48 protein-coding genes, 2 tRNA genes and 1 pseudogene (1 of these 51 running past the window's edge) are annotated in these 56,360 nt (G+C 67.7%); 28 read left to right on the forward strand and 23 right to left on the reverse strand.

From position 1 onward, the window contains the following. From CDO46_RS14090 to argA, 3 genes and pseudogenes are all read right to left on the reverse strand, one after another. A pseudogene (locus CDO46_RS14090) lies at positions 1-116 on the reverse strand (S-(hydroxymethyl)glutathione dehydrogenase); the annotation flags it as partial. A gap of 136 nt (positions 117-252) precedes the next feature. Then, positions 253-1,221, reverse strand: coding sequence for a tripartite tricarboxylate transporter substrate binding protein (locus CDO46_RS14095; RefSeq protein ID WP_087839121.1), 969 nt, complete (start codon positions 1,219-1,221; stop codon positions 253-255). A gap of 150 nt (positions 1,222-1,371) precedes the next feature. Then, a complete protein-coding gene (argA, locus tag CDO46_RS14100; RefSeq protein ID WP_087839122.1) occupies positions 1,372-2,724 on the reverse strand; it encodes an amino-acid N-acetyltransferase in 1,353 nt (450 codons plus the stop codon). Here argA and hrpA point away from each other — a divergent pair. After that, positions 2,715-6,614, forward strand: a complete 3,900-nt coding sequence (gene hrpA / locus CDO46_RS14105; RefSeq protein ID WP_303395834.1) for an ATP-dependent RNA helicase HrpA — start codon at positions 2,715-2,717, stop codon at positions 6,612-6,614. The two genes, argA and hrpA, sit on opposite strands and share 10 nt — an antisense overlap. A 3-nt stretch (positions 6,615-6,617) precedes the next feature. Here the strand turns inward: hrpA and CDO46_RS14110 are convergent, their stop codons facing one another. Then, positions 6,618-7,535: a LysR family transcriptional regulator gene (locus tag CDO46_RS14110; RefSeq protein WP_087839124.1), complete on the reverse strand. Its 918-nt coding sequence runs from the start codon at positions 7,533-7,535 to the stop codon at positions 6,618-6,620. A gap of 98 nt (positions 7,536-7,633) precedes the next feature. Between CDO46_RS14110 and CDO46_RS14115 the strand changes: the two genes are divergently transcribed. The 3 genes from CDO46_RS14115 to CDO46_RS14125 are packed head-to-tail and all read left to right on the forward strand — an operon-like array spanning position 7,634 to position 11,084. Beyond that, positions 7,634-8,638 (forward strand): tripartite tricarboxylate transporter substrate binding protein, encoded by a 1,005-nt coding sequence (locus CDO46_RS14115; RefSeq protein WP_087839125.1) that lies wholly within the window; start codon positions 7,634-7,636, stop codon positions 8,636-8,638. A gap of 36 nt (positions 8,639-8,674) precedes the next feature. Continuing rightward, positions 8,675-9,952, forward strand: a complete 1,278-nt coding sequence (locus tag CDO46_RS14120) for a Rieske 2Fe-2S domain-containing protein (protein WP_087839126.1) — start codon at positions 8,675-8,677, stop codon at positions 9,950-9,952. 10 nt (positions 9,953-9,962) lie between these two features. Further along, positions 9,963-11,084 (forward strand): zinc-binding dehydrogenase, encoded by a 1,122-nt coding sequence (locus CDO46_RS14125; RefSeq protein WP_087839127.1) that lies wholly within the window; start codon positions 9,963-9,965, stop codon positions 11,082-11,084. Between the two features lie 49 nt (positions 11,085-11,133). On the opposite strand, the gene CDO46_RS14130 is transcribed toward CDO46_RS14125, so the two are convergent. Next, positions 11,134-11,514: a thioredoxin family protein gene (locus CDO46_RS14130; protein ID WP_087839128.1), complete on the reverse strand. Its 381-nt coding sequence runs from the start codon at positions 11,512-11,514 to the stop codon at positions 11,134-11,136. An 85-nt stretch (positions 11,515-11,599) separates the two neighbouring features. On the opposite strand from CDO46_RS14130, the gene CDO46_RS14135 reads away from it, so the two are divergent. Together CDO46_RS14135 and CDO46_RS14140 are read left to right on the forward strand one after the other, a co-directional pair. Beyond that, a complete protein-coding gene (locus tag CDO46_RS14135; RefSeq protein WP_087839129.1) occupies positions 11,600-12,379 on the forward strand; it encodes an EI24 domain-containing protein in 780 nt (259 codons plus the stop codon). Next, positions 12,376-13,188 carry a molybdopterin-binding protein gene (locus CDO46_RS14140; protein ID WP_087839130.1) on the forward strand — a complete coding sequence of 271 codons (813 nt, stop codon included), beginning with the start codon at positions 12,376-12,378 and terminating at the stop codon, positions 13,186-13,188. Before CDO46_RS14135 ends, CDO46_RS14140 begins: the two co-directional genes overlap by 4 nt. Before the next feature lie 202 nt (positions 13,189-13,390). Here CDO46_RS14140 and CDO46_RS14145 read toward each other — a convergent pair whose 3' ends face one another. Further along, entirely contained in the window at positions 13,391-13,954 is a 564-nt protein-coding gene (locus CDO46_RS14145) for a phasin family protein (protein ID WP_087839131.1), read from the reverse strand. Between the two features lie 417 nt (positions 13,955-14,371). Between CDO46_RS14145 and CDO46_RS14150 the strand changes: the two genes are divergently transcribed. From CDO46_RS14150 to pbpG, 3 genes are all read left to right on the forward strand, one after another. Then, positions 14,372-15,229, forward strand: coding sequence for a DMT family transporter (locus CDO46_RS14150; RefSeq protein WP_243724636.1), 858 nt, complete (start codon positions 14,372-14,374; stop codon positions 15,227-15,229). A 105-nt stretch (positions 15,230-15,334) separates the two neighbouring features. Continuing rightward, a complete protein-coding gene (locus CDO46_RS14155; protein ID WP_087839133.1) occupies positions 15,335-16,330 on the forward strand; it encodes a tripartite tricarboxylate transporter substrate binding protein BugD in 996 nt (331 codons plus the stop codon). Between the two features lie 193 nt (positions 16,331-16,523). Continuing rightward, a complete protein-coding gene (pbpG, locus tag CDO46_RS14160) occupies positions 16,524-17,576 on the forward strand; it encodes a D-alanyl-D-alanine endopeptidase (protein WP_176400755.1) in 1,053 nt (350 codons plus the stop codon). Positions 17,577-17,638: 62 nt separating this feature from the next. Here pbpG and CDO46_RS14165 read toward each other — a convergent pair whose 3' ends face one another. After that, entirely contained in the window at positions 17,639-18,550 is a 912-nt protein-coding gene (locus CDO46_RS14165) for a LysR family transcriptional regulator (protein ID WP_087839134.1), read from the reverse strand. A gap of 107 nt (positions 18,551-18,657) precedes the next feature. On the opposite strand from CDO46_RS14165, the gene CDO46_RS14170 reads away from it, so the two are divergent. Then, entirely contained in the window at positions 18,658-19,398 is a 741-nt protein-coding gene (locus CDO46_RS14170) for an SDR family oxidoreductase (protein ID WP_087839135.1), read from the forward strand. Between the two features lie 28 nt (positions 19,399-19,426). On the opposite strand, the gene CDO46_RS14175 is transcribed toward CDO46_RS14170, so the two are convergent. The 6 genes from CDO46_RS14175 to CDO46_RS14200 all read right to left on the reverse strand — a co-directional run bounded on the left by CDO46_RS14175 (position 19,427) and on the right by CDO46_RS14200 (position 24,747). Continuing rightward, a complete protein-coding gene (locus tag CDO46_RS14175; RefSeq protein ID WP_254914606.1) occupies positions 19,427-20,224 on the reverse strand; it encodes an IclR family transcriptional regulator in 798 nt (265 codons plus the stop codon). 229 nt (positions 20,225-20,453) lie between these two features. Beyond that, positions 20,454-21,497: a quinone-dependent dihydroorotate dehydrogenase gene (locus CDO46_RS14180; RefSeq protein WP_087839137.1), complete on the reverse strand. Its 1,044-nt coding sequence runs from the start codon at positions 21,495-21,497 to the stop codon at positions 20,454-20,456. A 14-nt stretch (positions 21,498-21,511) separates the two neighbouring features. Continuing rightward, a complete protein-coding gene (locus CDO46_RS14185; RefSeq protein ID WP_087839138.1) occupies positions 21,512-22,339 on the reverse strand; it encodes an arginyltransferase in 828 nt (275 codons plus the stop codon). A gap of 7 nt (positions 22,340-22,346) precedes the next feature. After that, complete coding sequence (gene aat / locus CDO46_RS14190; RefSeq protein WP_087839139.1) at positions 22,347-23,102, reverse strand: leucyl/phenylalanyl-tRNA--protein transferase; 756 nt, start codon at positions 23,100-23,102, stop codon at positions 22,347-22,349. Between the two features lie 17 nt (positions 23,103-23,119). Beyond that, the gene (locus CDO46_RS14195; protein WP_087839140.1) at positions 23,120-23,737 is read right to left on the reverse strand and encodes an NUDIX hydrolase; all 618 of its coding nucleotides are present in this window, start codon (positions 23,735-23,737) and stop codon (positions 23,120-23,122) included. Positions 23,738-23,799: 62 nt separating this feature from the next. Then, positions 23,800-24,747: a LysR family transcriptional regulator gene (locus CDO46_RS14200; RefSeq protein WP_087839141.1), complete on the reverse strand. Its 948-nt coding sequence runs from the start codon at positions 24,745-24,747 to the stop codon at positions 23,800-23,802. An 84-nt stretch (positions 24,748-24,831) separates the two neighbouring features. Here CDO46_RS14200 and CDO46_RS14205 point away from each other — a divergent pair, with 84 nt between their 5' ends. The 6 genes from CDO46_RS14205 to CDO46_RS14230 all read left to right on the forward strand — a co-directional run bounded on the left by CDO46_RS14205 (position 24,832) and on the right by CDO46_RS14230 (position 30,394). Continuing rightward, positions 24,832-26,463 carry an FAD-dependent monooxygenase gene (locus CDO46_RS14205; protein ID WP_087839142.1) on the forward strand — a complete coding sequence of 544 codons (1,632 nt, stop codon included), beginning with the start codon at positions 24,832-24,834 and terminating at the stop codon, positions 26,461-26,463. 49 nt (positions 26,464-26,512) lie between these two features. Further along, positions 26,513-27,493: a tripartite tricarboxylate transporter substrate binding protein gene (locus CDO46_RS14210; RefSeq protein WP_087839143.1), complete on the forward strand. Its 981-nt coding sequence runs from the start codon at positions 26,513-26,515 to the stop codon at positions 27,491-27,493. A 9-nt stretch (positions 27,494-27,502) separates the two neighbouring features. Continuing rightward, a complete protein-coding gene (locus tag CDO46_RS14215; RefSeq protein ID WP_087839144.1) occupies positions 27,503-28,438 on the forward strand; it encodes a VOC family protein in 936 nt (311 codons plus the stop codon). Positions 28,439-28,449: 11 nt separating this feature from the next. Further along, positions 28,450-29,319: a fumarylacetoacetate hydrolase family protein gene (locus CDO46_RS14220; RefSeq protein ID WP_087839145.1), complete on the forward strand. Its 870-nt coding sequence runs from the start codon at positions 28,450-28,452 to the stop codon at positions 29,317-29,319. A 21-nt stretch (positions 29,320-29,340) separates the two neighbouring features. Next, positions 29,341-30,276, forward strand: a complete 936-nt coding sequence (locus CDO46_RS14225; RefSeq protein WP_087839146.1) for a 3-keto-5-aminohexanoate cleavage protein — start codon at positions 29,341-29,343, stop codon at positions 30,274-30,276. A gap of 41 nt (positions 30,277-30,317) precedes the next feature. Then, positions 30,318-30,394, forward strand: a tRNA-Met gene (locus CDO46_RS14230). Between the two features lie 301 nt (positions 30,395-30,695). Here the strand turns inward: CDO46_RS14230 and CDO46_RS14235 are convergent. The 6 genes from CDO46_RS14235 to siaA all read right to left on the reverse strand — a co-directional run bounded on the left by CDO46_RS14235 (position 30,696) and on the right by siaA (position 36,751). Further along, positions 30,696-30,772: transfer RNA gene (locus tag CDO46_RS14235), tRNA-Met, on the reverse strand. 63 nt (positions 30,773-30,835) lie between these two features. Then, a complete protein-coding gene (locus tag CDO46_RS14240; protein WP_176400756.1) occupies positions 30,836-32,860 on the reverse strand; it encodes an FUSC family protein in 2,025 nt (674 codons plus the stop codon). A gap of 147 nt (positions 32,861-33,007) precedes the next feature. After that, on the reverse strand, positions 33,008-33,796 hold the full coding sequence (gene siaD / locus CDO46_RS14245; protein WP_087839148.1) for a biofilm regulation diguanylate cyclase SiaD: 789 nt from the start codon (positions 33,794-33,796) through the stop codon (positions 33,008-33,010). A 10-nt stretch (positions 33,797-33,806) separates the two neighbouring features. Next, positions 33,807-34,184 (reverse strand): biofilm regulation phosphoprotein SiaC, encoded by a 378-nt coding sequence (siaC, locus tag CDO46_RS14250; protein WP_087839149.1) that lies wholly within the window; start codon positions 34,182-34,184, stop codon positions 33,807-33,809. Between the two features lie 18 nt (positions 34,185-34,202). Then, positions 34,203-34,748 carry a biofilm regulation protein kinase SiaB gene (siaB, locus tag CDO46_RS14255; RefSeq protein WP_303395833.1) on the reverse strand — a complete coding sequence of 182 codons (546 nt, stop codon included), beginning with the start codon at positions 34,746-34,748 and terminating at the stop codon, positions 34,203-34,205. Continuing rightward, positions 34,745-36,751, reverse strand: a complete 2,007-nt coding sequence (gene siaA / locus CDO46_RS14260) for a biofilm regulation protein phosphatase SiaA (protein WP_087839151.1) — start codon at positions 36,749-36,751, stop codon at positions 34,745-34,747. The genes siaB and siaA overlap by 4 nt, the downstream gene beginning before the upstream one ends. A gap of 246 nt (positions 36,752-36,997) precedes the next feature. On the opposite strand from siaA, the gene CDO46_RS14265 reads away from it, so the two are divergent. Then, positions 36,998-37,267: a DUF1488 family protein gene (locus CDO46_RS14265; RefSeq protein WP_087839152.1), complete on the forward strand. Its 270-nt coding sequence runs from the start codon at positions 36,998-37,000 to the stop codon at positions 37,265-37,267. A gap of 30 nt (positions 37,268-37,297) precedes the next feature. Here CDO46_RS14265 and CDO46_RS14270 read toward each other — a convergent pair whose 3' ends face one another. Continuing rightward, the gene (locus CDO46_RS14270; RefSeq protein WP_087839153.1) at positions 37,298-38,218 is read right to left on the reverse strand and encodes a DMT family transporter; all 921 of its coding nucleotides are present in this window, start codon (positions 38,216-38,218) and stop codon (positions 37,298-37,300) included. Between the two features lie 319 nt (positions 38,219-38,537). Here CDO46_RS14270 and scpB point away from each other — a divergent pair, with 319 nt between their 5' ends. The 9 genes from scpB to CDO46_RS14315 all read left to right on the forward strand — a co-directional run bounded on the left by scpB (position 38,538) and on the right by CDO46_RS14315 (position 51,900). Further along, entirely contained in the window at positions 38,538-39,569 is a 1,032-nt protein-coding gene (gene scpB / locus CDO46_RS14275; protein WP_087839154.1) for an SMC-Scp complex subunit ScpB, read from the forward strand. Further along, entirely contained in the window at positions 39,566-41,323 is a 1,758-nt protein-coding gene (gene rluB / locus CDO46_RS14280; protein ID WP_254914607.1) for a 23S rRNA pseudouridine(2605) synthase RluB, read from the forward strand. The genes scpB and rluB overlap by 4 nt, the downstream gene beginning before the upstream one ends. Before the next feature lie 459 nt (positions 41,324-41,782). Further along, positions 41,783-42,292 (forward strand): ribosome maturation factor RimP, encoded by a 510-nt coding sequence (gene rimP, locus CDO46_RS14285; protein WP_087839155.1) that lies wholly within the window; start codon positions 41,783-41,785, stop codon positions 42,290-42,292. Then, the gene (nusA, locus tag CDO46_RS14290) at positions 42,289-43,767 is read left to right on the forward strand and encodes a transcription termination factor NusA (RefSeq protein WP_087839156.1); all 1,479 of its coding nucleotides are present in this window, start codon (positions 42,289-42,291) and stop codon (positions 43,765-43,767) included. Before rimP ends, nusA begins: the two co-directional genes overlap by 4 nt. Before the next feature lie 44 nt (positions 43,768-43,811). Beyond that, complete coding sequence (infB, locus tag CDO46_RS14295; protein WP_087839157.1) at positions 43,812-46,730, forward strand: translation initiation factor IF-2; 2,919 nt, start codon at positions 43,812-43,814, stop codon at positions 46,728-46,730. Positions 46,731-46,748: 18 nt separating this feature from the next. Next, positions 46,749-47,213, forward strand: coding sequence for a 30S ribosome-binding factor RbfA (gene rbfA / locus CDO46_RS14300; RefSeq protein WP_087839158.1), 465 nt, complete (start codon positions 46,749-46,751; stop codon positions 47,211-47,213). A gap of 33 nt (positions 47,214-47,246) precedes the next feature. After that, on the forward strand, positions 47,247-48,185 hold the full coding sequence (gene truB, locus CDO46_RS14305) for a tRNA pseudouridine(55) synthase TruB (RefSeq protein ID WP_087839159.1): 939 nt from the start codon (positions 47,247-47,249) through the stop codon (positions 48,183-48,185). Beyond that, positions 48,182-50,002, forward strand: a complete 1,821-nt coding sequence (gene typA, locus CDO46_RS14310) for a translational GTPase TypA (protein WP_087839160.1) — start codon at positions 48,182-48,184, stop codon at positions 50,000-50,002. Before truB ends, typA begins: the two co-directional genes overlap by 4 nt. A 197-nt stretch (positions 50,003-50,199) precedes the next feature. Then, the gene (locus CDO46_RS14315) at positions 50,200-51,900 is read left to right on the forward strand and encodes a methyl-accepting chemotaxis protein (protein WP_087839161.1); all 1,701 of its coding nucleotides are present in this window, start codon (positions 50,200-50,202) and stop codon (positions 51,898-51,900) included. 33 nt (positions 51,901-51,933) lie between these two features. On the opposite strand, the gene CDO46_RS14320 is transcribed toward CDO46_RS14315, so the two are convergent. The 3 genes from CDO46_RS14320 to CDO46_RS14330 all read right to left on the reverse strand — a co-directional run bounded on the left by CDO46_RS14320 (position 51,934) and on the right by CDO46_RS14330 (position 54,638). Then, positions 51,934-52,425: a GNAT family N-acetyltransferase gene (locus CDO46_RS14320; protein WP_087839162.1), complete on the reverse strand. Its 492-nt coding sequence runs from the start codon at positions 52,423-52,425 to the stop codon at positions 51,934-51,936. Positions 52,426-52,502: 77 nt separating this feature from the next. Further along, on the reverse strand, positions 52,503-53,984 hold the full coding sequence (locus tag CDO46_RS14325) for an NAD-dependent succinate-semialdehyde dehydrogenase (protein WP_087839163.1): 1,482 nt from the start codon (positions 53,982-53,984) through the stop codon (positions 52,503-52,505). A 69-nt stretch (positions 53,985-54,053) separates the two neighbouring features. Then, positions 54,054-54,638, reverse strand: a complete 585-nt coding sequence (locus tag CDO46_RS14330) for a DUF2242 domain-containing protein (protein WP_087839164.1) — start codon at positions 54,636-54,638, stop codon at positions 54,054-54,056. 237 nt (positions 54,639-54,875) lie between these two features. Between CDO46_RS14330 and CDO46_RS14335 the strand changes: the two genes are divergently transcribed. Both CDO46_RS14335 and CDO46_RS14340 read left to right on the forward strand, forming a co-directional pair. Continuing rightward, positions 54,876-56,069: a urate hydroxylase PuuD gene (locus tag CDO46_RS14335; RefSeq protein ID WP_087839165.1), complete on the forward strand. Its 1,194-nt coding sequence runs from the start codon at positions 54,876-54,878 to the stop codon at positions 56,067-56,069. A gap of 144 nt (positions 56,070-56,213) precedes the next feature. Further along, on the forward strand, positions 56,214-56,360 hold the 5' portion of the coding sequence (locus tag CDO46_RS14340; protein ID WP_087839166.1) for a GntR family transcriptional regulator. Its footprint extends 537 nt past the window's final position; only the first 147 of its 684 coding nucleotides appear in the window; the start codon lies at positions 56,214-56,216; its stop codon lies off the right edge, out of view.

The raw sequence follows: 56,360 nt of genomic DNA on the forward strand, positions 1-56,360 counted from the left end.
ATGCCGGTGGCCTTGACTTCGATCAGCACCTCGCCGGCGCGCGGACCTTCCAGGTCCACTTCTTCGATGGTCAGGGGCGCGCCTGCCTTCCAGGCGATCGCGGCTTTGGTCTTCATGGGCTGCTCCTTTGGCGGCGTATGCGGCGGCAATATAGCCGCGCGTGCGCGGACAGCGGGCGCCCCGCCCCCAGGATGGCCGCCGGCCGCCGCAAATTGGCCGAAATGGGCTCCTCGGCCGTTTGCGGACGTCCGGTCAGTCGGCGCGGATGCCGAACTGGCCGATGATGCCGCCCAGCCGGCGATGGTCGGCCGCCACCAGTTCCTTGAGCCGGGCGGGAGGGCCTCCCACCGGTTCGGCCGCGAAGTGCTTCAGCGTCTCGACCACGTCCGGCATGCGCAGGATCTCGTTCAGGTGCCGGTTGAGCAGCGCCACCACGTGGTCGGGCGTGCCCTTGGGCGCGAAGAAGCCGTGCCAGGCGCCCACCACGACCTCGGGGTAGCCGGACTCGGCGATGGTGGGCACGGCGGGCAGGAAGGACGAGCGCGCCGGATCGGTGACGGCGAGCGCGGTGACCTTGCCTGCCTGCAGGTATTGCGCGACGGTGCCCAGGGTGACGTAGCCCAGCGGCACGTGCCCGCCTATGATCTGGGCCGCGACGTTGGCGCGGTAGGGCACGTGCTGGATGCCGATGCCGGCGGCGCGGTTCAGCCATTCGCCGGCGATGTGCATGGGGGAGCCCGGGCCGGGCGTGCCGAAGGACAGTTGCCGCCCGCCGCGCGCGGCGTCCACCACGTCGGCCAGGGTCTTGAAGCCGGTGGCGGGATTGGCCACCAGGATCAGCGGGCAGATCGACGTCTGGACGATGGGGGCGAAGTCGTTCAGCACGTCGTAGGTCAGGGCCTCGGGTTTCATGACCAGGGGTGCGGTGGCCACGGTGTTGGGCGCGAACAGCAAGGTGTGGCCGTCCGGCGCGGCCTGGCTGACGTAGCGGCTGCCTATGGTGCCGGCCGCGCCGGGGCGGTTCAGGACCACCACGGGTTGCTTGAGCCGGGCCGACAGCTTGGCCGCGTAAAGACGCGCCATGGCGTCCGTGTCGCCGGTGGGGGCGTAGGCCACCACCAGGGTAATGGCTCGCGAGGGATAGGTTTCCTGCGCGCCGGCGGTCCAGGCCGCGGCCATGGCCAGCGCCGCCGCGCCGAATTGCCTGCGATGCATGTCCATGCTTGCTCCTTGGCTTGCGGACGCCGGTACGCGGCGCGGGGTGGTTTCAGCCTAAGGTAATGCCGAGCATGAAATATGTAAATACATTAAATATCAGAGTTTGTTCTGATATCGGCGTTGTAAAAATGCATGTAAATGCATTCTTACGGGCTACAGCCGCTTGATGAACACCTGGCTGTTGCGGCTGCGGTCGTAGTGCGCCTGTTTGTCCTTGGGCAGGTCGGCCACGCTGCCCTGCGAGAAGCCGCGCTTGATGAACCAGTGCGCGGTGCGCGTGGTCAGTACGAACAGCCGCGTGATGCCCGCCGCCCGGGCACGGCTTTCGATGTGGCGCAGCAGCTTGTCGCCTTCGCCGGCGCCTTGCCACTGCGGATTGACCGTCAGCGCGGCCATCTCGGCCATTTTTTCCTCGGGATAGGTGTACAGCGCCGCACAGCCGTAGATGACGCCGTCGTGTTCGCTGACCGAGAATTTCTCGACGTCGCGCTCGATGCTGCCGCGGCCGCGGCGTACCAGCGTGCCGTCGACCTCGAGCGGCTCGATCAGGTGGAGGATCGCGCCCACGTCGTCGATGGTGGCGGGGCGCAGGTCGTCCAGCGTGTCTTCCACGACCATGGTGCCCACGCCGTCGTGGGTGAATACTTCCAGCAGCACGCCGCCGTCCAGGTCGTAGGGCACCAGGTGCGCGCGCGCCACGCCCAGCTTGACCGCCCGCGAAGCGTGCTTGAGCACCACGGCCGTGCCTGCGTCCAGGTCGCCCTGGGCGATCAGCGCGTCGGCGTCCTCGCGTGCCAGCTCGGTGTCGACGTTGCCTTCCTTGTCGTGGAGGACAGGGGCGTCGGTCAGGAAGATCAGCTTTTCGGCGCGCAGCGCCACCGCCACGGCGGTGCCGACGTCTTCCATGGACAGATTGAAGGCCTCGCCCGTGGGCGAGAAGCCCAGTGGCGACAGCAGCGCGATGGACCCCTGGCCCAGCGCCATGTTCAATGCCTCGGCGTCCACCTTGCGCACCTGGCCGGTGTGGCGGTAGTCGACGCCGTCGATGACGCCGACCGGCCGGGCGGTGATGAAGTTGCCCGAGATGACCCGGATATGGGAGTGGGACATGGGCGTATTGGGCAGGCCCTGGCTGAACGCCGCCTCGATGTCCAGGCGGATCTCGCCGGCCGCTTCCTTGGCGCATTCGAGCGCGGCCGTGTCGGTCATCTGCAGGCCGCGGCCGAACTGGAAGGGGATGCCCTTGAGCCGGAGCTGCTCGTTGACCTGGGGGCGCGAGCCGTGGACCAGCACCAGGCGTATGCCCAGGGCGCTGAGCAGCGAGAGGTCCTGGATCAGGACGTTCAGGGCGCCCGCCTGGACGAGTTCGCCGCCGAAAGCCACCACGAAGATCTTGCCGCGGAAGGCATGTACGTAGGGCGCCACTTCGCGGAACCACTGCACGAACCGGGCGTGCAGGTCGGAGGGGGCAGGATCGGGGTCGGGAGGTTGTGCGGCTGCGTTCATCCCAAAATTATAATGACGGGTTAATCCAAGTTCTTCTCATGGTCGCACAATCCCGCAAGAATGTGCCTTTGGCACGACGGCGCAACCCGGTTCCGCCCATTACCTACCCCGAAGACCTGCCCGTCAGCGGCCGGCGAGACGAGATCGCGCGCGCCCTGGCGGCGCACCAGGTCATCATCGTCAGCGGCGAGACCGGGTCGGGCAAGACCACCCAACTGCCCAAGATCTGCCTGGATGCCGGCCGCGGCGTGGCCGGCATGATCGGCCATACCCAGCCGCGGCGCCTGGCGGCGACCTCGGTGGCGCGCCGGATCGCCGAGGAGCTGGGCACGCCGCTGGGCGAGGTGGTGGGCTACCAGGTCCGTTTCAACGACCGCACGGCCCCGGGAGCCTCGGTCAAGCTCATGACCGACGGCATCCTGCTGGCCGAGTCGCAGCGCGATCCCTGGTTGCGCGCCTACGACACGCTCATCATCGACGAGGCGCACGAACGCAGCCTGAATATCGATTTCCTGCTGGGCTACCTGCGCCAGTTGCTGGCGCGGCGGCCCGATTTGAAACTGATCATTACGTCGGCAACCATAGACGCGGAGCGCTTCGCCCGGCATTTCAGCCTGCCCGGCCAGCCCGAGGTGCCCGTCATCAACGTCTCGGGACGCCTGTACCCGGTGGAGGTCCGCTACCGGCCGGTGGATACCCGCGGCATGCAGGCCAGCGACACCGACGAGCAGCCGGCCAGGAAAGCCGAACGGCCGCGCGAGAAGGAGAACCTGTCGCGCGACGAGGAACGCGACCTGATCGACGCCATCGTCGATGCCGTGGACGAGTGCGCCCGCCACGGCCCCGGCGACGTGCTGGTTTTCCTGCCCGGCGAGCGCGAGATCCGCGAGGCGGCCGAGGCCCTGCGCAAGCACCATCCGCCCGGTACCGAGGTGCTGCCGCTGTTCGCCCGGCTGTCGCAGGCCGAACAGGAGCGGGTCTTCCACCCCAAGGGCAGCGGCCGCCGCGTCGTCCTGGCCACCAACGTGGCCGAGACGTCGCTGACGGTGCCCGGCATACGCTTCGTGGTCGATACCGGCCTGGTCCGGATGAAGCGCTATTCGTGGCGCAACAAGGTCGAACAACTGCGCATCGAGCCGGTCAGCCAGGCTTCGGCCAACCAGCGGGCGGGCCGTTGCGGCCGTATCGGACCCGGCGTGTGCATCCGCCTGTACGAGGAGACCGACTACGCGGCGCGCCAGCCTTTCACCGACCCGGAGATCCTGCGCTCGTCGCTGGCCAGCGTCATCCTGCGCATGAAGTCCCTGAAGCTGGACGACATCGAGCAGTTCCCGTTCGTCGAGGCGCCGCCGGGGCGGGCCGTCGCCGACGGCTACCACCTCCTGCAGGAACTGGGCGCCATCGACGAGGACAACGCCTTGACGCCGGTGGGGCGCGAACTGGCGCGGCTGCCGGTCGACCCGCGCATCGGCCGCATGATCCTGGCCGCGCGCGACCAGTCCTGCCTGAGCGAGGTGCTGATCATCGCGGCGGCGCTGTCGGTGCAGGACCCGCGCGACCGCCCCATGGACGCGCAGGAGGCGGCCGACCAGGCCCATGCCAAGTTCGCCGACGAACGGTCCGAGTTCATGGCCTTCCTGAAGCTGTGGAAGTGGTTCAACGAAGCGGTCGAGCACAAGCAGTCGCAGCGCAAGCTGGTGGAGAACCTGCGCCAGAACTTCCTGTCGCCGGTGCGCATGCGTGAATGGCGCGACGTGCATTCGCAACTGGCGGCGGTGGTGGGCGAGCACGGCTGGCGCCTGAACCAGACCGAGGCCACGCTGGAGCAGATCCACCTGGCGCTGCTGTCCGGGCTGCTGGGCAACATCGGCTACAAGTCCGACGAAGAGGCCCAGTACCTGGGCGCGCGCGGCATACGCTTCTTCATCCATCCGGGCTCCCGCCTGGCGAAGAAGGCGGGGCGGTGGGTCGTGGCGGCCGAACTGGTCGAGACCTCGCGGCTGTTCGCGCGCTGTATCGCGCGCATCGACCCCACGTGGGTGGAGCGCGTGGGCGGCCACCTGCTGCGCAAGAACTGGTCCGATCCGCGTTGGGAAAAGAAGGAGGGGAGGGTGGTCGCCAACGAGCGCGCGACCCTCTACGGGCTGACCGTCTACGCCGGCCGCCGCGTCGATTATGGCCGCATCGATGCCCGCCAGGCGCGCGAGCTGTTCATCCGCGAGGCCCTGGTCACCGGCGAACTCGACAGCCGGCTGCCTTTCATCGCGCACAACCGCAAGCTGGTCGCCGAAATCGAGAAGCTCGAGCACAAGTCGCGCCGGCCCGACATCCTGGTCGACGAAGACCTGATCTACGCGTTCTACGACCGGCAGGTGCCGGCCGACGTGAACCGGGTGGTGACGCTGGAGAAATGGTACCAGGACGAGGCGCGCAAGCCCGGGGGCGACAAGCTGCTGTTCCTGTCGCGCGACGAACTGATGCGGCACGAGGCCGCGGGCGTCACGACTGAGGTGTTTCCCAAGAAGCTGTCGCTGCACGGCATCGACATGGCGCTCGATTATCACTTCGAGCCGGGCTCGCCGCGCGACGGGGTGACGCTGTCGGTACCGCTGTTCGCGCTGAACCAGCTCGATCCGGCACGCTGCGAGTGGCTGGTGCCGGGCATGCTGAAGGAGAAGGTCCATCTGCTGCTGAAGTCGCTGCCGCAGAAGCTGCGCCGGCACTGCGTGCCGCTGCCCGAATACGCGGCGGGTTTCTACGACCGCTGGTTCGAGCGGGCGCAGAAGCCGGACCGCGGGCTGGTCGAGGCGCTGGTCGCCGACGTGCGCGAGCAGACCACGGTGCAACTGGCGCCGTCGGATTTCAAGCAGGAGACGCTGCCGGCGCATTTGTCGATGAATTTCCGCGTGGTGGACGAGCACGGCCGCATGCTGGACATGAGCCGCAACCTGTCGCACCTGAAGGCGCAACTGGGGCGCGAGGCGCAGGCCACGTTCCAGCAGGTGGCCGCGCGCGACAAGGAGGTGGCGCAGGCGTTGGCACACGAGAACCTGACGGACTGGACCTTCGGGCCCCTGCCCGAGCTGATGGAGATCAGGCGCGGCGGCCTGTCGGTGATCGGCTATCCGGCGCTGGTGGATCGCGTCACGCACTGCGACCTGGACGTGTTCGACGATCCCGACGAGGCCGCGCGCCATCATCGCGCGGGGCTGTTGCGCCTGTTCCGGCTGCAGTTGAAGGAGCAGGTCAAGTTCCTGGAGAAGAACCTGACCGGCATGACGCAGATGAGCATGCTCTACATGCCGCTGGGCACGCAGGAGGAACTGCGCGACCAGATCGTGGATGCGGCGCTGGCGCAGGCCTGCCTGGCGGATCCCTGGCCGGCGGACGCGGAGTCATTCGCGCAGCGGCGCGCCGAGGGCAAGGGCAGGGTAGGACTGTTGGCGCAGGAAATCGCGCGCCTGGTGGCGGCGGTGCTGACCGAATGGGCCGCCGCGCAGCGCAAGCTGCCGCAGGCCAAGCCGCATGCCGCGGCCCATGCGGACATGGAGCAGCAGATGCGCGGACTGATGGGGAAGTGGTTCGTGCGCGATACGCCGTTCTCGCAGTTGTCGCATTTCCCGCGGTATTTCAAGGCGGTCCAGGCGCGCATCGACAAGCTGCGCGCGGATCCGGCGCGCGATGCGCGCCTGCTGGCGGACCTGAACCAGTTGCTGGCGCCCTATCAGCGGGCGCGGGCGGCGCGCAAGGGCGTGCCGGACGCGAAGTTGGACGAGTTCCGGTGGATGCTGGAGGAATTGCGGGTGGCGTTGTTCGCGCAGGAGTTGAGGACGCCCATGCCGGTTTCGGTCAAGCGCTTGCAGAAGCTGTGGGAGTCCGTGACGCGATAGGCGTCAGAGGCGTATGTAGGCGCGGATGAAGTCGGCGAAGGTCTGGGCGGCAGGGGAGAGCGACCGCTGGCGGTGACGCAGCAGCGAGATCGGACGCACGATGGTCTGCTGTTCGAACAGCCGCATGTCGACGTTTTCGTATTTCTCGACGATGGGGCGGGTGTGGCCGGGGATAAGCGCCACGCCCAGCCCGGCATCGACCAGGCCGATGGCGGTCCAGACGAACGAGACCTCGTAGGCGGGCTTGAGGCGCACGTTCGCCAATGCCGCGTGGTAGTCGACGAAATGACGGGTGGGGTTCTGCGCCTGTAGCGCGATATAGGGATGGGTGGTGACGTCCGCCCAGGATACGCGTCGCCGCTTGGTCCAGCCGTAGGTGCGGGGATGGATCAGGGCCAGGTGGTCGGTCAGGAAGGGCTCCTCTTCGACGAACGGCGACTCCGAAGGCGGGACGCTGAGCGCCAGGTCCGCTTCGCCGTCGGCGACCAGGTCCACGATCCCGCTGCCTACGCTATCCCGCAGGATCACGGTGATGTGGGGGTGGCGCGCCGTGAACGCGCCGATCACGCGCGGCAACAGCAGCGACGATAGTACCGGCGAGCAGGCGAATCTCACTCGTCCCCGGCGACGCGCCACCAGGTCGCGCGAACCGCTTATCGCCGCGCCCAGGTCCTGCAGTACGCGCGCCGCGGTCGGCTGCAGTTCCTCGCCCGCGTCGGTCAGCCTTACCGTGCGGGTCGTGCGGTCGAACAGCTTGAGTTCCAGTTCCGATTCCAATTCCCGCACCAGCTGGCTGACGGCCGATTGCGAGAGGCTGAGCCGCGCGGCCGCCTCGGTGAAGCTCCTGGCTTCGGCCACGCAGACGAAGGCGCGCAGTTGCTTGAGAGAGAGATTGCCCAGCGACGGATGAACATTGCTCATTAGGCCACCTACTTAATCGATCAAAATAAATTGTTGGGATAATCAATAGGCCTGGAGTGTAATCGTCGCCACTACAACGAGAGTGGACGGAGACAACGATGGCACTGGCGATATCCGCTGACTTGAAGAGGCGTTCGAGGCGCCGCTCACTGGTGGCCTGGCTGTCCTGTTGCATGTTGCTGCCGCCGGTCGCGCTGGCGGCGGGCTATCCGCAACACATGGTCAAGATCATCATTCCTGCCTCGGCCGGCACAACGGGCGATCTGATCGCGCGCCTGATGGCGCCCAAGTTGGCGCAGCGCTGGGGGGTGCCGGTGGTGGTCGACAACAAGGTCGGCGCAGGCGGTTCCATAGGCATGGACTTCGTCGCGAAGGAGTTGCCCGACGGCCATACCTTGCTGATGTCGATCACCGCCTTCAGCACGCTGGCGGCCGTGCGCTCGAACCTGCCCTACGATCCCGCCACCGCCTTCGCGCCCGTGGCCTTGGTAGGCAAGAGCCCGCTGGCGCTGATCGTGAGCAATGACGTGCCGGCCGCGAGCGTGGGCGAATTCCTGGGCTACCTGAGGAAACTGCCCCCCGGCAAATTCAACTACGCCTCGCCGGGTGTGGGCAGCGTGCACCACCTGACCATGGAACTGTTCCAGCAGGAGAACGGCGTCAAGATGACGCACGTCCCGTACAGGGCCACCAGCAGCGTGCTGAACGACCTGGCAGCCGGCCAGGTGCAGGCCAGTTTCGTCGTGCTGCAGACGGCGGCCTCGCTGGTACGGTCGGGAAAAATGCGCATGCTGGCGGTGGTCGCTGATGATCGCGTCCCCCAGTTTCCGAATGTGCCGACGTTGAGCGAGCTGGGTATGAAGAAGATGGTGCTCGAGACGTGGGTGGGCGTGCATGCCCCGGCGGGCACGCCGCCGGCGATCATCGACAAGGTCAATGCCGACGTCAACGACCTGCTCCGGCTACCCGACGTGCAGGCGGCGTTCGATCAGATGGGCGTGGCGAGCGTGGGAGGCTCGCCCGCGATCCTGAACGACTGGGTACGGCGCGAGATCGCGACCTGGCGCGATGTGGCGGCACGAGCCGGCCTGGCGCTCGACTGAGCATCGCCCGGACTTTCAATTTCTGACGAAGACGACATGGTTACGAAAGCACAAAACACGCAACTGGTGCAGACCGGCCCCGGCACGCCCATGGGCAGCCTGTTCCGCCGTTATTGGATCCCGGCCTTGCTGTCCGAGGAGCTGCGCGAGCCCGACGGGCCGCCGGTGCGCGTCAAGCTCTTGTCCGAGAATCTGCTGGCATTCCGCGACACGCAGGGGCGGGTGGCGCTGATCGACGAGTTCTGCGCGCACCGGCGGGTCTCGCTATGGTTCGGTCGCATCGAAATGGACGGCATTCGCTGCCCTTATCACGGCTGGAAATACGACTTCCGGGGCCAGTGCACGGAAGTACCGTCGGAGCCCGCCGGCAGCCATTTCAGCAAGAGCGTGAAGCTGACTTCCTATCCCTGCGTGGAGCGGGGGGGAGTGGTGTGGACCTATATGGGGCCGCCGGAGCTGCAGCCGGCATTCCCGGAGTTCGAATGGGCGATGGTGCCCGACTCGCATCGCTACGTCTGCAAGCGGATACAGGAAAACAATTACCTGCAGGCGATGGAGGGGGGCATCGATTCCAGCCACGTTTCGTTCCTGCATAGCGGCGAACTGCATACCGATCCGCTGCACAAGGGGACGAAAGGAGCACAGTACCAGCAGGACACGGCCCCCAAGCTCGAGGTCATGGAGTCCGATGGCGGGCTGGTCATCGGTGCGCGCCGCCGTGCCGACGAGGGCCATAGCTACTGGCGGGTGACCCAGTGGATCATGCCGTGGTACACGATGATTCCGCCGTATGGCGACCATGCCTTGCATGGCCATGCCTGGGTGCCGATGGACGACGAGAATTGCTATGCCTGGAGCATGACCCACCATCCTTCCCGGGCGCTGAAGCCGGAGGAACTGGAGGCCATGCAGAACGGGCAGGGGATCTATGCCGAGCTGATTCCGGGCACCTATCGCACGGTGGCGAACAAGCGAAACGATTATCTGATCGACCGCGAAGCCCAGAAGAAGGGAACGCTGTACAGCGGGGTCAGGGGCATCGCCATGCAGGATGCGTCGCTGCAGGAAAGCATGGGTCCCATCGTCGACCGGAGCCTGGAGCGGCTGGCGGCTACCGACATCGCCATCGTCAGGGCACGCCGGCGTCTGCTGGCGGCGGCCAGCAACCTGGGTACGGACGCGCCGTTGCCCGGGCTGGACCCGGCCACGCACAGGGTGCGCTCGGCCTCGTTCGTGCTGCCGGAGGACGTGCCGCTGGAACAAGTGCTGAAGGATGCGACGGCCAAGACCGATACCGAACACACCTCCATCTAGGATGCACGCGATGTCTGAAACCATTTGCGCCGCTGTCGCCCTGGACGGCAAGCAGACCGAGGTCCGGATGTTTCCCCGTCCCGACATCCCGGTGGACGGCGGCCTGCTGGAAGTGGAGATGACCGGTGTCTGCGGAAGCGACTGGCCCTATTTCCTGAACTATCCCAAGAGCAAGGGGCCGCTGATCCTGGGCCACGAGACGGTGGGCCGCGTTTCGGCGCTGGGGGCATCGGCCGCCGCCCGGTGGGGCCTGAAGGAAGGTGACCGGGTGGCCCTGGAGGAATACCTGCCTTGCGGCCATTGCGACTACTGCCGGACCGGGAATTTCCGGCTGTGCGATGCCACGGATTCGTTGCTGGGCAGCGGCATCCGGTACGGCTCGACGCCCATTTCCGTCGCGCCGTCCCTCTGGGGCGGCTATGGGCAGTACCAGTTCCTGCACCCCAATTCGGTGTTTCACCGAGTGCCGGACGCCATGTCGGCAACGCTGGCAACGCTGGCGCTGCCGTTGGGCAATGGCTTCGAATGGGTGCATTTCCAGGGGGAAGCGAGGCTGGGGCAGGTGGTGCTCATCCAGGGGCCGGGGCAGCAGGGGCTGGCCTGCGTGGTGGCGGCGCGCGAGGCCGGGGTCGGCTGCATCATCGTGACGGGCCTGGGCGCCGATCGCCACAGGCTGGCGCTGGCGCGCGAACTGGGTGCGCATCACACCATCGATATCGAAGCGCACGACCTGCTGGAATCGGTGGCCGAGATGACCGGTGGATTGATGGCGGACCTGGTCATCGATTGCGCTTCGGGCGGACCGGACACCATCGTGGCGGCAATCCAGCTGGCGCGCAAGAACGGCAGGGTGCTGCTGGGAGGGCGCAAGGGGCAACCCGTGCCCCGGTTCGACAGCGACATGCTGTTCCGCAAGTGCCTGACGGTCAAGGGGGTGCGCGGCCACAGCTACCAGGCCGTGGAACTCGCGCTGGCAACCATCGCGTCGGGCCGCTATCCGCTGCACAAGCTGTGTACGCACGTGTTCGGCCTGGACCGCGTCGATGTCGCGCTGCGCACCGTGGGCGGGGAAGCCGGCACGGCCGCCATCCACTGCTGCGTCGACCCCTGGGGGCAGGGCCGGCCGGCGTGACCGGAGCCGGGAATGTCGCCGTCGCCCGCCCATCGCGGGCGACGTCATTTCAGGTCAGCGCCCGGCGCAACTCCGGCGCTCCCGGCAGGTTGGGTGGGGGGCTGTCCGTCTGGAGGCTTTCCAGCAGGCGTTCCAGGTGGCCGATGTGCGGCAGCATGGGGCCGTAGAACAGGGTCTGGGTACCGTTCTGGATCAGCAGGGTGGGGAAGTCCTCGATGTCTTCGTCGTCGAGAAGGTCGGGATGTTCCTCGACGTCCACCCACAGGAAGACGTGGTCCTTGAAGCGGCCCGACAGTTCCTCGAACTTGGGCAGGTATTCGCGGCACGTGCCGCACCACGCCGCGCACAGGCATGCCACCAGTATGGTCTGCGGATCGTCGAGGCGCCGCGAGAGATCGCTGGCGCCGGTGTCGGGAAGATAGACGGCCATGATGCGAGGGAAGTAGGGATCCGGTAGCCATTATGCCTGCGCCATGCGTCATACTTGCAACCATGGCTGAATTCCCGGAGATCCGATGACTTCCTCTCCTGTCGAACGCGGTGATCCCAGCGCCGGCCTGCAAGGCGTGGGGCTGGCCTTCGGGCGCGCGGTGGTGTCGCAGTTCCGTGGGCCCATGCTGCTGGCGCTGTTGTTGCCCTTCCTGGTCGCGCTGGTGGGCGCCGTCGTGTTGATCTGGCTGTTCTGGACGCCGCTGACCGAGTGGCTGCAGGGCACGCTGTTCTCGTTGCCGCTGATGGGGCAGATCGACGGCATGCTGGTCGCGATCGGCATCGCGTCGCTGAAGCTGTGGCTGATTCCGGTCGTGGCGACGCTGATCCTGTTGCCGTTGTCGGGCATCTTGGGGCTGGTCGTTGCGGCGGTGCTGATCATGCCGCTGGTGCTGCGCAACCTGGAGCAGAACGACTATCCAGGCCTGCAGCGGCGTGGCCGCCATGCCACGGTGGCCAGCGTCTGGAACGCGGTGTGGGTGACCACGCTGTTCGTGCTGGGGTGGCTGTTCACCATGCCGCTGTGGCTGCTGCCGCCGCTGGCGGTGCTGCTGCCCATCGCGTGGTGGGCCTTTGCCTTCACCCGCATGCTGCGGCTCGACGCCATGATCGAGCATGCCTCGCCGGAAGAACGGCGCATCCTGATGGCGCGGCATAATCGCGGCTTCTGGACGCTGGGGCTGATCTGCTCGCTGCTGAACCTGCTGCCGCCGGCCTGGTTCCTGCTGCCGGTGTTTTCCGCGCTCCTGTTCTCGCACTTCGCACTCGAGGCGCTGCGCCGCTTGCGCAGCGAAACCACGCCATGAACGACACTGCCGTTTCCCATCGCCGCATCGGCCTGATCATCATCGGCGACGAGATCCTTTCGGGCCGTCGCCAGGACAAGCATTTTTCCAAGATCGTGGAACTGCTGGGCGCGCGCGGCCTGCGGCTGTCGTGGGCGGAATTCCTGGGCGACGATCGCGAGGTCCTGGTCGCCGCGCTGCGGCGCAGTTTCGCGAGCGGCGACGTGGTGTTCTCGTGTGGCGGCATAGGCGCCACGCCCGACGACCACACCCGCCAGGCGGCCGCGGCCGCGCTGGGCCTGCCGCTGGCGCTGCACGACGAGGCCCGCGAGCTGATCACGCAGCGCTGCGCGGAAACGGCCGCGCAGGGCTCGGGCACGGCCGACATGACGGCGCCGGACAACCTGCGGCGCCTGCAGATGGGCGAGTTCCCGGTGGGCAGCGAGATCGTGCCCAATCCATACAATAAGATCCCGGGGTTCTTCATCCGCGACCACACTTTCGTGCCGGGTTTTCCGGTCATGGCGTGGCCGATGATCGAATGGACGCTGGACCACCGCTACGCGGGGCTGCACCACGCCGTGCCGCACGTGGAGCACTCGTTCATGGTGTTCGAACTGGCCGAGTCCAGCATCGCCCCCGTGATGGAGGCCATCGAGCGCCGCTGGCCGGGCGTGAAAGTGTTCAGCCTGCCCAGCATGGGCGAGGGCAAGCGGCGCCACATCGAACTAGGCGTCAAGGGCGATCCCGACAGCGCCGCCGAAGCCCTGGCGATGCTACGCGACGAAGCCCGCCGCCTGGGCGGCGTCTTCGGCGCCGCATCAACCTAAAAAAGAAAAGCGGAGAACGAACACCGTTCTTCGCTTTTTTACCCAGGGCACAGCGGATCCGGCTCCGCCGGTCCGCCAGTGCCGCTCCCTACGGGGCCCGGTGCCGGGCCGCCCCAAGGCGGGCCCCGGCCCCCCAGGGGGGCTGCCGCGTAGCGGCTGGGGGCTCACCATGCCGGGCGCGCGAAGCGCGTAGGGGGTGGGCCTATGCGGTCTTACGAGCGCGGGTCGTCTTGCCGTTTTCGGCGGCGGCCTTGAACGTCGCGTTGGCGGCGGCGGTCAGGTTGGATTCGGCCAGTTCGGCAGCCTGCTTGGCAGCCTTGTTCACCGATTCGTAGGCCGAGGTGGCGGTGGCCAGCGACGACTTCAGCAGGGCCAGGGCGCTTTCCGAGCCGGCCGGGGCGTTCTTGGCCAGTTGCTCGACCACGTCCGACAGCTGGCGCTGTTGTTCGGCGATCTGGGCTTCGCCCAGGCGGGTGAATTCGCTCTGCACGCCGGAGACGATGTCATACACGTGCTTGCTGTAGGCCAGGGCCTTCTCGGCGTTGGGCTGGGCCAGCGCGGAGACGAACGCCAGCGCTTCCTGGCCGTCCTTCAGCGTGAAGGCTTCCTGGGCCTTCAGCGAAGCCTCTTCGAACGTGGCCTTGGTGACCTTGAGGTGCAGGTCGACCAGCTTCTCGAAGCCGGCGAAGGCGGTGTTCTGCGCGGCGAGCAGGGCGTCGAAGGCGGCTTTTTGGGTGGCCAGGGCGCGTTCGGGGGTGGCAAACATAGGGGGCTCCTTGAGGGCTGTCTACACGGGGCGACCGGGAAACCAGGGGAGTACGCCCCAAAAAGCCCGATCCTGGTGCACGCACCGTATCGCGGTAAGCGACTTTGCTGCGATGCACAAAACGTATTTTAAGGACGTGCCGCCGAAAGTCAAGATGCCCGCGGAAAAAATCGCACTTTGTTGGCAAAACCCATAAGTGACTGATTAAAGACATTTTTTTAAGACAGGAGGAGGAAACGGCGGAAAAAGCGGAACGCCCGATCCGCGCCTTTGCGGACCCGGCGGATGTGTTGCATTGCGCCACGTTGTTTTGGTGCGATGCGCCATACCCGGGCGTTCTACTGTGCCCAGGCATGGTGCGGGGCACCGCCCGGCGGCTACACTTCTCGGCCTGACACCCTCCGAAAGGCCGCCGTCGTGGGTTCATCGCTGCCATCCCGCCTGATTTCCCCGTTTTTCGTCCTGATCTGGAGCACCGGTTTCGTCGTCGCCCGCTACGGCCTGCCCTACGCCGAACCCCTGACTTTCCTGTCGATGCGCTTCGCCGGCGTGCTGATGGTGCTGGCGCCGTTCAGCGCCGGCATCGCCTGGCCGGGCCGGCGGCAGGGCGTCCACATGGCGGTGGCCGGCGTGCTGCTGCAGGCCGGTTACCTGGGAGGCGTCTGGATCGCCATTCACCTGGGCATGGGGGCGGGCCTGGCGGCGCTGGTGGTGGGGCTGCAGCCGCTGCTGACCGCGGTGGCCGGACGCTGGATGGGCGAGCCTCCTTCCGCGCGGCAGTGGGCCGGGCTGGTCCTGGGGTTCGTGGGCGTGGCCCTGGTCGTGGGGAACCGTATCGGCACGATGGGCCTGACCTGGCAGGCCCTGGCCTTTGCCGTGGCGGCGCTGCTGTCCATCACGGCGGGCACCGTTTATCAGAGACGCTTCTGTCCCGGGGTGGACCTGCGGGCCGGGCTACTGCTGCAGTTCGGTGCTTCGCTGATCGTCGTGCTGCCGGCGGCGTGGATGTTCGAGACCATGGCGGTGCAGTGGACCTGGCCGCTGGCGGGCGCCTGGGCATGGTCGGTCTTCGCCTTGTCGATAGGCGCCATCTGCCTGCTGTTCCTGTTGATCCGGCGCGGGGCGGCCACGCGCGTGGCCAGCCTGATGTATCTGACTCCGGCGGTGACGGCGCTGATGGCCTGGGCCGCCTTCGACGAGCCGCTGACCGCGACCATGGTCGCGGGCATGGCGCTGTCGGCGTTCGCGGTGGCCTGGGCTCAGGGGAAACGATAGGCGAAACCGTCACGGCTTCGTGGTTTCCATCCCTTAAACTCGTCTCACCGCCGCGGGAGTTGTCGGCTCGCGGCGCAACTATTTAACGAGGCAGGAGATAAAAGAATGGCTATCCACAAGAAAGCTGTGTCCGCGACGATCGGGGCCGCGGCCCTGGCCAGCGCGGCCGTCCTCGCACCTACGCAGGCGATGGCGCAGGGCTATCCCACTCGACCGGTCACGATGATCGTCCCGTTTGCCGCCGGCGGTCCCACCGACGTGGTGGCGCGCTCGCTGGCCGAGGCCATGCGCAAGTCGCTGGGCCAGACCGTGGTGGTTGAGAACGTCGGCGGTGCGGGCGGCACCATCGGTACCGCCCGCGTGGCCAAGGCGCCGAACGACGGCTATACCGTGCTGCTCATGCACATCGGCTTCTCGACCGCGCCCGCGCTGTACCGCAAGCTGAGCTACGACCAGGCCCATGACTTCCAGCCCATCGGGCTGACCGTCGACGTGCCGATGACGCTGATCGCGCGCGAAAACTTCCCGGCCGCCAACATCAAGGAATTCCTGACCTATGTGAAGGCCAACGCCGGCAAGCTGTCGATGGCCAATGCCGGCATCGGCTCGGCCTCGCACCTGTGCGGCCTGATGTTCATGAGCACGATAGGCTCGGAATTCCAGACCATTCCCTACAAGGGTACCGCGCCGGCCATGAACGACCTGCTGGGCAAGCAGGTGGACTTCATGTGCGACCAGACCACCAACACCACCGGGCAGATCAAGGCCGGCAAGGTCAAGGCCTACGCCGTCACCAGCAAGACCCGCGTGCCCAGCCTGCCTGACCTGCCCACGCTGGACGAGTCGGGCCTGAAGGACTTCTCGGTGGGCATCTGGCACGGCCTGTGGGCGCCCAAGGGCACCTCGCCCGAGATCGTCGCCAAGCTCCAGGCCTCGCTGCAGGCCGGCCTGGACGATCCCGCGTTCAAGCAGCGCATGACCGAACTGGGGGCCATCGTGCTGAACGACAAGGCCACGCCGGCGGCGCTCGACACGCTGGTGAAGTCCGAGACCGCCAAGTGGGGCGCGGTCATCAAAAAGGCCGGCGTCTACGCCGACTGACCTCGCCCTTTGCCGGGTGCGGGGGGGCGGCTGTCCTGGGGATGCCGCCCCCCTCGTTGCATTTTTGTAATTTTTGCCGTGGCATTTAAATAACGACTTAAAAAGTGCGCGCTAAGTCGTTCATTTAATGGAGATTTTTATCCAAAAATCTGATATGCTGCGGCGCCTGGGCTGAGTCGTTACCGGAGGAAACATGGCGCGCATCAGAAAGAGCATTCTGTCGGTTTCATTGATGTGCGCGCTGACCGCCGGGCTGGTCCTGCCCGCGGCTGCTCCCGTTGCCTACGCGGCCACCCCCACGACGTCCAAGAGCGCCAAGGCGAAGCCGGCGAAAAAAGCCACCGCGACCAAGACCAAGTCCGCCAAGGCGTCCAGAACGGCTTCCGTTCCCGCCAAGAAAAAGCGCGTCGCCAAGGCCGCCCCCAGGAAGGCGGTCGCCTCGGCCGGCATCCGGCACGCTTCCTATGCGCCTTCCGCCCCGCTCGAGGATGCCGATGGCAATCTGTCGCTGCGTTCCAGCGTGGCCTTCGTGCAGGACCTGAATTCCTCGGACGTGCTGTTCGCCAAGAACGAGGGCGCGGTGGCGCCCATCGCCTCCATCACCAAGCTGATGACCGCGCTGGTCGTGGTCGACGCCGGCCTGCCGCTGGACGAGATGATCGAGGTCACCACCGACGACATCGATACGCACAAGTTCACGCATTCCCGCCTGTCGGTCGGTACGCGCCTGTCGCGTGCCGACATGCTGCACCTGGCGCTGATGTCTTCCGAGAACCGCGCCGCCAACGCGCTGGGGCGCAACTACCCCGGCGGCCTGCCGGCGTTCGTGCAGGCCATGAACGCCAAGGCCGCGGCACTGGGCATGCACGATACGCACTACGTCGAGCCTACCGGCCTGTCGAGCGAGAACGTCTCCAGCGCCCGCGATCTCGTGCGCCTGATGCGCGAAGGTTCGCAACGCCCGCTGATCCGCCAGTACACGACCGATACCGAATATTCCGTCGATATCGGCGGCCGGCACCAGACCTTCCGCAACACGAATCGCCTGGTGGCCCGTTCCGACTGGAACATCATCGTGTCCAAGACCGGTTTCATCAACGAAGCCGGACGCTGCCTGGTCATGCTGGCCAATATCGGCGGCCGCGACATGGCCATCGTGCTGCTGGATTCGGTCGGCTCGCTCACGCGCACCGCCGACGCCCAGCGCATCCGCCAGTGGGTCCAGCGCGAGATCGGCTCGCTGTAGGCCACCCCGCCTTCCGGCCATGACGACGCCGCGCTTGCGCGGCGTTTGTCTTTCCGGCGGCTTCAGGGCGCGTCGGGCGGGAATCTTTCCTCGTACAGAGCCCGCAGCCAATCGATGAACACCCGCACCCGCGGGGACAATTGGCGGTGCGAGGGGTAGAGCACCGACAGCGGCAGGCCCGGGCTGCGCCATCCGGGCAGCACTTCCACCAGCCGCCCGTCGCGCAGTTCGTCCTGGACGTGGAAGTGCGGCAACTGGATCAGCCCGCAGCCCCGCAGTGCGCAAGTCACGTAATTCTCGGCATCGTTCACCGACATCCAGCCACCCAGCGCATAGCTGCGGACCTGGCCGTCGACCACCAACTCCAGCGGATAGTCGGACGTGCCCTGGCTGGCGAAAAAGCGTACGACCTGGTGCCCCGCCAGATCGTCGGGATGGCCAGGCGTGCCGAAGCGGGCCAGGTATCCGGGGCTCGCGCAGAGGACCTGGGGCATGACCGCCAGCGGACGTGCCACCAGGGACGAGTCGCGCGGATGGCCAGCCCGTATCACGCAATCGACGCCTTCGCGTACCAGGTCGACCAGCCTGTCGCCGCTGCTGACGACGAGGTCGATGCCCGGATAGCGGTCGTGGAACTGGTCTATGCTGGGCAGGACGATCCGGGTCGCGTGCGTGCCGTGCATGTCCACGCGCAGGACGCCGCGCGGATTCGACGCCACATGCTGCAGCGAGGATTCGGCCTCGTCCAGCTCGCTCAGCACGTGTACGCAGCGTTCGTAGAAGGCCTGTCCGTCCAGCGTCGGGCGGACATGGCGCGTAGTGCGCTCGAGCAGGCGTGTCGCCAGCCTGGCCTCGAGCTCCTTGATGGCGTGGGTGGCGGTAGCCCGGGGGATGTCCAGCGCCATCGCGGCCCGGCTGAAGCTGCCCAGTTCCACGATGCGGGTGAACAATTGGAGCGATTCGAAGCGGTCCACGGGGATTGTTGTCTGTCATTGAATTGAGATGCCAATTTAGCAGGGTTTATCTCAACAACATAAACAAGAAGAATGCTCGCCATCCTTTCTTCTTTCCAGGATTCAGCATGAGCACGGACATCACGAAGGCCGCCATCGTCACCGGGGGATCGCGGGGCATCGGGCAGGCCATTTCTCGCCGGCTGGCGGCCGACGGCTATGCGGTGGTCGTCAACTACGCGGGCAATGCCGCCAAGGCCGGGGAAACCGTGGCCGCGATCGAGGCCGCCGGGGGCCGGGCGCTGGCGGTCCAGGGCGACGTGGGCCGCGAGGACGACGTGGCCGCGCTGTTCGCCAGGGCGCGGCAGGCCTATGGCCGGATCGACGTGGTGGTCAATAGCGCGGGCGTCATGCCGATGGTGCCTGTCGCCCCGGACAGCCTGGCCGACTTCGATCAGGTGATCGCCACGAACCTGCGCGGCGCCTTCCTCGTCCTGGCACAAGCCGCCGCGAGCATGGGCGAGGGCGGGCGGATCATCGCGCTTTCCACCAGCGTCATCGCGCGCGCCTTCCCGTCCTACGGCCCCTACATCGCTTCCAAGGCGGGGGTCGAGGGACTGGTGCGGGTGCTGGCGAACGAACTGCGCGGACGAGGCGTGACCGTCAACGCCGTCGCGCCCGGGCCGGTCGGCACCGAGCTGTTCTTCAATGGCAAGACGGCCGAGCAGATCGACCAGATCGCGCGGCTGGCGCCGTTGGAGCGCCTGGGCACGCCGGAGGAGATCGCCGCCGCGGTGTCATTTCTGGCGGGCCCGGACGGCGGTTGGGTCAACGGGCAGGTGTTGCGGGTCAACGGCGGCTTCGCCTGAGGCGGACCGGGCCGGCGCCCGCGCGGGGTCAGGCCGCCGATACCGCGTGCGACGGTTCGTAGCCCAGGGCTTCGGAGATCTGGCTGGCGGTATCCACCAGCGCGTCGATCCAGCCGTCCTGCATGCGGTCGGCCGGCGCCGAGATCGACAGGCCGGCAATCAGCTTGCCCGTGTCGTCGTGGATCCCGGCAGCGATGCAGCGCACGCCCATTTCCAGTTCTTCATTGTCGCGGGCATAGCCCTTCGCGCGCACCTGGTCCAGCTCGCGCTCGAGCTTGGCCAGGTCGGTCAGGCTGTTGGAGGTGTGGCCTTGCAGGCCCGTGCGCAGCGCATAGGCGCGGATCAGGCGGGCATCGTCGGCCGACAGGAACAGCTTGCCCGTGGAGGTCAGGTGCAGCGGGGCGCGGCCGCCGATGGCGCGCACCACCTGCATGCCCGAACGTTCGCTGTAGGCGCGATCGATGTAGACGATCTCGTCTCCCTGGCGCACGGAAAGATTGACGGTCTGGCCCGTCAGGCGATGCAGCATGCGCATGGGCGTGATGGCGGCGTCGCGCACGTTCAGCCGGCCCTTGACCAGGTGGCCCAGCTCCAGCAGCCGCATGCCCAGGCTGTACATGCCGCTGTCGACGCGGTCGACGTAGCGGCCGGCGACTAGGTCGTTCAGGATGCGGTGGGCGGTGGAAGGGTGCAGGCCGGTGGCCTGGGCCAGCTCTTTCAGGCTGACCGGATCGGGGTGCCGGGCCAGGGCGTCGAGCAGGTGCATGGTGCGTTCGAGCACCTGGATGGCGATCTGCGGCGCGGGGGCCGCGGACGGGGCGATCATGGCCGCGTCGGGGGTCGTGACTCTTGGCATTGTCGTGGTGAGTCTCTACGCGATGAAGCTAGTTTATCCCATATGGTGAAATTTCATAGCTTTATTACACCGCAGATGGGTGGCCTTTCTGCGTTGCAGCAGGCCATTTCTTATTGGGTCAGTATAACGCCTGTGCACAGAATTTCCGCGACGCAGCATCCCCGTTGTCATACAAGGCACACGGGGATATCCCCAGTGCCTAGCTCCGAAGCCGCGAGACGGCCGACAGGCATTCCCCGACCAGCGCGGGGCCGCGATAGATGAGACCGGTGTAGAGCTGGACCGCGTCCGCGCCCGCCGCGATCTTCTCGGCCGCGTGGCGGCCTTCCAGGATGCCCCCCACGCCGACGATGGCAAGCGCGTTGCCGGCCTGGCGCCGCAGGCGTTCGACCACCCGCAGCGACATTTCCCGTACCGGCGTGCCGGACAGGCCGCCGGCCTCGCCCGCATGGGGCAAGCCGCGGACGGCATCGCGCGACAGCGTGGTGTTGGTGGCGATGACGCCGTCGATGCCATGGCGCGGCAGCAGGTCGGCGATGGCATCGATCTGGCTCTCGTCCAGGTCCGGCGCGATCTTGACCGCCAGCGGCACGCGGCGGCCGTGCCGGGCCGCCAGGGTGTCCCGCGCCTGGTCGAGTTGGCGCAGCAGGACGGACAGTTCGTCGGCGCCTTGCAGGCTGCGCAGGTTCTGGGTGTTGGGCGACGAGATGTTGATGGTGACGTAGTCGGCGTGGGGATAGACCGCCTCGAGCCCGGCCAGGTAGTCGTCGGCCGCCTTGTCGATGGGCGTGTCGGCGTTCTTGCCTATGTTCAGCCCCAGGATGCCGCCGCGCGCCCGGTAGCCGCTGCGCTGGACGTTGGCCAGGAACACGGCCAGCCCGTCGTTGTTGAAGCCCATGCGGTTGATCAGCGCCTCGGCGCGGGGCAGGCGGAACAGGCGGGGCAGCGGGTTGCCGGGCTGCGGCCGGGGCGTGACCGTGCCGATTTCCATGAAGCCGAAGCCCAGGCTGCCCAGCGCGTCGATATGCCCGCCGTTCTTGTCCAGGCCGGCGGCCAGGCCGACCGCGTTGGGCAGCGTCAGGCCCATGAGGGCGACCGGACGGTCCGGGGCGCGGGAGGGGCGTGTCCATCCCATGTCGTACACGCGCTGCAGCGTGGACAGGGTCAGGGCATGGGCGGTTTCGGGTTCCAGGGCGAACAGGGCTGGACGCAGCAGCGGATAGGCTTGAAAAAACGCGGACATCAGGCGGATGGGGATCAGGAGGTGGAGGACGGCGCATCGTCGGGATGGCCGTGGCGAGAGGAGGCGTGCAGGCGGCTGGTATCGATGACGGCCGGCCCGGCTGGCCTGGCGGCCGGCGGGCCGGCGTATTCGCGCCATTCGCCGTTGACCAGCATTTCCAGGGGCCGGAAGTTCACCTTGTAGGCCATCTTCGGGCTTTGTTCTATCCAGTATCCCAGATAGAGATGGGGCAGTTCCAGCAGCCGGCATTGCTCGAGCTGCCAGAGTATGTTCCAGGTACCGAGGCTGCCCTTCATGTCGGGGTCGAAAAAGGTGTAGACCGACGACAGGCCGTCGGACAGCACGTCCATGATGGACACCATGCGCAGTTGTCCCTGCCGGTCGCGGAACTCGACCAGGCGCGTGTTGACGCGGCTCTGGAGCAGGAATTGCGCGTATTGCTCGCGGCTGTCCTGGTCCATGCCGCCGCCGCGGTGGCGGGTCGACTGGTAGCGCTGATAGAGCGAGTAGTGCTCGGACGAATAGGCCAGTTCGGCCACGAACACCTGCAGATCGGCATGACGCTTCCAGGTGCGGGACTGGGTGCGGTTGGGCCGGAAGCGGTTCACCGGCACCCGCACCGGCACACAGGCGCGGCAGCCGTCGCAGTGGGGCCGGTAGGTGAATACGCCGCTGCGGCGAAATCCCATGCGCACCAGTTCGGAATAGACGTCGGCGTTGATCAGGTGGCTGGGCGTGGCCACTTGCGAGCGCGCCATCCGGTCTCCCAGGTAGCTGCACGGGTAGGGAGCGGTCGCATAGAACTGCAGCGCGGCGAAGGGGAGTTCTCGAAGGTGGGTCATGCGCGGTTCAGCCGGGGTCGGCCGCAGCGTGGGGCGCGTCCAGGTCGACGATCTCGCCGTCGTGGCGCAGCCTGCCCGAGCGCCACGGAAGCTCGGGCATCCGGGTGAATTTTACAATCAGGCGCTCGAATTCCGCGCGGGCAATCGTGGCGCCACCCAGCGAGGCCAGATGGCGCGTGTCCTGCTGGCAGTCGATCATCTCCACGCCATGGCGAAGCAAGAAACGCACCAGGTAGGCCAGCGCGATCTTGGATCCGTCGGCCACCCGGGTGAACATGGATTCCCCATAGAACATCCGGCCCAGGCAGACGCCGTACAGCCCGCCGGCAAGTTCGCCGTCGATCCAGGTTTCCACCGAATGCACCTGGCCTTGCCGGTGCCACAGCCGGTAGGCCCGCTGCATGGGCAGCGTGATCCAGGTGGCCGGACGCTCGTCGCTGCGTGGCGCCGCGCAGGCGCGCATGACGTCGTCGAAAGCCGTGTCGACCCTGACCTCGATGGCGGGATCGCGTTCGACCTGCCGCAGCTTCTTGCGCAGCGAATGCGAGGGCGAGAAGCGGTCGGTGAACAGCACCATGCGGGGGTCCGGGCTCCACCACAGGATGGGCTCGCCCGGCAGGTACCAGGGGAAGATGCCGTGCGCGTACGCGGCGCGCAGCCGTTCGATGGACAGGTCGGCCCCCACGGCCAGCAGGCCCGGGGGATCCTCGAGCGCCTGCTCGAGCGGCGGGAAGGGCGTGTCCGGCTCCAGCAGGGCCGGCATGCGCGGGCGCGAGGGACTCAAGGGGCGGGCGTGGAGAACGCGGGAACCGGCTCGGGACCGCGCAGCAGGGTGTCGCTGTGGATCTGGAACGTGCCGCGCGCCCGGTCGGCGAAGAACAGCCTGAGCGCGGTGGAGACCGAACGGAAGGCCAGGTCGTCCCAGGGAATCTCGTCCTCGTCGAACAATCGGGCTTCCAGGCTTTCGGGGCCCGGCTCGAACTCGACGTCGGTCAGGCGCGCAAGATAGAAGATGTGGACCTGGTCCACGTGCGGAATGTCCAGCACGGCGAACAGCGGCCCCATCTCGATGCGGGCGCCGGCCTCTTCCTGGGTCTCGCGGGCCGCGCCCTGGGCCGTGGTCTCGCCCAGCTCCATGAAGCCGGCGGGCAGGGTCCAGTAGCCATGGCGCGGCTCGATTGCCCGGCGGCACAGCAGCACCTGCTTTTCCCAGACGGGAATGGTCCCGAGCACCATGCGGGGATTCTGGTAGTGGATCGCGCCGCAGTGGTCGCAGAGATCGCGTTCGCGGTTGTCGTCGTCGGGAACGCGGCGGGTCAGCAGGTTGCCGCATTGCGAGCAGTAGCGCTGGGAGCGCGGAGCCGGGAAATACGTGAGGGCGCGTTCGGAAGCGGTCATGGCGTGTCCAGGGGGCGGAAGCGGCGCTGCGCCCCGGCGGTTGCGGAGATCCGGGAGGTCCGTCAAGTATACGAGAGGTCGCCGGGCGAAGCGGGCTGGCGTTCGCAGCCCACCTCGTAGACCACCGAGCGGAAGAACTGGTTCGCCGGATCGCCGGCCACGCGCGAGTGCCAGTACTGGTGCACGTCGATGGACGGAATGCGCAGCGGCAGCCGCACTTTCTTGATCGGCGCGATAGGCTGGAACAGGTGGTAGACCTCGTCCGGAATGATGGCGATCAGGTCGCTGGCGGCCACGATGAAAGGAATCGCGGCCACGTGTTCGGTGGTGAGCCGCACCTGGCTCTGCGCGCCGTGCTTGCGCAACTGGTCGTTGATCCAGGCGAAGGTGATGGGCACGGACGGCGACTGGACCTGCGGCGTGCGGCCGAATTCGCGCAGGGTCATCGTATCGCCGATGCGCGGATGGTCGCGGCGCGCCACGCAGACGTAGGCGCGGCGATAGAGATGCTGGCGCAGCAGGGCGTCGTGCGGTCGCGGGACGTGTCCGGCGACGACGTCCAGTTCGCCCGATTCCAGCGCGGCGGCCATGGTGTCGGCCGAGACCTGCGTGGGGGCGAGGCGGGCGTGCGGGGCGACCTCGGCCAGGCGCTTCATCAGCTTGGGCACCAGCACGATGGCGCCGATCTCGTTGACGCCGATGCGGAACTCCCGGTTGGTCTGGGCGGGATCGAAACGCGCCAGCCCGGCGATCTCGGTTTCCACGATGCGCAGCACCCGCGAGGCCGGCTCGGCCAGCCGCTGGGCGAACGGCGTGGGCGCCATGCGGTTGCCCACGCGGACGAACAGCGGATCGGCGAAACGCTTGCGCATGCGGTCGAGGTGGTAGCTGAGCGCCGACTGGGTCAGCCCCAGGCGCCGGGCGGCGCGGGTGACGGTGCCGTCCTCGATCAGTGCCAGCACCGCCCGCAAATCGGCGATCTGCGGGTCCTGGTTATCTGAATTGTTCATAACCTATATCAAGGTAATGATCTTTCCAGAGCATCGCCGAATGCCTAAGCTGCTGTCAATTCAAGAACACAGGAAGGAGACGGCATGGCGGGCGAGACGCTGCTGGAGACCGACGTGCTGGTGATCGGGGCGGGCCCCGTTGGGCTTGCGCTGGCCATCGAGCTGGGCATGCAGGGGCGGCGCTGCCTGGTGGTGGAGCAGCACGACCGGGTGGGACTCGCGCCCCGCGCCAAGACGACCAACGTGCGTTCGCGCGAGCTGATGCGGCGCTGGGGCGTGGCGGGCAAGCTGGCGCAGGCGGCCCCCTTCGGTGTCGACTATCCGTCCAACGTGGTGTTCGCGACCAGGCTGGCCGGCCGGGAACTGGCGCGGTTCACCAACGCGTTCTATTGCTCGCCCAGGCGCGACGAGCGCTTTCCCGAGCACGCGCAGTGGGTGCCCCAATACAAGGTGGAAGAGGTGCTGCGCGACCACGCGCAGAGCCTGCCGGGCGTGCAGGTGCGCTTTTCGACCCGGCTGGAGGATTTTTCGCAGTCGGCGCAGGGGGTCGAGGCCGTGCTGGCAGGACCGGATGGACCGCTGCGCGTGCGGGCCGCGTACATGGCCGGCGCGGATGGCGCCCGCAGCACCGTGCGCGCCCGGCTGGACATCCGGATGGAGGGGGTCTCGCCGCTCTCGCATCACCGCAACATCATCTTCCACGCCCCGGGCCTGGCCGGCATGCACGGGCTGGGGCCGGCGGTCATGTACTGGCTCGTCAATCCGGAGGCGCCGGCGGTCGTCGCGCCGCTGGACGCCAACGACATGTGGACCTTCGGCTATGCCCGCCGCGACGGCGAGGAGCCGGCCATCGAAGGCCTGATGCGTGCCGCGCTGGGCCTGGACATCCCGATCGACATCCGCCATCGCGACGAATGGACCGCGCATCGCCTGACCGCCACGCGCTATCGCGACGGCAGGGTGTTCCTGGCCGGCGATGCCTGCCACCTGCACCCGCCCTTCGGCGGCCATGGCATGAACATGGGCATCGGCGATGCCGTGGACCTGGGATGGAAGCTGGCGGCGGCGCTGGACGGCTGGGGCGGTCCCGCGCTGCTGGACAGCTACGAAGTGGAACGCCGCCAGGTGCATCGCCGGGTGGTGGACGAGGCCGTGCACAACCTGTCGCACAGCTCGGGCAGCCTGTGGCGCGATGGCCTGGAGGACGACGGGCCGGCGGGGGACGCCGCCCGCCGGGAAGCGGAGCGAGCCATCCTTGCCTCCAAGCGCCAGGAATTCGATTCGCTGGGCGTGGTGCTGGGCAGCCGTTACGAGCAGTCGCCAGTGCTGGCGCACGGACCGGAGGCGGGCGGCGAGGCCTGGGACTCCACACGCTACGTGCAGAGCGCTCGCCCGGGCTGCCGCGCGCCGCATGCCTGGCTGGCGCCGGGCCGGGAGCGCGGGGCGTCGTTGTTCGACCATTTCGCCTTCCGCGGGATGACGCTGCTCGCCACCCGCCCGGCCGCGCGGGACGCGGCCCAGGCGCTGGCCGCGCAGGCGGGCACGGACGTTCCGCTGACGGTGGTCGCGCCTCCCATCGACGGCCTGCGCGAGCTCTATGGCGCCGACCTGGTCCTGATCCGGCCGGACCAGTACGTGGCATGGCGCGGCCACGATCCGCAAGAAGGCGCCATGGCACTGGAACTCGCGGCCGGGCGTGCCGCGGTCCACGCCTGAACCGGCATCGCACCACCACACAAGACAAGACCATCCAGGAGACAGACACATGAACGCATCACGACGCAAATGGATCGCCGCCGGCCTCGCGCTGGCGGCCTGCCTGGCCGGCACGGCCCAAGCGGCCACCTGGCCATCCCGGCCGGTGCGGCTGGTCCTGCCGGCTGCGGCCGGGACGGCGCCCGACATCATGGCCCGGCTCCTGGGCGACAAGCTGTCCAGGATCTGGGGCCAGCCGGTCATCGTCGAGAACAAGCCCGGGGCCGGCGGCCTGGTCGGGCTGGCGGCGGTGAAATCGGCCGAGCGCGACGAGCACATGTTCGTGTTCACCCCCGCTTCGGTACTGACGCTCACGCCCTACATGTACAAGAGCTCGCAGGTCGACATCGTCCGCGACTTCCAGCCGGTGGCCATGGTGGGCATCAGCCCGATGATGGCGGCGGTCAGCGCCTCGTCGCCCGCCAACACGCTGGCCGACGTGCTGGCCATGGCCCGTCGCCAGCCCGACACCTTCGTGGTATCGACCACCTTCCTGTACTCGGTGCCCAACCTGGCGGTGGACATGCTGTCGCGCGCCGCCGGCGTGCCGCTGCGCGCCGTGCCGTTCTCCAGCAGTTCCCAGAGCATATCGGCCGTGGTCGGGGGCGATGCCCAGATGCTGATCGACGGCGTGCCGCCCATCGAGCCCATGATCAAGGGCGGCCGGCTCAAGCCCATCGTGATGTTCTCCGAGGGACGGGTACCCAATCGTCCCGACCTGCCCGCGGCGTCCGAGTCCTATCCCTCGCTGGTCATCAACGGCTGGTTCGCGGTCGTCGCGCCGCAAGGCACGGGCAAGCCGGCCATCGAGCGCGTCAACCGGGACCTGGCCACGGTGCTGGCCGAACGTGACGTGATCGACAAGCTCGACACCCTGGGCGTCTACCCCAAGCCCATGTCGGTGGATGAGTTCGGCAACTACTGGCGGGCCGAGCGCACGCGCTGGGAAAAAGTGCTGCGCGACGTGAACGCCCAGCCGGTGCAGCAATAGGAGGCCGGTGTGAGGACAGGACTGGAAGCGGCCTACATCGGCCTGGACAGCACCGCGCCGGCGGACCTGGGGCGCTACCTGACCGACGTCGTGGGCCTGATGCCCGGCGAACCCGCCGCCGATGGGGCGGCGACCTGGCGCGTCGATGGCAAGGCCCAGCGGGTATGGGTGCGCGAGGGCGCGCGCAACGATGCCGCCTGCATCGCCTTCGAGGCGGTCGATGCGCAGGTATATGACCGCGTGCTGGGGCGCTTGTCGGCCCAGGGGTGGCGCATGCGCGCCGGCACGGCGGACGAGCGCGCGGCCCGGCGCGTGCGGGACCTGACGGTGATCCAGACTCCCTGGGACGTTCCGCTGGAGCTGGTGACGGGGCTGGAGGAGGCGGCAACGCCTTTCGCGAGCCCGCACTTTCCCGAAGGCTTCGTCACGCAGGGGCAGGGCTTCGGCCACTTCGTCTTCGCTGTGGGCGACGCCGGCGAATACGACGCGGCGCGCCGCTTCGCCATCGACGGCCTGGGCCTCGTCCTGTCGGACTGGCTGCGGCTGCCGATGGGGGAGATCGAGATGCACGTCTCCTTCTTCCATTGCAATCCGCGCCACCATTCGCTGGCCATCGCCTACCTGCCGCGGCCCGAAGTCCCGCAGCGCCTGCACCACATCAACTTCGAAGTCGCGCACGTGCGCAGCGTGGGACTGGCCTACGACCGCGCGCTGCGCGCCGGCACGCCGCTCGCCAACACGCTGGGCCAGCACGCCAACGACGGCATGGTCAGTTTCTACAGCCTGGGCCCCGACGGCTGGCGCGTCGAGATCGGCGCCACCGGCCGCACCGTGGGCGAGGACTGGAACGACGTGCGCGAATACGACCGCATCAGCGACTGGGGCCACCTGCCGCCCGACGCACTGGCGCAGGCCCTGGCCGGACCACCTTCTTCTTCCGCTTGAACAAGGAACCCATGAAACTCGTCACTTTCTCCCATCGCGGCAGGACCTCCATCGGCAAGGTCGAGGGCACGCGCGTGATCGACCTCGCGGCCGCCGACCCGGCGCTGCCCGCCACCATGCGTGGCCTGCTCGCCGGCGGGCGCGCGCTGCTGCAACGCGCGCGCGACGTCGATCCCGAACAGGCGCCGGCCTATCCGCTGGCCGACGTCAGGCTGGAGGCGCCCGTGCCCGATCCCGGCAAGTATCTCGCCATCGGCATGAACTACGGCAAGCACGTGATCGAGGCCAAGCGCGCCGGCGTGGACGTGCCCGACAGCCAGGTCTGGTTCAACAAACAGGTCAGCTGCATCAACGGTCCCTACGATCCGGTGCACATGCCGCGCGTCTCGGACAAGCTCGACTACGAAGCCGAACTGGGCGTGGTCATCGGCACCCGCTGCCGCCACGTCCCGGCCGAGCGGGCCCGGGAGGTCATCGCCGGCTACCTCGTGTGCAACGACGTCTCGGTGCGCGACTGGCAGCGGCGCTCGGCCACCATGACCCTGGGCAAGTCGTTCAACACCACCGGCCCCATCGGCCCATGGATCGTCACCGACGACGAAGTGCCCGATCCGCTGGCGCTGACGCTGCGCATGCGGGTCAACGGCGAAGTGCGCCAGGAAGCCCGGACCAGCGAGATGATCTACAGCATCTACGACCAGATCGCCTACCTGTCCACCGTCATGACGCTCGAGCCCGGCGACATCCTGGCCACCGGCACGCCCTCGGGCGTGGGCGCCGCCATGGATCCGCCTTCCTTCCTCAAGATCGGCGACGTGATGCGCGTCGAGATCGACGGCATCGGCCACATCGAAAACCGCGTCGTCCCCGAGCCGGCATAACGCCAGACCAGGAGCCTCTTCGTGCCCAGAAAAGTCATCATCACCTGCGCCGTCACCGGATCGGTGCACACCCCCAGCATGTCGCCGCACCTGCCCATCACGCCCGACCAGATCGCCGAACAGGCGGTGGACGCGGCACGGGCCGGCGCCGCCATCCTGCACCTGCATGCCCGCCACGCGGCCGACGGCAGGCCGGCCTTCGAGCCCGAGGTCTACCGCCAATTCCTGCCGCGCATCCATGCCCAGACCGACGCCGTCATCAACATCACCACCGGCGGCTCGCACACCATGACGCTCGATCAGCGCCTGGCCGGCGCCATCGATGCCTCGGCGGAAATGGCCTCGTGCAACATGGGGTCGATGAACTTCGCCTTGTTCCCCGTGCTGGACAAGATGAAGGACTTCGACTTTCCCTGGGAGCGCGAGCACCTGGAGAAGACCCGCAACGCCATCTTCCGCAACACCTTCGGCGACATCGAAACCATCTTCGAGCGCCTGGGCCGCGCGCACGGTACGCGCTTCGAGTTCGAATGCTACGACGTCGGCCACTTGTACAACCTCAAGCACTTCGTCGACCGGGGCCTGGTGCAGGGGCCGATCTTCCTGCAATTCGTGCTGGGGGTGCTGGGCGGCATAGGCGCCGATCCCGAGAACCTCGTGCACATGAAACGCATCGCCGACAAGCTGTTCGGCGATAGTTACCAATGGTCCGTCCTGGCCGCCGGCCGCCACCAGATGCCGCTGGTCACCCAGGCCGCGCTGATGGGCGGCAACGTGCGGGTCGGGCTGGAGGATTCGCTGTCCATCGGACCCGGCGAAATGGCCACTTCCAATGCCCAGCAGGTGGGCAAGATACGCGGCATCCTGGAGTCCTTCGGCTTCGGCATCGCGACGCCCGACGAGGCGCGCGAGATGCTGGGATTGAAGGGCAGGGAGAAGGTGGCGCTGGCGGCGTGAGGCATGGCCGCGCGAGTACGTGTATAATCTTTTTCTTCAGACGCGGGGTGGAGCAGTCTGGCAGCTCGTCGGGCTCATAACCCGAAGGTCACAGGTTCAAATCCTGTCCCCGCAACCAAATAGAAAACGGCCTCGATCGCAATGCGACGAGGCCGTTTGCATTTGCGCGGTCCATTCCTCGGTATGGGTGCTTCGAAGGCGCATGCGTGTCCAATGCCTTCAGGTTGCCACGACCTCGATAGGGGCTTGGAAGTGAAGGGAAGAGCGCAGGCCAATACGCGATGATTCAAGAGCCATTGATAGTGGGGCGGCTCGGATCATTTCCTCGGTTTATTTCGTGAATGATCTCGAACGAGAGCACCAAGGCAGACACAAAGCAAAACGGCCTCGTCGCATTGCGATCGAGGCCGTTTCTTGTTTGGTTGCGGGGACAGGATTTGAACCTGTGACCTTCGGGTTATGAGCCCGACGAGCTGCCAGACTGCTCCACCCCGCGTCTGAGAAAAAGATTATATCCCTGTCATGTTCCCAATGCAAACTGGAGCATGGGAAGCTGCCTTCATGCGCGTTCCCTGCCTTGCCTTGCGCGGGAAGAAGAAAGATCGGCAACCTGCGGCGCCCATGCTTTCCTTGCCGGCTGCGTGCGGAAGAATGCCGTGTGTTCGGTCAGGTGCTCCGCGGCTTCCTCCAGCCAGCGGACGGCGGGCATGGTGGCGGAGGCGCCCGCCGCGCGGGCCCGGGTGGCGTAGTTCTGCAGCGTTGCACCGGCGTCGTGCGGCATGGCCAGCGGCTTGCTCATCGTGTGCAGGGCCTGGCCTATCCACGGCGCTTCCGGCGCGTCGGGGCGCCGGTCGAGCATGTGGCCCATGCGGGCAAGCGCGTGCCCCAGGGACAGCGCCGCCAGCGCGCCGTCGGCGGTGGCCGCCTCCGTGCCTGAGCGCGCGATCAGCGCCAGGATCAGGAAGCGCAGGCGAGCCAGGTGGCGCACCGCGCGCGCGGGCGTGCCGGCCTGCTGGGCGATGGCGGCGATCTCGGCGCGTATGGCGCGGTGGAGGTGCCGGCGGCGGCGCTGGGTGGTCATCGGGATCAGCCAGCGGTAGGCGGCGTAGCTGCATGCGATGCCTGTCAGCAGCATGAGCTCGACCGTGAGCAACGCCATCGGTTCGGCGGGTCCGATATTGACCGGCTGCGCCAGCACCGCGAACAGCATGTTGAAGGCCAGGCCGATGAATGCCGTGCCGCGGTGCGCCTGCGCCGTGGCAGCAGCCAGGATGAGCGGCGAGGCCAGGGCTAGCGACAGCCAGGGGTGGGACACGACGGGCGCGATGCCGACGCGCCACGCAAAGGCCGCGACCGCCGCGGCGGTCGCGCCGGCCAGCACGCGCCGCATCAGCGGCACGGGTTCGTCGACCGAGGCGAACAGGGCGGTGAAGATGCAGGCGCCCAGCATGAGGTAGCGCAGAGGTTCCCACCCTGACGCCAGCCACGCTCCTGCCGCCAGGGCCGGGATGGCCACGCCGCGCCAGGCGGCGATGCGCACGCCGGCGATATCAGGATGGTGGACGCTGGCCGAGGCTGCGGGTTCCGGCAGGGTCGCCGCCATGTTCCGGTAGCTGGCCGCGATGGCTGCCAGCGCCTGTTCGAATTCGTCCAGGCAGGTGTCGAACAGGGGATCGGCGCCGCGCAGGCGGCGGGTCGCGGTGCGGACGATGGCCAGCGAGGTTCCGCGTCCCGCCTGGATGGTCTCGGCCAGGTCGTCCAGGCTGGCACGCAACTGGTCCAGGTCTTCCGCGTGGGCCGGGGCCAGCGCCGTCGCGTGCTGGCGCAGCGCCGGCATGACGGCGACCAGGTCGAGCAATCCCGCCAGCAGTCCGCGCAGGGGTTTGAGGCGGCGCCGTTGGGACAGGGACCCGGCGGTCGCGTCCTCGGCCGTGGTTTCCAGTTCCGCCAGGGCGGCCACGAGCCGGCGTGCACGCGGCACGAGGTCCGTCGGCAGCTCCGGCCCCAATTGCAGGGCGGCATGGGCAAGGGTGGCGCAAAGCAGGTCGCGGGTCTTCTCCAGCAAGGCGGCCGCGGGAGAGGGCGGATTCCATAGCGCGATGACGAGCAGCGAGGCGGCGATGCCTATCATGTTGTCGAGCATGCGCGCCGTGGCGAAGGTGGCCGTGTCGAGCGGCGTGCCGACGGTCAGCACGACGATGACGGCCGTGGTCAGCCCGCACAAGGCCGCGCCGTAGGCGCGCTGGTGCCGCAGCAGGTTGCTGGCGCCACAGCACAGGCCCAGCCACACGCAAAGCGCGGTCAGCAGCAACGCCGGGGCGCCGTCCGTCAGCGCGGCCAGTCCTACCGCGGCAAGGCCGCCGGCCAGGGTGCCGAGCAATTGCATCAGGCTGCGCTCGAGCAGCAGTCCGCGCGTGGGCTGGCCGATCATCCAGACGGCCATGGCGGCCCACCACGGGTTGGCGATGGAGAAAGCGGTGGCGGCCGCCATGGCCAGTATCGAGGCGGCGGCCAACCTCAGCGCGTAGCTGCGCGAGGCGGGATGGCGTAGAGCCGGGAACAGGAGGAAAGGCTGGATGTGCATCGATGGCCCGTTGAAACTGAGCCTCCTCCAACTCCGCCGGATCATGGCGTCCGGCTTTGCGGTGCCGTCCAGGCGGACCGCGGGAAGATTATAGAGGCTCGGGCCCCATCGTCGTATTTCGGCGTTCGGCGCCGTCGGGCAAGGCCGTCAGACCTCGGACAGCACGATGCAGTCGCGGCCCCGGCGCTTGGCCTCGAGCAGGGCCGCGTCGGCCCGCTCGACGGTGTCGGAATAGTGCTCGCCATGGCGATAGGCGCTGATGCCCACGCTGGCGCTGATGGATTGGCCGACGTCCGGCGCGCCGGCGTGTTCGCGGATGCGTTTGCAGACCCGCTGCGCCAGCGTCTGGGCCGACACCAGGGTCGTCCCGGGCATGATCATCATGAATTCCTCGCCGCCCCAGCGCCCGCACAGGTCGTATTCGCGCAGCGAGCTTTGCAGGATGCGGCCCACCTCGATCAGGGCGCGGTCGCCGGCCGCATGGCCGAGCGTGTCGTTGATGCGCTTGAAGTGGTCGATGTCCAGCATGGCGATCGTGTAGGGCTGGCCCGAGCGCGAGGCGCGCTCGCTTTCTTCCTTCAATCGGTGCATCAGGTGCCGGCGGTTGGCCAGGCCGGTCAGGACGTCGCGGTTGGAGGCATCGCTCAGGGCGACGTTCAGGTCCTGCATCATGCGCTGGTAGTGGTCCGAGATGCGGGCCAGCTTCTCCAGCTTGCGCAACTGTTTCTGGAACCGCTCGTCCAGGTCGTTCTCGCGCTCCTTGGCCAGGGTCTGATAGCCGTCGGAGATGTGGGTGACGCGCTCCAGCCGGGTGGTCTGGTCGAGGAAGGCGCGCCAGAGTTCGTCCAGGGCCACGCGCAGCGGGTGGTCCTGGTACTCCGGCTGGGCCAGCAACTGCTCGATGCGCCGGCCTAGGTCCTCGATGTCGCGTTTCATGGTCGTCAGGTCAGTCGTGAGCGAGGATGGCGAAAGGAAAGCTGCAGTCTTCCTTGAATTCCTCGGCCAGCTCGGCCACCCGTTCGTTGCGCCTATCGTAATGCCAGTTGACCGCGACAGGGTGGCCGCGGCCATGCGCGTCCTCCAGCAGGTCGAATACGTCCATGATGGCGCGGACGCTGCTGGTGTTCAGGTAGAGCAGGTGCAGCTCCAGGGACAGGGGGCGCCTGGTTTCGGCCAGGAAGCGTTCGACCCAGTCGATGACCTGGTTGAACAGGTCGAAGGAATTTTCGGGATAGGAATCGCCGGCCATGGTCAGGACGCCGGCTTCCCAATCGCCCGAGATGGCGGGAGTGGACTGGCTGCCTGTAATCGTGAGGTTGCTCATGGTGCTGGTACTCGTTTGCTAGATGACGGCGCTCAGGCTGAAGAAAGCCCGGCCGGCGTCGATTTCCCGCAGCGAGGCGCTGAGCGGCTCGCTGGCCTTGCGGGCGATATCGATCAGGCCCAGTCCGGAGCCGCTGCTGGCGCCGGCTTCGCGCGGCTTGCGCAATTGTTCCTTGTAGCTGGCCTTGAGCTGGGCCTTGTCCTGCCGGGCCAGGGCGTTGATCCGTTCCAGCAGCGAGTGGCCATCGGCGATCTCCACCACGTTCCCGGCCGACACCACGTGGCGGCCGTCTTCCTTGTTGGCGACGATGACCGTGGCCGTCGCCTCGTGCTCGGCGTAGCCCTGGGCGCTGGCATAGTGCCGGATGTTCTGCGTCATTTCGATGTATGCGCCGAAAACATCCATGGCCGCCGAGGGCTGCACCTGCTCCGCCTGGAGATAGTTGCGCAGCGCGTTCCCGATTTCCTCGATCAGGCTGCGCGATATGGGGCCGTTGAAACACAGCATGATGCGGTCGCGGGTGAAGCTTTCGCGCATGGCGAAGAGGTCGATCGAATCCATCATGACTCCGCGCTAAGGTTGGCCTGCTCGAACTTGAATGACAAGACGGTAATATCGTCGCGCTGCGGTTGGCGGCCCTGGTAGTCTACCAATGCCTGGGTAACGGCGCGGGCCTGCTGGTCGAGCGGCAGCCCGGCCACCGATTGCAGCAGGCCGACCAGGCGCCTGTTTCCGAAACTGAAACCATGCTCGCCTCCGGATTGGTCCAGCAGGCCATCGGTGACGAGGTAGAACGTGCGGTCGGCCAGGGGCAGGGTGACATTGGCATATTCGCCGACGCGTTTTTCCCCCAGGGCGCGGCGGGCGCCCTTGTATTCCTCGACAGCGTCGCCGCTGCTGGCGTAGAGCGCCATTTTCGCGCCGGCGAAGCGCAACTGTCCAGCATGCCGGTCGACGTAGACCAGGGCCGCGTCCATGTTGGTGGCCAGCGCGCGCGGCAGTTCCGCATCGCTCAGCATGGCGCGCATGGCCGCGTCCGTGCGGGTCAGGATGGCTGCGGGGTCGCCCGGTCCGGCCTCGGCGATGGCGTGGTCGATGGCGGCGCGGGCCAGCATGGTCATCAGCGCGCCGGCGACGCCGTGGCCGGCGCAATCGACCACGCCCAGCAGGCAGTTGTCGCCATCGGCGCGGAATACGTAGAAATCGCCGCCCACCACGTCGCGGGGCTTCCACAGCACGAAATGGTGTCGTCCCAGGGACTGCACCAGCTGGCGGTCGGGCAGGATCGCGCGCTGTATCAGGCTGGCGTAGTCGATGGAGTCGTCGATGGTCTTGTGGGTGGCGGCCATGCGCTCGTTGGCTTCTTCCAGCGCCTGGGTGCGCTCGCGCACGCGCTGTTCCAGCTCGGCGGTATGCGAGCGGACCTTCTCGGCCATGACGCCGAAGGCCCGGCTGAGTTCGCCGATCTCGTCGCTGCCGCCTTCGGGCAGGGTGACGTCGTAGCGGCCGGCCGAGATCGCCTGCGCCGTGTGCTGCAGCCGGCGCAGGGGCGCCAGCATCAGCCGGTCCACGGCGTAGCCGAAACCCAGGAGCAGCAGGAACAGCACGGCGGCCAGAGCCAGCAGCGCCGGTACCAGCCACTGGTAGTTGACGATGCGCGCGATGCCCAGGTCCACCGACGTCAGGACGTACCACCGCAGTTCGGGCAGGTAGACCAGCGCGACGGCCGATTTCGCGCCGTTCAGCGTGGCGAACAGCGGAACGGCGTGGCCGGGGTTCGCCAGGGCGTCGGCCATGGCCTTCTGCAACTGGTTGCGCTCGGTATCGCGGCCCACCAGTCCCTGGACCGTGCGCTGGGCGGTTTCCTCGGCCGTCATGGACTTGTAGGCGATGCGGTCGGCGTCGGGATGGACCTGGATGTTGCCCTGGCGGTCGAAGATGATGGTGGTCACGCCCGGCTCCACTCCCTCCATGAAGCCCTTCAGGAAGGTGGTCAGGTCCAGGCCGGTGCCTATCATGCCCAGCCGCTGCTCGCCGTCGCGCACCTGCACGTTGAACCAGAACTTGGTCACGCCCAGGACGTGGTTCACGTCGATCTGCAGGTCGTAGGGCGAGCTGTCCTGCATGGTCGAGAAGAACCAGGCGTCCTTGGGTTCGGAACGTTTCAGTGTGTAGCGGGGCGTTTCGATCGTGGGCCCCTTGTCGTCGTTGTAGTAGTAGGAAGGCGTGCCGTCGATGACGAAATAGGAGTGGTCGCGGAAGTCGCGCTGGTAGCCCCGGGCCTCGCGGAAGAAGCGGCGGCGTTTTTCGGGGTCGGCCGGATCGCGCATCCAGTCCAGCGTCAGCGTCGAGTTGGCCATGCGCTGGGCCAGCGCCAGTTCGCGCATGACCGGCGCCAGCAGCTTCTGCTCGCTCAGCAGCGTATGGTTGCGGGCGTAGGCGACGCCGAAGTATTCCCGGACGGCGTTGATGCCCTGCCAGGCCAGCAGCGCCGCCGGCACCAGCGCCACGGCGCAGGCGAACAACAGTGCCAGCAGCGATTTTCCCCTCAGACCCAGCATGGCCATGCGGATTTCCTTGACAAGCGCGACATGCCGATCCGGCAAAGCCGCGATTGTGCCGGGCGCGCGCGGCGCATGCAACGAAACGTTGCACCGCCGCAAGCCGGATGGGTTGGGGCTTATGCATCGCATTACCCCGGGTGCAGTGGACGCGCGCGGCCATTGGGCCTAGAGTCAAGGATCGCGATGCGCGAATCGGTCGTCGCTAGGCCCTAGGGACGGCCGCTGGTTCAGACTATCGGAGACAGGCTTATGACCACGGAGCTTGCCAGAGAAGTCCGGCCCGCCGTGCTTGACGGCGCCGTTCGCTTCACCGCCCGATTCGAGGGCCGCAAATCCCAGGAGTTCGAGATTTCCGCCGATGTGCTGCGCGAGCACTTCGGCGCCTCGGATGCGTCCGCCGACGCGTTGCTGGCCGCGTTCCACCGGGGCCGGCACGAAATCCTCAGCGCGGCGGCGGAAACCCTCGGCACGCCCACCAGCGGAATCGTCCAGCTGGGAACGGGCGACTTCCGTCCCTAGCCGCGCCGGCCAGGCGCCGGTCTTTCCTCGTCACGATGACGGCCGCCGCCCGGCGGCCCGCCTGCGTGCGGCCGTCGCCAGCGCGATACCCGTCGCGATGAGGCCGATGCCGGCCAGATGGAAAAGGTGGACCCGCTCGCCCAGGAACACGACCGCCAGCAGGGTGCCGAACACCGGCATCAGGTGGATGAACAGGCTGGCGGGTCCCGCGCCTATCAGTTCCACGCCGCGGTTGTAGAAGAAGTTGGCGACGATGCCGGGCAGCAGGATCACGTAGGCGATGGCCAGTGCCCCCGGCAGGCCGGCTTCGATGCGCGCGCCTTGCGCGTGCTCGTACAGGTACAGGGGCAGGAGCATCAGCGTGCCCATCAGGAAGGTGACGGTCAGCAGGCTGAGGGGATGGATGGCGGGCCGGCGGGCGAGCAGGGTGGTGTACAGGCCCCAGACGGCGACCGCCGCGACGATCCAGGCGTCGCCCGGATTGAGCGCGAGGGCGAGCAGGTCCTGCGGGCGGCCGCGGGTCGCGATGGCGGCGATGCCCGCCAGGGAGATCGCCACGCCGGCGATCTGCGGCAGCGACGCGCGCTGGCCCAACAGCAGGAACGAGAACAGCAGCGTCACCATGGGGATCGCCGACTGCATCAACAGCGCGTTGACCGCGGACGTCTGCCGCAATCCGATGTAGACCAGCGTGTTGAAGCCGGCGATGCCCAGCAGCGACAGCAGGAGCAGGATCGGCACGTGCCGCCTGATGGCCGGCAGGTCGTTCAGCCAATGCCGGCGGGCCAGCACCAGCAGGATCAGCGTGCCGCCGGCCCAGCGCCAGAAGGCCAGCGCGATGGGTGGCACGGTGCCGCCGGCCGCGCGTCCCACGATGAAATTGCCCGACCAGAACAGCACGGTGGTGATGAGCAGGAAATAGGCGGAGTTCCAGAGTCGGGAGGCAGGCATGGAGAGGCAGGAATGGGTTGGGGCCCGTCGACCGCGCGGGACCGGTTTGCCCGGAGGCTTGTGACAAGCGCGTGCAGACGCTACACTAAGAACCGCTGCAGGGGCTTGCGCCCGCGCCGACAAGGCGCGGCCGGTCTTGCCGGTGGTCACGAACCCGGCTCCCAAAACGCTCCCGCATCATCACAGGCCGGTTCAGCATAACGTAGAACTCCGCCAGCTCGCCTGAAGGTCGGTCGAGCCGGTCGTCCAGGCCACATGCTCTAAGAATCAGAACCCGTATTGGGAACCATACGGATTACGCCCGTTTGATCACACGCTCATGAACACCAGCGAGGCAAGGCTCGTGCTGGAGACTGCGCTCTTGTGCGCGCAGGAACCGTTGCAATTGTCGGAACTGCGCAAGCTGTTCGCCGACGAGGTCGGCAACGACACGATACGCGGCCTGTTGCAGGACATTCACCAGTCATGGGCCGAGCGAGGCATCGAGCTCGTGGCGCTGGCCAGCGGCTGGCGGTTCCAGAGCCGGCCCTCTATGCGGCCCTATCTCGAACGGCTCAATCCCGAGCGGCCGCCGAAGTATTCGCGGGCCGTCATGGAAACGCTGGCGATCGTGGCCTACAGGCAACCGGTCACGCGCGGCGACATCGAGGAAATCCGCGGCGTGACCGTGTCCTCGCAGGTCATCAAGACCCTCGAGGACCGCGGCTGGATCGAGGTGATCGGCCATCGCGACGCGCCCGGCCGTCCGGCGCTGTTCGGCACGACGCGACATTTCCTGGACGACCTGGGGCTGAAGGCGCTGGACGAGCTGCCGCCTCTGGAGTCCGCCGAATCCGTGGCCGCGTTGAGCGGGCTGGACGGATCCGGAGACCTGTCCCTGGCGGTGGACGGGGCCGAGCAGGACATCCCGGGCGAGGCCTCGGCGGCTGCCAATGATGACGCGGCCGCGGAGGTCGCCGGAGCCGGCGAAACGCGCGAGGCCGCCGTTGAAGAAGTGGCCGTCGCCGAGGGCGCGGCCACCGTCGAGGAAGCGGCCGCAGCGGATGAATGGACTGCCGTTGACGAGGTGGTCGCCGCGGAGGATGTGGCCGTCGCCGATGAGGTGACTGTCGCCGATGAAGTAGCCGTCGTCGAAGGCGCCGACTCCGGCGGCGCCGGGGCGGACGAGGCTTCTGCCCAGGCGGCGCAGGCCCGGGAGCCGGTGGGCGAGGAAATCGCCGCCGGCGATGCGGCGGACGAGTCCGCCAGCCAGCAGGAAACCGAAATGCAAGCGCCCGACGCCGAGCCGGCGCCGAGTGTCGAGGACGAGGAGTCCTCGGTTACGAAGACAAGCAACCAAGACCATACATGAACGAAACCACGCACGATATGCCCCCCGCCGAAAGCGTGGAGGCGTCCGCTCCGTTGGAGGCAGGTGCGCCCACGCAGGAAAAGGCCCGGGGCCGGCGGAATTTGCGTACGCCTTTCCGTCGGCGCCGTCCGGCCGATGAGGCTGCTCCGGAAACGGGGGCCCCGGCCGAGGCGCCTGCCGCCGAAGACGGCCAGGCTACGCTGTTTCCCGCCGAAGCCAAGCCGCCGCGCCGCAAGCCGCGCGAGGCGAAGGGTGCCCAGGATGCCAAGGGCCCCAGGGGCGCCAAGGGTCCGAAGCCGCCGCAGCAGCGGCGCGCGGGCCAGAAGCGCCGCGAGGCGGGTGTCCAGGCCGATGACGGCGCCCAGATGGCGCTGCCCGAACTGAGTCCCGAGGAACTGCGCGCGGCCGAGAAAGAGGCCGAACAGGCGCTGTCCTTCCTCGACAAGGCCCCCGACCTCAAGCGCCGCCTGGGCAAGTACCTGTCCAGCGAGGCCGTCATGCCCAAGCTGCACAAGGTGCTGGCCGATGCCGGCATCGGGTCGCGGCGCGAAATGGAAGAGCTGATCGTGGCCGGCCGGGTGTCGGTCAATGGCGAGCCCGCCCACATCGGGCAGCGCGTGGCGCCCAATGACCAGGTGCGCGTGAACGGCAAGCTGGTGCAGCGGCGCCATACCTCGCGTCCGCCGCGGGTCGTGCTCTACCACAAGCCCGCGGGCGAGATCGTCACCCAGGACGACCCCGAGGGCCGTGCCACGGTGTTCTCGCGGCTGCCCAAGATCAAGAACGGCAAATGGCTGTCGGTCGGCCGGCTGGACCTGAACACCGAGGGCCTGCTGATCTTCACGACCTCCGGCGACCTGGCCAACCGCCTCAGCCATCCCCGCTATGGGCAGGAGCGCGAATATGCGGTGCGCGTGCTGGGCGAGATGACCGACGAGCAGCGCCGGGCGCTGGTCGAGGGCGTGCAACTGGATGACGGCATGGCCGCGTTCGGTTCCCTGGACTACCTGGGCGGCGACGGCAGCAACCGCTGGTACCGCGTCACGCTGCAGGAAGGCCGCAATCGCGAAGTGCGGCGCATGTTCGAGTCGCAGGGCGTGGTGGTGAGCCGCCTGCTGCGTACCCGCTTCGGTGACGTGTCCCTGCCGCGCAACCTGCGCCGCGGACGGTGGGAGGAGCTCGATCCTTCGCTGGTGACGGCGTTGCAGGTCCAGCTGGGCCTGGTCCGCGCGGACGACGAGGAAGGCGGGCGCCGGGGACGGCGCAGCACGCAGCCCGTATCGCACGAGGCCGCGCTGCCCCCGGGGTTCGGTACGCTGGAGCAGAACGGCATGCATGGCGCCCGGGTCGGCCGCAAGGGGCGCATCCAGGGCGGCAAGGCCGCCATGCCGGGAGTGGGGCAGAGTTTCCCCTCCGACCCCTATGGCACGGGCCAGAGTTTCGCGGGTGGCCTGCCCAATGGGCACCCCCACGGTGGTGCCGAGCGCGCCGGTGGACCCGGCGGCCGCAAGCACGGCAAGAAAGGCCCGGCCCGTCCGGGGGCGCGGCCCGACGGCCGCAAGCCCGAGGCCGGGGCGGCGGCCGGCGGCCGCGCCCAGCGCGGCCGGGGCAAGGGCGGCAACGGTCCCAAGGCGGGGAAGGGCGCCGGTCGTGGCGCCGGCGAAGATCGCCAGCCTCGCAGCGCTTCGGCGCACGAGTCCCACCTGGGATTCCTGGGCGGAGCGAACGGACGGGCACGCCGGGGCCGCGGCTAGGCCTCTCCTGTGGCGCGGTGGCCATTGGCTTGAAAAAAAGGCCGATTTGGCTTAACATTTACAGGCTAGACACCGCGTTTAGGGTTCAGTGCGCGAACAGGGCACTTTTCGAGCCGGTCTCCACCTTGCGCGATGGCTGTCCGACGTTTTGCGTGGGCGGCTGGTGTGTTGTAGGGCAGGAGGGTTCTCCGGTTGAAAGGCGGCTTGCGGCATTCGTGCCCGAAGGCTGGTCCCCGGTTGAGTCCTCCGACAACAGAACAGGCGGTCGTTCGGACCTCGCGGCGCGTAAGCGCGCGATCCGGGCGATGTCGCAAAATGGGCTGGGCCGTGCAGCCCATTTTTTTTTGGTTTTCCGGTTCGTGTCCGTCGGATCCCTGGCCAGCGCCGGGCGACGGGCCACGGCCGATACACGGCGGCATGCCAGGCATGCCGTTCACGAACGAGGGCGCATAACGAGGCATGGCAGATCTTTTTCAGCTTACCGAACAATCCCTGGCGGGCCTGGGGGTTGAACTGGTCGACGTGGAACGCGCCGGGCAGGGGCTGCTGCGTGTCACGATAGATCGCGAAGGCGGGGTGCGCATCGAGGACTGCGAGGCGGTCTCCCGGCAGTTGTCGCGCGTCTACGAGGTCGAGAACATCGACTACGCGCGGCTGGAAGTCGGTTCCCCCGGCACCGACCGGCCGCTGCGCACCGCCAGGGACTTCATCCGGTTCGCCGGCGAGCGCGCGCAGGTCAAGCTGCGCCTGCCGTTCGAGGGACGCAAGGTTTTCGCCGGCACGCTGGTCGTTCCGGAAGCCGATCCGGCCGCGCAGGCGGATGGGGCAGACAAGGGCGCCGAACCCGAGACGTTCGGCATCGAATTCGAAGCAAAGGAAGGGGATATCCAGGTATTGCGGTTCACGCTCGACGAGATCGAGCGGGCCAAGCTGGATCCGGTTCTGAATTTCAGGGGCAAAAAGCGATGAGCCGCGAGATTCTGTTGTTGGTGGACGCGCTGGCGCGCGAGAAGAACGTCACGCGCGACGTGGTGTTCGGTGCTCTCGAGAGCGCGCTGGCCTCCGCCATGAAGAAGCTCTACAAAGAGGATGTCGACATTCGTGTCGCGATCGACCGCGAGACGGGCGACCATGAGGCGTTCCGCCGCTGGCTGGTCGTGCCCGACGAGGCCGGCCTGCAGATGCCCGACCAGCAGACGCTGCTGTCGGAAGCGCGCGAGGTCGTGCCCAACATCGAGCTGGACGAATACATCGAAGAGCCGCTCGAGCCCATCGAGTTCGGCCGCATCGGCGCGCAGGCCGCCAAGCAGGTCATCCTGCAGCGGATCCGCGACGCCGAGCGCGAGCAACTGCTGAACGATTTCCTGGAGCGCGGCGAGTCGATCGTGTCCGGCACCATCAAGCGCATGGACAAGGGCGACGCCATCGTCGAGATCGGCAAGGTCGAGGCGCGCCTGCCGCGTTCGGAAATGATCCCCAAGGAAAACCTGCGCGTGGGCGACCGCGTGCGTGCCTACCTGAAGGGCATCGACCGCCAGGCCCGCGGCCAGCAGATCATCCTGTCGCGCGCCACGCCGCTGTTCATCGCCCAGCTGTTCGAGAACGAAGTGCCCGAGATCGAGCAGGGCCTGCTCGAGCTCAAGGGCGCGGCCCGGGATCCCGGCGTGCGCGCCAAGATCGCCGTGGTCGCCCACGACCGCCGCATCGACCCGATCGGCACCTGCGTCGGCATGCGCGGTTCGCGCGTGCAGGCGGTGCGCAACGAGCTGGGCGGTGAGCAGGTCGATATCGTGCTATGGTCCGAGGATCCTGCGCAGTTCGTGATCGGCGCGCTGGCGCCGGCCAACGTCCAGTCCATCGTGGTCGACGAAGACCGCCATGCCATGGACGTGGTGGTCGACGAGGACAACCTGGCGATCGCCATCGGCCGCAGCGGCCAGAACGTACGCCTGGCGTCCGAGCTGACCGGCTGGCAGATCAACATCATGACGCCTGACGAAAGCCAGGCCAAGCAGGAGCAGGAGCACAGCTCCCTGCGCCAAACCTTCATGTCCAAGCTGGACGTCGACCAGGAAGTGGCCGACATCCTGATCGAGGAAGGCTTCACGGGCCTGGAGGAAATCGCCTACGTGCCGATCCAGGAACTGCTGGAAATCGAAGCCTTCGACGAGGACACGATCAACGAACTGCGCAATCGTGCCCGCAACGCCTTGCTGACCGAGGCCATCGCGCAGGAAGAGCGGGTCGAGACCGCGCAGGATCTGCTGAGTCTGGAAGGCGTGACGCCCGAACTGGCCGCCAAGCTGGCGGAGGGGCAGGTGCTCACGCGCGACGACCTGGCGGACCTGTCCGTCGACGAACTGATCGAGTTGACCGGCATCGATGAAGAGCAGGCCAAGCAGCTCATCGTCCGTGCGCGCGCGCACTGGTTCGAGCAGGCTTGAGTTTGCCCATACCGTCGATCAGCCACACCGGGGAAGAGAAACGAATGTCGAGTAACACTGTCGCCCAGTTCGCAACCGAGCTGAAATTGCCCGCCAACGTACTGCTGGAGCAGCTGCGCGCCGCGGGAGTAAGCATCAAGTCGGTCGACGATACCGTCACCGAAAGCGACAAGGCACAACTGCTCGAATCGTTGCGCCGTGCCCATGGTGCGTCCGAAGACCGCAAGAAGATCACGGTCACCCGCAAGCAGACGTCCGAGATCAAGCAGGCCGATGCGACCGGCAAGGCCCGCACGATCCAGGTCGAGGTGCGCAAGAAGCGCGTCTTCATCAAGCGCGACGCGGGCGACGGCGCCGAACTGGAAACCAGCCAGGCGCGCCCCGAGGACGAGGCGCGCGCCAGCCAGGCGGAAGCCGAGGCCCAGGAAGCCGCGCGTCTCGAGCGCGAGCAGCAGGAGGCGCAGGCGCGCGAGCGTGCCGAAGCCGAGGAACGCGAGCGCCGCGAGGCCGAGGCGCGCCTGCGCGAAGTCGAGGAACAGGCCCGCCTGGCCGCCGAGCGCGCGGCCAAGGAAGCCGAGGAAGCCGCGGCCGAAGCCGAGAAAGCCAAGCGTGCCGCCGCCGAGGCAGCCGCTGCCCAATCTACCCACCCTGCCGTGCCCGAGGGAGGGGCTGCAGTGAGCGATGTCGTAGCAAACCAGGCTGCGTCGAGCGCCGAGGCGGCGCGCGTCAAGGCCGAAGAGGCCCGCAAGAAGGCGGAAGAAATGCGCAAGGCCGACGCCAAGGCCGCCGAGGCGCGCGACAAGGCGCGCCGCGCCGCCGAAGCCGAGGCCGCCGCGTTGCGCGAGATGCTGAGCCGTCCGCGCAACAAGGTCCTGCACGCTCCGCAACCGGCGCCCGCGCCGGCTGCCGCCCCGACGGCGCCGATCGCCGGTACGCTGCACAAGCCGGCCGCGAAGGCCGCTGCCGGCCAGGACAACAAGGCAGCCGCCGCGCCGGCCGCCAAGAAGGACGACAACAAGGCCGCGCCGGGCAAGAAGGTCCTGAAGGCCGGGGCCGTCGCCTCGACCTGGTCCGACGATGCCTCGCGCAAGAAGGGCCTGAAGACCCGCGGCGACGCGACCGCCGGCGCGAGCCGCGACGGCTGGCGCGGCGGTGGCCGCGGTGGCCGCAACCGTCACCAGGACCAGAAGGCGCAGCAGGTGGTCGAGAACATCGTGCGCGAAGTGCACGTGCCCGAGACCATTTCGGTGGCCGACCTGGCCCACAAGATGGCGGTCAAGGCGGCCGAGGTCATCAAGGTCCTGATGAAGATGGGCCAGATGGTCACCATCAACCAGGTGCTGGACCAGGAAACGGCGATGATCGTGGTCGAGGAACTCGGCCACACCGCGATCGCGGCCAAGCTGGACGATCCCGAGGCCTTCCTGGACCAGGCGCCGGCCACCGATGCCGTGGAGATGCCGCGTGCGCCGGTGGTGACCGTCATGGGCCACGTCGACCACGGCAAGACCTCGCTGCTGGACTACATCCGCCGCGCCAAGGTCGCCTCGGGCGAAGCGGGCGGGATCACGCAGCACATCGGCGCCTACCACGTGGAAACCGAGCGTGGCGTGGTGACCTTCCTGGATACCCCGGGCCACGAGGCGTTCACCGCCATGCGGGCGCGCGGCGCCCAGGCCACGGACATCGTGATCCTGGTGGTGGCGGCCGATGACGGCGTCATGCCCCAGACCAAGGAAGCGATCCACCATGCCAAGGCGGCGGGCGTGCCCATCGTGGTGGCGATCAACAAGATCGACAAGCCCGAGAGCAACCCCGATCGCGTCAAGCAGGAACTGGTGGCCGAGGAAGTCGTGCCGGAAGAGTACGGCGGCGATTCGCCCTTCGTGCCCGTGTCGGCCAAGACCGGCGCCGGCATCGACGAACTGCTCGAACAGGTGCTGCTGCAGGCCGAAGTCCTGGAACTGAAGGCGCCCGTCGATGCGCCGGCCAAGGGCCTGGTCATCGAAGCCAAGCTGGACAAGGGCCGCGGCCCGGTCGCCACCATCCTGGTCCAGAGCGGCACGCTCAAGCGCGGCGACGCCGTGCTGGCCGGCGCGAGCTTCGGCCGGGTGCGCGCGATGCTGGACGAAGTGGGCAAGCCGATCGCCGAGGCCGGCCCGTCCATTCCCGTCGAGATCCAGGGCCTGACCGAGGTCCCGGCCGCCGGCGACGAATTGATGGTGCTGAGCGACGAGCGCAAGGCGCGCGAGATCGCGCTGTTCCGCCAGGGCAAGTTCCGCGACGTGAAGCTGGCCCGCCAGCAGGCCGCGAAGCTGGAATCGCTGTTCGACAACATGGGCGAGGGCGTGCAGACGCTGGCGCTCATCGTCAAGACCGACGTCCAGGGTTCGCAGGAAGCGCTGGTGCAGGCGCTGACCAAGCTGTCCACCGACGAGGTGCGCGTGCAGGTCGTGCACGCGGCGGTCGGCGGCGTGTCGGAAAGCGACATCAACCTGGCCATCGCCTCGAAGGCGGTCGTCATCGGCTTCAACGTGCGGGCGGATGCCAGCGCCAAGAAGTTGGCCGAGAACAACGGCATCGACGTGCGCTACTACAACATCATCTACGACGCCGTGGATGACGTGAAGTCGGCCATGTCGGGCATGCTGGCCCCCGAGAAGCGCGAGGAGGTCATCGGCCTGGTCGAGATCCGCGAGGTCTACAACGTGTCCCGCATCGGCAACATCGCCGGCTGCATGGTGCTCGATGGCGTGGTCCGCCGCAATTCGCAGGTCCGCCTGCTGCGCAACAACGTGGTCCAGTGGACCGGCGAGGTCGATTCGCTGCGCCGCTTCAAGGACGACGTGCGCGAGGTCAAGTCCGGCTTCGATTGCGGTATCACGCTGCGCAACAACAACGACATCGCGATCGGCGACCAGCTCGAGGTGTTCGAGGTGAAGGAAGTGGCGCGTACCCTGTAAAGGGGCACGTGCAGGCAGATGAGTCGTCACAGGCAGAAGAAGCTCCCCGGCGGCCGCAACCAGCGGCTGGCCGACCAGATCCAGAAGGACCTGGCAGAGATGATCCAGCGCGAGGTCGATACGGCCCGCGCCGGACTGGTCACGCTCACGGGCGTGGACCTGACGCCGGACTACGCCCATGCCAAGGTGTATTTCACCGTCATGGGCGCCGAGCCGGCCGCGGCCGAAACCGCGCTGAACGAAAAGGCGGGCTGGCTGCATTCGCTGTTGTTCAAGCGGCTGCATATCCACACCGTCCCCACGCTGCATTTCTTCCACGACCGCCAGATGTCGCGCGGCATGGAAATGAACCGGCTGATCGCCCAGGCCAACACGCCGGGCGTCAAGGCCGACGAACTGACCGAATCCGGCCAGACCGGCCAGGACGAGCGCGAGGGCATCGCGCCGGCAGAACCGTCCGCTCCTGACGACGACCGCGCGTAAGCCGCGCCGCGTCCTTTTTTTCCGACGATTGCGATGGCTTCCCGACGCGGGCGTGCGCTGGATGGTGTGTTGCTGCTGGACAAACCCGAGGGCTTGTCCAGCAATCATGCCTTGCAGCGCGCGCGCCGCATCCTGGATGCGCGCAAGGCGGGACACACGGGGACGCTGGATCCGTTCGCGACCGGCCTGATGGTGCTGTGCTTCGGCGAAGCGACCAAGTTCTCCGGCGGGATGTTCGATGCCGACAAGAGCTATACCGCGACGCTGGCGCTGGGCGAGGAAACGGACAGCGGCGACCGTACGGGCATGCCGGTCGGTTTTCCCGGACAGGATCCCGCCCTGGCCGTGGACGAGGCGAGGATGCGCGACGTGTTGTCACGCTTCGTCGGCAGGATTTCGCAGGTGCCGCCCATGTATTCGGCGCTCAAGCGCGACGGCAAGCCCTTGTACGAATACGCGCGCGAGGGCGTCGAGCTGGAGCGGGAGCCGAGGCAGGTCACGATCCATGGGTTGCGGCTGCTGTCGCTGTCCGGACGATCGGCGACGATCGACGTCTCGTGCAGCAAGGGCACCTACGTCCGTACGCTGGCGCAGGACGTCGGCCGGGCACTGGGATGCGGCGCGCACCTGACGGCGCTGCGGCGCACGCGTACGGCGGGGTTCGACCTGGCACAGGCCTGGACCCTGGAACGGCTGGAGGCGCTGGCCGATCCGGCCGGCGCGCTGCTGCCGATGGAGTCGCTGCTGGCCGACCTGCCGGTCGTACGGCTGGAGGCGGCGGCGGCCCAGCGCTTCATGCAGGGGCGCAAGGAAAGAATGGCCGCCGGCGAGGCAACCGGCACGGCGGCCGCCGAGACAGAAGCAGGCAAGGTCCGGGTTGCCGGGCCGGACGGTGGATTCCTGGGAACGGCTCGCTGCGAGGACGGCTGGCTGCAGCCCGACAGATTGATTTCATTCAAGGAAACGACATGACACGCGCATTGCGCAACGTGGCGATCATCGCCCACGTGGACCATGGCAAGACGACCCTGGTGGACCAGCTGCTGCGGCAGGCGGGCACCTTCCGCGAGAACGAGCAGGTGGCCGAACGGGTCATGGACTCGAACGACATCGAAAAGGAACGTGGCATCACGATCCTGGCCAAGAACTGTGCGGTCGAATACGAAGGCACGCACATCAACATCGTGGACACCCCGGGGCACGCCGACTTCGGCGGCGAGGTCGAGCGGGTGCTGTCCATGGTGGACGGCGTGCTGCTGCTGGTCGACGCGGTCGAGGGGCCGATGCCCCAGACCCGCTTCGTCACCCGCAAGGCGCTGGCCCTGGGCCTCAAGCCCATCGTCGTTATCAACAAGATCGACCGCCCGGGCGCGCGTCCGGACTGGGTGATCAACCAGACCTTCGACCTGTTCGACAAGCTGGGCGCAAGCGAGGAACAACTCGACTTCCCGGTCGTCTACGCGTCGGGCCTGAACGGCTACGCGGGCCTGACCGAGGACGTGCGCAGCGGCGACATGAAGCCGTTGTTCGACGTGATCCTGGACAAGGTGCCCGTGCGCAACGACGATGCCGACGGTCCGCTGCAACTGCAGATCGTGTCGCTGGACTATTCCAGCTACGTCGGCAAGATCGGCGTGGGCCGCATCACGCGCGGCCGCGTGCGTCCGTTGCAGGACGTGGTGATCAAGTTCGGCCCCGAGGGCAACCCCATCAAGGGCCGGGTCAACCAGGTGCTGAAGTTCCGTGGCCTGGAGCGCGAGATCGTTCCCGAGGCGCAGGCCGGCGACATCGTCCTGATCAACGGTATCGATGAACTGGGCATCGGCTGCACGGTGTGCGCACCGGAGGCGCCCGAGGCCTTGCCCATGATCAAGGTCGACGAGCCGACGCTGACCATGAATTTCTGCGTGAACACGTCACCGCTGGCCGGCCGCGAAGGCAAGTTCGTGACCAGCCGCCAGCTGCGCGACCGCCTGGACCGCGAGCTCAAGTCCAACGTGGCGCTGCGCGTGCGCGAAACCGGCGACGATACCGTGTTCGAGGTGTCGGGCCGTGGCGAACTGCACCTGACCATCCTGCTGGAGAACATGCGCCGCGAGGGCTACGAACTGGCCGTCTCGCGTCCGCGCGTGGTCTTCAAGGAGATCGACGGCGTCAAGTGCGAGCCGTTCGAGCTGCTGACGGTGGATGTCGAGGACGGCCACCAGGGCTCGGTGATGGAAGAACTGGGCCGCCGCAAGGGCGAACTGCTGGACATGGCGTCGGACGGCAAGGGCCGTACCCGCCTGGAATACCGCATTCCCGCACGCGGCCTGATCGGCTTCCAGGGCGAGTTCATGACGCTGACGCGCGGCACCGGCCTGATCAGCCACGTGTTCGACGAATATGCCCCGGTTCGCGACGGCACCCTGGGCGAACGCCACAACGGCGTGCTGATCAGCCAGGAGGACGGCGATGCCGTGGCCTACGCGCTGTGGAAGCTGCAGGACCGCGGCCGCATGTTCGTCTCGCCCGGCGAGGCGCTGTACGAAGGCATGATCATCGGCATCCACAGCCGCGACAACGATCTGGTGGTCAACCCGATCAAGGGCAAGCAGCTCACCAACGTACGCGCCTCGGGCACGGACGAGGCCGTGCGCCTGGTCCCGCCCATCCAGCTGACGCTGGAGTACGCGGTGGAATTCATCGCCGACGACGAACTGGTCGAGATCACGCCCAAGAACATCCGGCTGCGCAAGCTGCACCTGAAGGAGCACGACCGCAAGCGCGCCAGCCGCGAAGCCGCCTGACGGGCGGTCGGCAAGACTTGGGAAAAGGGAGCGAAAGCTCCCTTTTTTCATTTCATGTTTGCCGGCTGGCCCGGTCCCGTGTTCCGCCATACAGATCCCGCCGGGCATGCCGTTAATGGCTTGAGTGAGTTTTCGTCGCCGCGCCGGTGCGCCATGCCCCGGCGGGTCGCGTGCAAGGGGATCGAATGAGCGCGGTAATGCATGATACGAGTGGTTTTTCCGGCGGCGAGACACGTCCCGCCCCGGCGTCCTTGACGGCCAGGTCGTCGCTGAAGGGCCGGCTGGCGGTGCTGGTGGCCCTGGCGGTGGTCCTGCTGCTGGCGGTGCAGGGATGGTCCATCTACAGCGAGCGGCAATTGCTGCTCGAAGCCAAGAAATCGGAGATCCTGGCCGTCGCCCAGGGCGCCTGGGGCGTCGTCAACCACTACCAGGAACTGCAGCAGAAGGGCCAGATGACCCAGCAGCAGGCCCAGGAGGCCGCCAAGGCGGCGTTGCAGGGCTTCCGTTATGGCGGCAGCAACGGCAAGACCGAATACATCTTCGTCACCGACGAGCAGGGCCTCATCGTGATGAACGGGGGCAATCCGGCGCTGGCGGGCTCCAACGCCATCACCCGCTCGGGCGACAAGCGCGATCCGGGCGTGGCCATGCAGGAGCGCCTGGCGGCGATGCGCGAGGGGGGCGGGCAGAGCTACATGCGCATCCTGTTCGCCCGGCCCGGCGAGACGGAGCCCGTGCCCAAGCTGAACATCTACAAGCATTTCCAGCCCTGGAACTGGGTGATCGGCACCGGCGTCTACGTCGACGACCTGGACGAGGCCATCTCGCGCCAGCTCGTCACGGGCATCGGCACGGCGCTCGTACTGGCGGTGGTCCTGCTGCTGGCCAGCGGCCTCATCGCCCGCGGCGTCATCCGCCAGATCGGCGGCGAGCCCCGCGCCGTGCTCGAGATCATGCGCCGCGCCGCCGGCGGCGATCTCAGCCAGAAGCTGCCGGATGCCGAACCGGGCAGCCTGCTGGACGGCTTCGCCAGGATGTCGGAGTCCGTGCGCAACCTGATCTCGCGGGTTCGCGAGGAAGCGGCCACCATGAAGCGCGACGCCCATCGCATCGCCGAGTCGGTGAACCAGGTCTCCACGGCCGCGGTGCAGCAGAGCGACGCGACGTCCTCGATGGCCGCGGCGGTCGAGGAATTGACCGTGTCGGTGGCCCACATTTCGGATGCGGCCAGCCAGACCCAGCACAACTCCGAGGGCGTGGCCGAGAAATGCCGCGACGGCGAGACCCGCGTCATGAGCGCCGCCGAAAGCATGAAGCGCATCGCCAGTGCGGTGGGCGAGGCCTCGCACAAGATCCGGGGCCTGGAGGAAAGGGCGGTGCAGATCAACTCCATCGCCGCTTCCATCAAGGAGATCGCCGGCCAGACCAACCTGCTGGCCCTGAACGCGGCCATCGAGGCCGCCCGGGCCGGCGAGCAGGGCCGAGGCTTCAGCGTGGTGGCGGACGAGGTCCGCAAACTGGCCGAGCGTACGTCGTCGGCCACGGTCGAGATCGAGGAAATGGTCAGCGCGGTCCAGCGCGAGACGGCCGAGTCCACCGTGACGATGGAGCACATCCTGCCCATGGTGGCCGAGGGCACCAGCCTGGCCGACGAAGTGGCCGTGTCGCTGCGCGAGATCAGTTCCAGCGCGGACACCTCGCTCGAGCGCGTGCGCGAAGTGGCGCATGCGACCAAGGAGCAGTCGGCGGCCAGCACCTCGATCGCCCAGCAGGTGGAGAGCATCGCCCAGATGGTCGAGGAAACCACCGCGGCCATGGGCGAGACGGCCCGCTCGGCCGAGGAAATGCGCGAGATGGCCGAGCGGCTGGACCGGATGGTGGGAATGTTCCGGGTCTAGGCCCGGGGGAGGGGGCTCCCCAGGCGGCCCGGCTCAACCGGCCGCCGACCCCAGCCGCGCCAGGGCCTCGCCTGTGACGCGCACGATGCGCCAATCGGGCAGCACCTCGGCGCCCATGGCTTCGTAGAAGTCGATGGCGGGCTGGTTCCAGTCCAGCACGCTCCACTCGAAGCGGCCGCAGCGGCGCTCCACCGCCAGGGCGGCCAGGGCGCGCAGCAGGCGCTTGCCCAGCCCGCGGCCCCGCTGGTCGGGGTGTACGTAGAGATCCTCCAGGTACAGGCCACGGCGGCCGAGGAAGGTGGAGTAGTTGTGGAAGAAGAGGGCATAGCCCACCACTTCGCCTGCCACGTCCGCCACCAGGCATTCGGCCGCCGGATGCGGCCCGAATAAGGCGTCCCGCAGGTCCTCGTCGCGGGCCAGGAACAGGTGGGTCAGGTTCTCGTATTCCGCCAGTCCGCGCATCAGGGCGAGGATGGGCGCGACGTCCTGCGGCCGCGCCGGCCTGACCGAAGCGTGCCCGCTCACTGGACTACCTTCCTGTCGCTGCGCGACATCCTCCCCGAGGGAGGTCGCGCGCCCTTCGGGCGGCCGGGCGGGCACGCTCATATCCCGCCCAGGCACACGTACTTCATCTCGAGGTAGTCGTCGATGCCGTAGACCGAGCCCTCGCGGCCCAGGCCCGACTGCTTGACGCCGCCGAAGGGTGCGACCTCGTTCGAGATCAGGCCGGTGTTGACGCCGACCATGCCGTATTCCAGCGCCTCGGCCACGCGGAAGATGCGGCCGATGTCGCGGCTGTAGAAGTACGAGGCGAGCCCGAACTCCGTGTCGTTGGCCAGGCGGATGACGTCGGCCTCGTCGCGGAAACGGACCACGGGGGCGACCGGCCCGAAGGTTTCCTCGCGCATGCACAGCATGTCCTCGGACACGTCGGCCAGTACCGTGGGTTCGTAGAAGCGGCCGCCCAGCGCATGCCGCTTGCCGCCCGCCAGGATCCGCGCGCCCTTGCCCACGGCGTCCTGCACGTGCTGGTCGACCTTGGCGATGGCGGCCTCGTCGATCAGCGGGCCCTGGGCGACGCCGGCGTCGAAGCCGCTGCCCACCTTCAGGCCGCCGGTGCGCTCGGCCAGCTTCTGGACGAAGGCATCGTAGATGCTGTCGTGTACGTAGAAGCGGTTGGTGCAGACGCAGGTCTGCCCGGCGTTGCGGTACTTGGAAGCGATGGCGCCGTCCACGGCGGCGTCCAGGTCGGCGTCTTCAAAGACGATGAAGGGAGCCAGGCCGCCCAGCTCCAGCGACAGCTTCTTGATGGTGGGTGCGCTTTGCTGCATCAGGATGCGGCCCACCGGCGTGGAGCCGGTGAAGGTGAGCTTGCGCACCACCGGGCTCGCGCACAGCGCCTTGCCGGCGGCGATGGAGCGTTCGCTGTCTGCCGTCACGATGTTCAGCACGCCGGCGGGCAGGCCGGCGCGGTGCGCCAGTTCCGCCAGCGCCAGCGCGGACAGCGGGGTCTGCTCGGCGGGCTTGAGCACCATGGTGCAGCCCGCGGCCAGCGCGGGGCCCGCCTTGCGGGTGATCATGGCCAGCGGGAAATTCCACGGCGTGATGGCCGCGCACACGCCTATGGGCTCGCGCAGCACCAGCATGCGCGTGCCGGCGGCCACGGGCGCCAGCGTATCGCCGGCGATGCGCTTGCCTTGTTCGGCGAACCACTCGACGAACGAGGCGGCATAGGCGACCTCGCCCTTGGCCTCGGCCAGGGGCTTGCCCTGTTCCAGCGTCATCAGCGCGGCCAGGTCGTCGGCATGCGCCAGGATCAGCTCGAACCAGCGCCGCAGGATGGCGGCCCGGTCCTTCGCCGTGCGCGCCCGCCAGGGGCCGAACGCCGCCTGGGCCGCGGCGATGGCTTCCTCGGTCTGCGAGGCGTCCAGGTCGGCGACGCGGGCCAGCGTCCCGCCGTCGGCCGGATTGTCGACCGCGAAGGTGGCGCCATCCCGGGCATCCACCCATGCGCCGCCTATGTAGGCCTGGTTTCTGAAAAGACGGGAATCCGCCAGTTGGGGCGGGGCGACAGGGCGATCCATGGACTCGTCTCCGGGCGTGGGGCTCCGTTCTGGAGCATCCCGTCCATTCTAGCGGATGGCTGCCCGCCGCTAGGGCGACTTGGGGGCCGGCGCAGCGGCGTCGCCCTGCGGCGTCGGCGAGGCGGACGGCATGTACTGTTCCAGCAACGCGAAGAAACGGCTGTAGAAATCATCCGAGGCGATGGTCTCGCTGCCGGTCTTGACCATGGAGTCGTCCGACGAGGTGAAGGGCATGGACACCGAGCCCAGCAGCCCGACGCCGACGCTGGCCGAGTTGTTGGTCTTCTTCAGCGCGAAGGTCGATTCGACCGCGTTGACGAAGGCGATCGACCGGGTGGTTCCGGCATGGTCGGGTTCGCAGACCAGGCGGAAGGTGATCTCCTTGTAGTTGTCGCCGCTCTGGAACTGTTTGTGCCCCTCGATCGAGCGCGCGCCGGCGTCGGCCAGCGTGTAGCCCTGGCTGAGCAGCGAACGCTTGCCGGCCTCGCACACCATTTCGGGCGCCTTCGGATAGGCGCGCGAGTAGGTGTCGGTGCGGGCGAATTCGTTGCGGGTATAGGCCAGCGGATCGCTCGGGTGGGAACAGCCCGCGGCCATGGCGCCGGCCGTGGCCGCGCATACGGCGAACAGCCGAAGGCGGGGAACGAACATCATCGCGTACCTCCTGTACAAACCCGGCGCGCGTAGCTCGCAAGTTCCGTTCCCAGGAGCGGCGGGGTGCCGGCGGACGATATTGACAAGCCGCGGGGCGTCGGGTGAAGATGCAAACCGTCACAAGCGGGGGCCGCCAGGCCCCCGTTGATTGTAAGGTCGCCGCGGCGCTTCGCATCTGGCGCGACCCGTCCTGCTCACAGCGCCCGCAGTGGTGAGCATTGCTCTGGCAGGAAGGGCATGGAAGCCTACATCCTTGATTGGGCCAATCTGCTGCTGCGTTGGCTGCACATCATCACGGGCATCGCCTGGATCGGATCCTCGTTCTACTTCGTCTGGCTCGACAACAGCCTGATGAAGCCGCAAGACCCGGAACTGATCGACAAGGGCGTCTCCGGCGAACTCTGGGCCGTGCACGGCGGCGGGTTCTACAACCCGCAGAAGTATCTCGTCGCCCCCAAGCGCCTACCCGAACACCTGCACTGGTTCTACTGGGAAAGCTATTCCACCTGGATGTCGGGCTTCGCGCTGCTGGTGGCGCTATACCTGTTCAACGCCCAGACCTACCTGATCGACCGCAACGTGTTCGACTGGGGGCCGGTGGCGGCGGTGGTGGCGGTGCTGTGCTTCCTGGTGGTGGGCTGGCTGGTGTACGACATCATCTGCCGTGTCGCGGGCACCGACGAGCGCGCGGACCGCAAGGTCGGCATCGCGGTGGCGCTGTTCGTGGCGGCGGCGGCCTGGCTGGCCTGCCACCTGTTCGCGGGGCGCGCCGCCTTCCTGATCGTGGGGGCCATGATCGCCACCATCATGAGCGCCAACGTGCTCATGGTGATCATCCCGGGGCAGCGCAAGGTCGTGGCCGCCATGCGCGCGGGCGAGCCGGTCGATCCCATCCACGGCAAGCTGGGCAAGCAGCGCAGCGTCCACAACACCTACTTCACGCTGCCGGTGCTGTTCGCCATGCTGTCGAACCACTACAGCATGGTCTATTCCGCCCCCCACAACTGGCTGGTGCTGATCGCCCTGATGCTGGCGGGCGCCCTGATCCGACAGTTCTTCGTGCTGCGCCACAAGGGCGTCACCAACCCCTGGTATCCGGCGGCGGGCATCGCGCTGCTGCTGGGGGTGGCCGTGGCGATCGCGCCGCCCGGCCTGGACAAGGCCGCCGCACCGTCGGCGCCGCTGGGCGCCCAGGACATCGGGCAGGTCCGGCAGGTGGTGGCGCAGCGGTGCGTGGTGTGCCACAACGCCCAGCTCGCGAACAAGGGCATACAGCTGCAAACCCCCGAGCTGCTGAAATCGCATGCGCAGGTGGTCTACCAGCAGGCCGTGGTGCAGAAGACCATGCCGCTGAACAACGCCACCGGCATGACCGACGACGAGCGGGCCCTGCTGGCGCGCTGGTTCCAGGATGGGGCGCCGGTACACTGACGTGGCCGGGGGAATCGGGAAGGGGAAGAAGGGGGCTGCGGCGCAGCCCCTTTTCTATTTTGGCGTCGGTGCTAAAATTGTATGCGGTAGATTGTTTTTGTAGACAATTTTCGAATCGCAACCGCCCTCGCACAAGGTTCCCAGATGACGGACAAAGGACCCGGCAAGACGCTCTCGCAGACCGTGGCGGATCAACTGGCCGAGGAAATCGTGCGCGGCCGCTTCCAGCCCGGCGAACGCCTGGACGAACAATCCATCGCCACCCGCTTCAATGTCTCGCGCAGCCCGGTC

It is taken from the genome of Pigmentiphaga sp. NML030171, assembly GCF_002188635.1.
Taxonomy (GTDB): domain Bacteria; phylum Pseudomonadota; class Gammaproteobacteria; order Burkholderiales; family Burkholderiaceae_B; genus Pigmentiphaga; species Pigmentiphaga daeguensis.

What these genes read in the sequence shown, in the direction of transcription:
- CDO46_RS14095 (WP_087839121.1), bottom strand. Translation starts at nt 1,221, where the DNA reads ATGGACATGCATCGCAGGCAATTCGGCGCGGCGGCGCTGGCCATGGCC.
- argA (WP_087839122.1), bottom strand. Translation starts at nt 2,724, where the DNA reads ATGAACGCAGCCGCACAACCTCCCGACCCCGATCCTGCCCCCTCCGAC.
- CDO46_RS14110 (WP_087839124.1), bottom strand. Translation starts at nt 7,535, where the DNA reads ATGAGCAATGTTCATCCGTCGCTGGGCAATCTCTCTCTCAAGCAACTG.
- CDO46_RS14115 (WP_087839125.1), top strand. Translation starts at nt 7,634, where the DNA reads ATGGCACTGGCGATATCCGCTGACTTGAAGAGGCGTTCGAGGCGCCGC.
- CDO46_RS14120 (WP_087839126.1), top strand. Translation starts at nt 8,675, where the DNA reads ATGGTTACGAAAGCACAAAACACGCAACTGGTGCAGACCGGCCCCGGC.
- CDO46_RS14125 (WP_087839127.1), top strand. Translation starts at nt 9,963, where the DNA reads ATGTCTGAAACCATTTGCGCCGCTGTCGCCCTGGACGGCAAGCAGACC.
- CDO46_RS14130 (WP_087839128.1), bottom strand. Translation starts at nt 11,514, where the DNA reads ATGGCCGTCTATCTTCCCGACACCGGCGCCAGCGATCTCTCGCGGCGC.
- CDO46_RS14135 (WP_087839129.1), top strand. Translation starts at nt 11,600, where the DNA reads ATGACTTCCTCTCCTGTCGAACGCGGTGATCCCAGCGCCGGCCTGCAA.
- CDO46_RS14140 (WP_087839130.1), top strand. Translation starts at nt 12,376, where the DNA reads ATGAACGACACTGCCGTTTCCCATCGCCGCATCGGCCTGATCATCATC.
- CDO46_RS14145 (WP_087839131.1), bottom strand. Translation starts at nt 13,954, where the DNA reads ATGTTTGCCACCCCCGAACGCGCCCTGGCCACCCAAAAAGCCGCCTTC.
- CDO46_RS14155 (WP_087839133.1), top strand. Translation starts at nt 15,335, where the DNA reads ATGGCTATCCACAAGAAAGCTGTGTCCGCGACGATCGGGGCCGCGGCC.
- pbpG (WP_176400755.1), top strand. Translation starts at nt 16,524, where the DNA reads ATGGCGCGCATCAGAAAGAGCATTCTGTCGGTTTCATTGATGTGCGCG.
- CDO46_RS14170 (WP_087839135.1), top strand. Translation starts at nt 18,658, where the DNA reads ATGAGCACGGACATCACGAAGGCCGCCATCGTCACCGGGGGATCGCGG.
- CDO46_RS14175 (WP_254914606.1), bottom strand. Translation starts at nt 20,224, where the DNA reads ATGATCGCCCCGTCCGCGGCCCCCGCGCCGCAGATCGCCATCCAGGTG.
- CDO46_RS14180 (WP_087839137.1), bottom strand. Translation starts at nt 21,497, where the DNA reads ATGTCCGCGTTTTTTCAAGCCTATCCGCTGCTGCGTCCAGCCCTGTTC.
- CDO46_RS14185 (WP_087839138.1), bottom strand. Translation starts at nt 22,339, where the DNA reads ATGACCCACCTTCGAGAACTCCCCTTCGCCGCGCTGCAGTTCTATGCG.
- aat (WP_087839139.1), bottom strand. Translation starts at nt 23,102, where the DNA reads ATGCCGGCCCTGCTGGAGCCGGACACGCCCTTCCCGCCGCTCGAGCAG.
- CDO46_RS14195 (WP_087839140.1), bottom strand. Translation starts at nt 23,737, where the DNA reads ATGACCGCTTCCGAACGCGCCCTCACGTATTTCCCGGCTCCGCGCTCC.
- CDO46_RS14200 (WP_087839141.1), bottom strand. Translation starts at nt 24,747, where the DNA reads ATGAACAATTCAGATAACCAGGACCCGCAGATCGCCGATTTGCGGGCG.
- CDO46_RS14205 (WP_087839142.1), top strand. Translation starts at nt 24,832, where the DNA reads ATGGCGGGCGAGACGCTGCTGGAGACCGACGTGCTGGTGATCGGGGCG.
- CDO46_RS14210 (WP_087839143.1), top strand. Translation starts at nt 26,513, where the DNA reads ATGAACGCATCACGACGCAAATGGATCGCCGCCGGCCTCGCGCTGGCG.
- CDO46_RS14220 (WP_087839145.1), top strand. Translation starts at nt 28,450, where the DNA reads ATGAAACTCGTCACTTTCTCCCATCGCGGCAGGACCTCCATCGGCAAG.
- CDO46_RS14240 (WP_176400756.1), bottom strand. Translation starts at nt 32,860, where the DNA reads ATGCACATCCAGCCTTTCCTCCTGTTCCCGGCTCTACGCCATCCCGCC.
- siaD (WP_087839148.1), bottom strand. Translation starts at nt 33,796, where the DNA reads ATGAAACGCGACATCGAGGACCTAGGCCGGCGCATCGAGCAGTTGCTG.
- siaC (WP_087839149.1), bottom strand. Translation starts at nt 34,184, where the DNA reads ATGAGCAACCTCACGATTACAGGCAGCCAGTCCACTCCCGCCATCTCG.
- siaB (WP_303395833.1), bottom strand. Translation starts at nt 34,748, where the DNA reads ATGATGGATTCGATCGACCTCTTCGCCATGCGCGAAAGCTTCACCCGC.
- siaA (WP_087839151.1), bottom strand. Translation starts at nt 36,751, where the DNA reads ATGGCCATGCTGGGTCTGAGGGGAAAATCGCTGCTGGCACTGTTGTTC.
- CDO46_RS14265 (WP_087839152.1), top strand. Translation starts at nt 36,998, where the DNA reads ATGACCACGGAGCTTGCCAGAGAAGTCCGGCCCGCCGTGCTTGACGGC.
- CDO46_RS14270 (WP_087839153.1), bottom strand. Translation starts at nt 38,218, where the DNA reads ATGCCTGCCTCCCGACTCTGGAACTCCGCCTATTTCCTGCTCATCACC.
- scpB (WP_087839154.1), top strand. Translation starts at nt 38,538, where the DNA reads ATGAACACCAGCGAGGCAAGGCTCGTGCTGGAGACTGCGCTCTTGTGC.
- rluB (WP_254914607.1), top strand. Translation starts at nt 39,566, where the DNA reads ATGAACGAAACCACGCACGATATGCCCCCCGCCGAAAGCGTGGAGGCG.
- rimP (WP_087839155.1), top strand. Translation starts at nt 41,783, where the DNA reads ATGGCAGATCTTTTTCAGCTTACCGAACAATCCCTGGCGGGCCTGGGG.
- nusA (WP_087839156.1), top strand. Translation starts at nt 42,289, where the DNA reads ATGAGCCGCGAGATTCTGTTGTTGGTGGACGCGCTGGCGCGCGAGAAG.
- infB (WP_087839157.1), top strand. Translation starts at nt 43,812, where the DNA reads ATGTCGAGTAACACTGTCGCCCAGTTCGCAACCGAGCTGAAATTGCCC.
- rbfA (WP_087839158.1), top strand. Translation starts at nt 46,749, where the DNA reads ATGAGTCGTCACAGGCAGAAGAAGCTCCCCGGCGGCCGCAACCAGCGG.
- truB (WP_087839159.1), top strand. Translation starts at nt 47,247, where the DNA reads ATGGCTTCCCGACGCGGGCGTGCGCTGGATGGTGTGTTGCTGCTGGAC.
- typA (WP_087839160.1), top strand. Translation starts at nt 48,182, where the DNA reads ATGACACGCGCATTGCGCAACGTGGCGATCATCGCCCACGTGGACCAT.
- CDO46_RS14315 (WP_087839161.1), top strand. Translation starts at nt 50,200, where the DNA reads ATGCATGATACGAGTGGTTTTTCCGGCGGCGAGACACGTCCCGCCCCG.
- CDO46_RS14325 (WP_087839163.1), bottom strand. Translation starts at nt 53,984, where the DNA reads ATGGATCGCCCTGTCGCCCCGCCCCAACTGGCGGATTCCCGTCTTTTC.
- CDO46_RS14330 (WP_087839164.1), bottom strand. Translation starts at nt 54,638, where the DNA reads ATGATGTTCGTTCCCCGCCTTCGGCTGTTCGCCGTATGCGCGGCCACG.
- CDO46_RS14335 (WP_087839165.1), top strand. Translation starts at nt 54,876, where the DNA reads ATGGAAGCCTACATCCTTGATTGGGCCAATCTGCTGCTGCGTTGGCTG.